Source organism: Micromonospora sp. NPDC003944, assembly GCF_053605225.1.
In genome coordinates, this window is sequence record NZ_JBSGIV010000007.1 from 1 (window position 1) to 56,214 (window position 56,214).

The following is a 56,214-nucleotide window of genomic DNA, read 5'->3' on the forward strand; positions in this document are numbered from 1 at the left end:
ACGCGGCGCGCACCTGCTCATCTGGCTGGGCCTGGTGGGTCTGCTCGCCAGTGGCGCCGCACTGGGGCCGGACACGTCGTCCGGGCTGATCTGGGCCGGGTCGCAGTCACGCAGGAACTGGGCACAGCGGGCCGCCTCGTCGGCCTCGCCGATCTCGTCGGCCGCCCGGGACAGCACGTACAGGCAGCGGAGGAAGCCCCGGTTGGGCTCGTGCGACCACGGCACCGGGCCGTGCCCCTTCCACCCGCTGCGACGCAGCTGGTCGAGGCCCCGGTGGTAGCCGGTGCGGGCGTACGCGTACGCCGTCACCACCTGGCCCTGCGCGAAGGCCCGCGCGGCGAGCTCCGCCCAGGCCGCGCTGTAGGTCGGGAAGCCGGCCGCCACGTTGGCGTACGCCTCGTCGGTGCCGGCCTCGGCGGCGGCGGCCAGGGCGGCGTCGGCCTCGTCGTTCGCGGGCAGGCGGGTGGCCGGTGGCTCTGGCAAAAGGTTCTGCATCGCCCCATTCAACCCGCTGGACAGGGCGACACGCGAGCGGGTCGGCCGACGTGTCCCGCTGAACGGCTGAGGAGTTGGTCACGCCTGCGGCCTATGCCGGAGCCTGGTGTTTTCCACTACAACTAATGGTCCGGAGCCTCCCCAGGAACCGGTTAAGCAGGAGCCCGGTGGCCACGACCACCGGGCTCCTGTCCGTCCTACCCGGGCCCGAGGTTTCGCCGGCCACGGCGGACGGGCAGGATGGCCCGGTGCCGACCCCACCTCCCGCAGACGTCATCGAACCGCACCTGCACGCCGGTGAGATCCAGACCCGGGCCGAGTTCGACAGGCAGTTGGCCACCGGTCGGCTGACCGGGCTGACCGTGCAGGGCCTGCGGCTCGACCTGGCGCCGGTGCCCGACCTGACCGGCGTCGACGTCGCCGGCACCCTCTTCGTCGGTTGCCGGTTCGCGTCCCGGGACGTCGGCGCCGATCTGGTCCGGCGCGGCGCGAACGTGGTGCCGCCGTTCTCCGGGTTGCCGTACCCGACCCAGCCGACGCACCTCTACACCCCGGACGACCTGGCCGCCGGGTTCGCCGAGGGCGGGTTCGCCGGGATGTACGACACCCGGGTGTACGACCACTACCGGGCGCACGGCGGCGCGTTGCCGGACGTCAAGGAGGCGCTGGGTCAGCGGCTGCACGACCACGGCGTGGACAACGCGCTTGCCGACGCCACCCGGGCGTGGCTGGCCGCGTACGGGCCGCAGTCGGTGGTGGGCATCATGGGCGGCCATGCGGTACGGCGGGGCAGCCCCGCGTACCGGATGGCGGCCGTGCTGGGTTGGGAGCTGGCGCGGGCCGACCGGCTGGTGGTGACCGGCGGCGGCCCCGGGGTGATGGAGGCCGCGAACCTCGGCGCTTACCTGGCCGACCGCTCGGCGACCGAGGTGACGGCCGCGATCGACCTGCTGGCCACCGCCCCCGACTTCACCGACCACCAGCGGTACACGGCCACCGCGCTGACGGTCCGGCAGCGGTACGCGGGGATACCCCGGCAGCGTGGCGACGAGTTGGGCTGGGCGCGTGCGGGTGGTCTGGCCATCCCGACCTGGCTGTACGGGCACGAGCCGGCGAACCTGTTCGCCGGGCGGATCGCGAAGTACTTCTCGAACGCGATCCGGGAGGACACCATCCTGCGCCTCGCCCGGGGCGGCATCGTCTTCGCGCCCGGGCGGGCGGGCACGGTGCAGGAGGTGTTCCAGGCGGCCACCAAGACCTACTACGGCACCGACGGTGCCAGCGGGGCGTACGTCTTCCTGGACCGCGCCTACTGGACCCAGGAGTTGCCGGTGGAGGCGCTGCTGCGCCCGCTGCTGGCCGCGTCCCCGTTCGGTGACCTGGCGGCGACGATCCACCTGACCGACGACGTGCGGGAGGCCGTACGCCTGCTGACGGCCTGACGACGACGGCCGGCCCCCGAGTGGGGAGCCGGCCGTGGTCGGGACGCCGTTACTTGGTCGTCGTGGTGCCGGTCGAGCGGAGGTGCTCGCAGGCCTCGACGACGCGCGCTGCCAGGCCGGCCTCGGCGGCCTTGCCCCAGGCGCGCGGGTCGTACTGCTTCTTGTTGCCGACCTCGCCGTCGATCTTCAGCACGCCGTCGTAGTTGCGGAGCATGTGGTCCGCGACGGGACGGGTGAAGGCGTACTGGGTGTCGGTGTCGATGTTCATCTTCACCACGCCGTAGTCCAGAGCCTCGCGGATCTCGCTGAGCAGGGAGCCCGAGCCGCCGTGGAAGACCAGGCTGAGCGGCTTGTCCTTGCCGTACTTGGCGCCGACCGCCTCCTGGATCTGGTTGAGGATCTCCGGACGCAGCTTGACGTTGCCCGGCTTGTAGACGCCGTGCACGTTGCCGAAGGTCAGCGCCGCCATGTAGCGGCCCTTCTCGCCGAGGCCGAGCGCCTCGACCATGGCCAGCCCGTCGTCGGTGGTGGTGTAGAGCTTGTCGTTGATGGCGTTCTCGACGCCGTCCTCCTCGCCACCGACGACGCCGACCTCGATCTCGAGGACGATCTTGGCCTTGGCGGCCTCGTCGAGGAGCTGCGCGGCGATCTGGAGGTTCTCCGCGACCGGCACGGCAGAACCGTCCCACATGTGCGACTGGTACAGCGGCTCCTCGCCGCGCTTCACCCGCTCCTGCGAGATGCCCATCAGCGGACGGACGAACTTGTCCAGCTTGTCCTTCGGGCAGTGGTCGGTGTGCAGCGCGATGTTGACCGAGTACTTCTTGGCCACCTCGTGCGCGTACGCGGCGAATGCCACCGCGCCGGTGACCATGTCCTTGATCGAGGGGCCGGAGAGGTACTCGGCGCCACCGGTGGAGACCTGGATGATGCCGTCGCTCTCGGCGTCGGCGAAGCCCTTGAGCGCCGCGTTCAGCGTCTGGGAGGAGGTCACGTTGATCGCGGGGTACGCGAACCGGCCGGCCTTGGCGCGGTCGAGCATCTCCGCGTAAGCCTCGGGGGAAGCGATGGGCATGTGATGCGCTCCTTACTTACCACTCTCGGCCGTGCTGGCCGCTGTTCTTCATGTGTGCGCCGGACCGCGCTGTCCTCCGCCGGAAGTATCCCGTAGGTGAGCGGCGTCGGAACAACCGACCCGGTGCCAGCCGCTCACCGCCGGTCCAGCTTGTCCGGCACGATGACGCTGATCAGCCAGGTCACCACGGTCATCACGATGGCTCCCCAGAACGCCGGCCAGAATCCGTCCACCTGGAACGGCAGGTCGAGCCCGCGGGCGATCCGGTCGGTGAGCAGGAACAGCAACGCGTTGACCACAAGCGCGAACAGCCCCAGGGTCAGGAGGTAGAACACGCAGCCGACGACCCGGATCACCGGCTTGAGCACCGCGTTGATCACGCCGAAGATCAGCGCCACCACGATAAGGGTGAGGACGGTGTTGCCGCCCGAGCGGCCGTGCACGTCGACCCCGGGCACGATCAGCGTGGTTATCCACAACGCGACCGCAGTGATCGCCAGTCTGATGAGGAAGCCCACGGCCCCATCCTGGCACCGGGTCGCCTCGCCGAGGGCTGATTCCGCCTACTCCGCTTGCGGGCGGCGCGCCCTCTCAGCCCGTACGGTGTGTGCAACCGTGCCCCGAGACCCCGGGAGGGACGATGGGTCAGCCCGACGAGGACTTCACCCCCGGCGACCACCTGGCGCCGAACGAACGCGACCCCGAGGCGAACCCGGCCGATGCGGTCGAGCAGGCCACTGTCGCCGGCCCCGCCGACGTCGACAGTGAGCCGCACCGCGGCCTGGAGGTCGGCGACTGGGACGCGATGGAGCAGGCCCGGGTGGTCACCGGGGACGAGGACGACTACCGCTGATCCCGCCGCCGGGCCGGCTGCCCGTCGCGTCAGAGCCCCCACGGGAGGACCCATGCTCAAGCACTCGCTCCGCTGGCTGACCGGGCTCGGAGCCGCTGGCGCGCTGGTCGCCGCCTCCGCCACCCCCGCCGTCGCCGCCGCGGTTGCCGTCGAGCCGTACTTCCAGGACGCCACCCTCGCCATCGGCGCGACGCCGACGTCCCGCGCCCTGTCGCTGTACGCCGACGAGCCGACGGTCCTCACCGACGTCTCCGTGCGGTACGACTACCGCTCGCTGGCCAACAAGATCACCATTGCCCCCGCCAACGGCCAGAAGTGCACCGCCCCGGAGCCGGGCGTCCTCGTCTGCGAGGAGCCCGACGAGATCGTCCTGTACGAGACGGCGCCGCCCGGCAGCGGGATCTACCGCAACGGGGCAAAGCAGGTACTCGTCGCCGCCACCGACGATGCGCAGCTCGGCGACTCCGGCGATGTCGCGGTCAGCTTCGAGGCAGCCGGCGGACGGCGCGGCAACTACACCTCGCGTGTCCGGGTCGGTGAGGGGGTCGACCTGGCCGGCGGGCCGTTCACCACTGTCTCCTCGAAGCCGGGCGGGGCGTTCACAGTGCCGCTGGCCGTGACCAACGCCGGCGACAAGACCGTCACCGGGTTCGTCGCGGTCTTCGACCTTCCCTACTCGATCCGGACCGAGGACCGGTTCAGCAACTGCCGCTACTCCGACGACCACCTGGTCTCCTGCCAGTTCGACGAGGAGATACCGGTGGGCACCGGCCTGGTCGCCACGCTGAACCTCGAACTCGCTGCGGACACCTACGCGCCCACCAACCAGTCCGGCTACGCCCAGTTCATGACCGTGGCCGACTTCGAGGACCTGACCCGGGTGCGGAACGCCGTCGGCGCACGGACGGCCACCCCCGGCAACGGCCCGAAACTGACTCTGACCGAGGCACCCGGCAGGATGCGGCAGGCCGACCAGACCGACGTCCGGCCGGGCAACGACCACACCGGGTGGACCGTCAAGGCCACCGGCACCAACGGCACCGACCTCGCGGCGATCGGCGCCACGCTCAAGGGCACGGCCGGCGCGGTCGTCACGGCGACCGTCGGCTTCCGGAACAACGGCCCGGCGACGCTCGACCGGACCAACGAAGACTACGAGGCCGCCACCCACACCGCCGTCGATCTGCCGCCGGGCACGACCGCCGTCGAGGTCCCCGACACCTGCCAGGTGCGGCAGGGCACCCGCGGTTACCTGTGCGCCTCGGAGATGCTCCTGGTGGCCGGGCAGACCTACACCGTGACGTTCCGGCTGCGCATCGACAAGGTCATCCCCAACGCCCGAGGTGCGGTACGGGTCAACGCGCCGTGCGAGTGCCCCGCCGGCGGCGGCTTCCAGGACGACACCAAACCGGCAAACGACAGCGCCACCATCGTGGTGAACGTGGCCCAGGGTGGCAGTGACGGCGGCGACGACGGCGGGGGCAATGGTGGCGGCGACGGTGGCGATGACGGTGGTTCGCTGCCCATCACCGGCACCCCCACCAGCACGATCGCCGGCATCGGCTTCCTGCTGCTCGTCAGCGGTGTGGCCAGCTACCTGCTCGCCCGCCGCCGCACCACCCACCTCGACGCCTGACCCCGGTCCGCCTGACCGGCACCCCGTCGACCCGTACCGGGCCGGCGGGGTGCCGGCGCGATCACCGGGTGGGGTTGACCTGCTCCGGGTGCTGCGCCACCCACTGCGCCAACCGATCCCCGCTCAGCGCGGCGAAGAACTCCGGGCCCTGCTTCGGGTCCAACGACAGCCGCGCGGTGTTGCCCGACGACGGGCCGACCGGCAGGCTGAGCCCCACCGGATCGAGGCTCTTCAGCTCGGGTAACACCGCCACCAGCCTGGTCAACGGCAGGCCGTCGTCGTCGAACGCCATACCCTTGCCGGCCGCCGACAGCAGCGCCGCGAGCCGGACCGGGTTGCTCAGCACGTCCTGGGCGACCGCCCCCCGGATCAGCCCGGCGACGTAGCGCTGGGCGTTACGGTCCCGGTCGAACGCGCCGTCGGGCAGGTACCGCCGTTGCCGCAGCAGGTCGACCGAGGAGGCTCCGTCGAGTCGCTGACAACCGGCCGGGAAGACCCGCCGGGTGTGCCAGGAACGAACCTCCTTCGGCAGGCAGACCTCCACCCCGTCGACGGCGTCGGTGATCCGGCGCAACCCGGAGAAGGTCAGCACCGCGCCCGCGTCGATGCGTACCCCGGTCAGGTCGGCGACCACCTGGCGGGTCAGGTCGTAGCCGGCGTCCAGGTCGGGCCGTTGGTCGCCGGCGCCGCTGTAGAACGCGCTGTTGAGCTTGTCGGCCCCCCGCCCGGGGATCGGCACCTCCAGGTCGCGCGGCAACGAGATGAGGTACGGGCGGCTCCGGTCCGCCGGGATGTGCACGAGCAGGACGGAGTCCGCCAACCGGTACGGCGGCTCGTCGCCGAACCCGTCCACACCGAGCAGCAGGACATTCAGCGCGCCAGCCGGCTGACCGGACGGCGACGGGCCCTCGGCCTGTCGATCGGGGCGCAGCTGCGGCATCCCGACTCCGAGCGCGGCGAGCAGGGCGAGCGTGACGCCGGCGGCCTGGAACCGCTGCCGGCGGCGACGGCGGCTAGCGGCGAGCCGGTCTATCGCGGCCCGCAGTGGGCCGGTCGCCGGCGTCAACGGCTCGTGCCGGGCGAACGCGGCACGCAGGTCATCCTCGATCATCTTCACGCCTCCACGTACTCGGCCCGGAGCGTTGCCAGGGCTCGGGAGATGGACGAACGGACGGTCCCGACGGCGCAGCCGAGGATGTCGGCGATCTCGACGTCGGGCAGGTCCTCGTAGTAACGCAGCACCAGAGCGGCCCGCTGCCGGCGCGGCAGCCGGGACAGCCAGGACCAGATCTGGTCCCGGTCCACGGCGGACTGGGCATGGTCGGTGGGCACCGGCACCGACGCGTCGGGCTCACCGCGCAGCAGCACCCGGCGGACCCACGAGCCGCGCCGCCAGTCGACGTACTGGTTGGTGAGCATTCGGCGTACGTAACGCTCGGGCGAGTCGGCGCGGGCGACCCGACGCCAGTTGAGCTGGACCCGGACCATGGTCTCCTGGACCAGATCCTGAGCCTGGTGCGGATCGCCGGTGAGCATCACCGCATACCGCAGTAGCGGGGCCAGCCGCGTGTCCGCGAACTCCTCGTACGTCACTGCACCTCCCGGGGGCTCCTGCCTCAGATGACGGGAGTGGGCAGGCGAAACATTGCGGCAAGATTGATCAACCGTTCGGCCAATATCCGCGCTCGGGGGCCGGGGCGGGCGGCGGGAACCTTAGCTGTTTCTTAAGATCCGCTGGCTTCACCTTTCGTCCCCTGACACGAGGGAACCCCATGCTCAAGCACTCCACCCGGCGCTGGCTCGCCGGGCTGGGCGTCGCAGGCGCGCTCGTCGCCGCCTCCGCCACCCCCGCCGTCGCCGTTGAAGAAGCGCCCGTCAAGCTGGGCCTGTACTTCGGTGACACGACCATCGCGACCGATTCCGCCGGCAAGGTGGATTCCACGACCATCTACAGCAGCGCTCCGGTCGTGCTCCGCGACGTTAGTGTTCGCTACGACTACCGTGACCTGGCAGGCAAGATCACCGTTGCGGCGGAGACGCCGTCCGAGTACTGCACGACCCCCGAAAAGGGCGTCCTGCTCTGCGCCGATCCCTTTGAGATCGGTGTGGAGGAGTGGGGCCTCGGCGGTGTCGCCCCCGTCGTCATCGTGCCCGCCAAGGGCGCGAAGGACGGGGATGCGGGCACCCTCAAGGTGACGCTAAGCGCCGCCGGTTTCGACTCCATCAGCCACGACGCCAAGATCCGTGTGGGTGAGGGTGTCGACCTCGCCGCCGGGCCGGAGATCGAGAAGTCGGCGGCGCCCGGCGGCACGTTCACCGCGGCAGTCGAGGTGAGCAACTCCGGCGAGACGACCGCCAAGGGTGCGAGCGTCATCTTCTACAACGACTACGGCATCCGCGCGGACAAGCACTACAGCAACTGCACCTACGTGGACGACGAGCTGCGTAGCTGTCACTTCGACGACGACCTCGCGCCGGGTGCCACCTACGGCGCCAGCCTCGCCTATCGGGTCGGCGAAGACTCGTACGCCCCGGGTTCGGAGTACGGCGAGATCAGCTGGATGACGCCTGCGGAGTTCGAGGACTTCGACGCGTATCTCGACAGCATGGGTGTCTCGGTGGGCAAGCCGGGGACCGACGGGAAGCTCTCCCTCGCCAAGCTCCCCGCGAAGGCCGGGGCTCGGGGCGCCCAGGCCGACACCGAGCCGGACAACAACTGGTCCAGCCTTGTGGTCAAGGTGACCGGCAAGAACGGCACCGACCTCCAGGCGATCGGCGACAACGCCACGGGCAAGAAGGGCGACGAGGTCGAGGTCACCGTCGGCTTCCGCAACAACGGACCGGCAACGCTGGACCGCAGCCGAGGCGGCTCGGCGGTCACCCACATGAACGTGGAGATCCCGAAGAACACCACGGCGGTGGCGGCTCCGGAATTCTGCTTCCCGATCAACGGTGAGGAGTGGGGCGAGCCGGGTCAGCCGGGCGGCCGGGTCTACGGCTGTTACCCAACGCCGTTCATCAAGGCCGGCGACCAGGAGACTGCCGAGTTCACGCTTCGAATCGACAAGGTCGTTCCGAACGACACTGGTGCCGTCAAGATCAACCTGCCGTGTCAGTGCGACGGCGGTTTCTACGACGACCTGAAGCCCGCCAACGACGTCGCCAAGATCCTGGTGAACGCGACCGGCGGCACGGGCGGTGGCGGCGGTGACGGTGACGGTGACGGTGACGGCCCGTCGCTGCCGATCACCGGTCAGTCCACCGGCCTGATCGCCGGCATCGGCGCGCTGCTGCTCGCCGCGGGCGCCGGTGGCTACCTGGTGGCCAAGCGCCGCCGGACCCGCTTCGTCGCCTGATCGAACCCCGCTCCACAGGTGCCCCGTCGACCCACCCGGGTCGGCGGGGCGCCGTCGTCGAGCCTCGCTGCGCGGGCGGGTGGTGACGAGCCGGTCCGGCGCGGCCGGGGCCCTGGGCTTCGGTACCCTTTGTGGCCGTGGACACAGCTGAGAAGACCCGCGCTCTCCTGGAGAGCGTCGCCCTGAACCCGCTCGACCCCAAGGATCTGTTGCAGACCTTCGGGCTGATCGGCGTGTGGGTGATCCTGTTCGCCGAGACCGGCCTGCTGGTGGGCTTCTTCTTCCCCGGTGACTCGCTGCTGTTCCTCGCCGGGGTCGCCTCGTCGCCGGTGGCGGACGCGATCTTCGGCGACGGCACCCGCCTCTCCCTTGCCGGCCTGCTGATCGGTGGGCCGATCTGCGCGATCGTCGGCGCCCAGTTGGGGCACTGGCTCGGCGCTCGGTACGGCCGGCCGATGTTCGAGCGGCCCAACTCCCGGCTCTTCAAGAAGGAGTACGTCGAGAAGGCGGAGTACTACTTCCAGAAGTTCGGCCCGGCGAAGGCTGTCGTGCTGGCGCGCTTCATTCCGATCGTCCGGACGTTCCTCAACCCGGTCGCGGGCGCACTCGGCATGCCGGCCAGGAAGTTCCTGCTCTGGAACATCGTCGGCGCGGTGCTCTGGGTGGACGGCATCCTGCTGATCGGCTACCTGCTGGCCGAGCAGATCTACCAGGCCATCGGCGACAAGATCGACCACTACATCCTGCCGGTGGTGGCCCTGATCATCGTGATCTCGGTGCTGCCGATCTTCTTCGAGTTCCTGCGCGACCGGCGGGCTCGTAAGCGCGGCGAGGCGGTCGCGGTGGTCGCGGCGGCAAGCGCGGCCGGCGCGGTGGAGGCAGCCCGCGAGGCGTTCGACCACGACGGGCACCAGCACGGTCGTCAGCGCCCGGAGCACGGTCAGGACCGTTGAGAGGTACGACGACGGCCGGCCCCCTGCAGTGGGGGTCGGCCGTCGGCATGTCGAACCCGGCCTCCGGTGGTGCGCGACCGGGGACGAGCAGGTGTCAACCATCCGGTGGCGCCACCCCTGGCTCGCCGCCGGACGCCGCCCCGACTCGGGACGGCGGATGGTGCCTACGTCAACGGGCCTTCTTGGTGGCTCGCTTACGCGGCGGGGTCAGCAGGTCGGCGATCGTCGCGATCGCACTCGGGACCAGGCTGTAGTACGCCCAGACACCGCGCTTCTCCCGCTGCAACAAGCCCGCCTCGGTGAGGATACGCAGGTGATGACTGACCGTCGGCTGAGAGAGGCCGAGCGGCGCGGTCAGGTCACAGACGCACGCCTCGCCCTCGGGGGCCGACTGGATCAGGCTGAGCAGCCGCAACCGAGCAGGATCAGCAAGGGCCTTGAGGACCCCGGCGAGACGCTCGGCATCGGCACGTTCGATCGGCTCGCCGTTTAGCGGCGAGATCTGAGGCATAGTCATTTCGGCCAACGCAGTTCCCACGTATTCCATCCTTCCACCAGCAGCATCGATCCGCCTGCATATCAGCAGATCCGAATCGGCAGACTTTTACGCCACAAGGCCGAGGTCAGCCAACGTATAGGCCGCCCGGTACGGCAATCCGGCGGCTCGCACCGCGTCGCCGGCGCCTCGATCAACAATAACCACCACGCCCACGACTTCCGCCCCGGCCTCGCGAAGCGCCTCGACAGCGGTCAAGACACTTCCGCCCGTCGTGGATGTGTCCTCCACCGCCAACACACGGCGGCCGGCCACCTCCGGTCCCTCGATCCGCCGTTGAAGACCGTGGGCCTTGCCCGCCTTGCGCACCACAAAGGCGTCCAGGGCCCGCCCGGTCGGAGCGGCGGCGTGCAGCATCGAGAGCGCGACCGGGTCCGCGCCCAGGGTGAGGCCCCCGACCGCGTCGAACTCCCAATCGGCGGTGAGGTCGAGCAACACCCGGCCGACCAGAGGAGCGGCCCGGTGATGGAGCGTGACGCGGCGCAGATCCACGTACCAGTCTGCCTCGCGCCCCGACGAGAGCACGACCCGGCCGTGGACCACGGCCAGGTCGGTAATGAATTTACGCAGGTCGTCGTGGTCCCCCATGGCGATAGAGGTTACTGCGCAACTCTGAACGCCGTGTGCGGGGTCCACCCTGATCAGCCCCACGGGAAACCGATGAGTGGCGATGTTCGACTACGCTCAGCGACTGGCCTGATAGCGGCGCGCCAACGCCGTACCGCCGTCCACCCGGGGTCGGTGGGCCCGTCCGGGCTCAGCGCTCGTCGCGACCGATCCGACCACGGGTGTCCCGTGCGACCGCCTGGAGCAGCCGTCGCGGCGCGTGTCGCATGCCGGCGACAGCCAGCTTGTACTTCCACGCCGGGATGCTGACCATCTTGCCTTTGCGCAGGTCACGCAGGGCTTCGTCGACCACATCCTCGGCCCGCAGCCACAGCCACTCCGGCGTCTTGGACATGTTGATGCCGGCCCGCTTGTGGAATTCCGTGCGCGTGTAACCGGGGCAGAGGGCCATCACCTGAACGCCGAACGGGCGCGCCGACTGGCCGACGGACTCACTGAAGTTGGTGACCCACGCCTTGCTGGCGGAGTATGTCGAGCCCGGCATCGCCGTGCCGAACCCGGCGACCGAAGAGACATTTATCACTGCCCCATTTCGCCGTTCGGTCATCGGCCGGAGCGCCGCCAGGGTCAGCCGCATGACCGCGTGCACGTTGAGCCGCAACAGTCGTGCCTCGTCCTCGGCGGTGGAGCGCAGGAACGGTTTGTTCAGACTGATCCCCGCATTGTTGACAAGCAGGTGCACCGGGCCGCCCTCGGCTAGCCGCTGCTCCACGACAGCGCAGCCGTCGTCGGTGGACAGATCCGCGGGAATCGTCTCCACCTCGCGGCCGTACGCGGAGCCCAGCTCGGCGGCCAACTCGGTCAGCCGTGCGGCGTCGCGGGCAACAAGCACCAGATGCCAGCCGTCGGCGGCCAGCCGCCGGGTGAACGCCGCGCCGATGCCGGCGGTGGCCCCGGTGATCAGGGCTCGGCGCTCGGCGGTCGTGGGGTCGAGCGTCACGGGGTGGTCCTCACCTGGGCGGGTACGGGGGCGCGGGCGGCGCCGACAGGGGCTGGTGCGGGGCGGGCGTGAACATCGGCGGTGCGGTCGGCGTCATCGGACGATGGCGACCGAACCAGCGACTCGCCGCCGGCAGCGCCAGCAGCAAAGCTACTACAAGGTAACCGAGCCCCTGTGCGACGGAAACCCCGGCGTTGAGCGGGATCCACCAGGACGGGTACGCGTCGCCGACCAGGCCGAGCAACTCGGCGAGGGCCTGGTCGCCAGAGCCCAGTCGCAGTGGCGCGGCCCGTTCGCCGACGACCACCGCGACGCTGCAACAGCCGGCGAGCAGGCCGAGCCCGCTGACCACCCAGGTCGCCACCCGGACGCCGTTGCGACCGGCCAGCAGCCCGAGGGCCAAGCCGGCGAGCAGCGGCGCGGAGAGCACCGCCACCACCGCCGACAGCACCGCCGACGCGCGGAGCAGAGTCACCACGTCGTCGATCTGCTCCGGGCTCGCCGAGGTGTCGCGGGCGGCGGAGCGGAACGCGTCGACAGTCCCGCCGAGCACCACGAGGTCGACCACGGCGTACGCGAGCGCGGCGACCGCCATCACCACCAGCACGGTCGCGGCCGACAAAACGAGGGCGGGCCGGCGGGCCGGTGCCGATTCTGGGTACGACACGACGAATCCCTCCGGTAGGCGTCGGGTTGCAACCTACTCGGAGGGACCGTCGGCGTCGTGCTTATCCGGCCGTCAGCTGGTGGGCGGCGGGTTTGACCCGGGCCGGTCCGTAGGCGGCGTGTCGTCCGGCCGGTTCGCGGCCGGCGGCGGGTAGCTCGGCTCCCCACTCGACGGATAGCCCGGCTCACCGGACGCCTGCGGGTAACCGGGCTGACCCGGCGCCTGCGGCTGGCCGGGGTAGCTGGCACCCGGGGTGGGCGGCTCCCAGCCGGCTGCCTGCTTGCGGAAGAACGGGTTCGCCTTCGGCAGCGCCAGCAGGATCAGTGCCGTGATCAGCGCGATCAGGCCGAGCACACCGAGCAGGATGCTGACCGGGGTGACCCAGGAGGGAAGTGCCTCCTCCAGACGGCGCTGGATCTCCTCCGGGCTCGGCCCGTTGCCGGTCCCACCGCCACCGGCGTTGAAACCGCCGGCCGCGTTGCTGAGCAGGCCGCCGCCGACGCAGCAGACCATGATGCCGCCGACGATCCAGGTGGTGATCCGGGCGCCGTTGCGGCCCTGGTTGTTGAAGAGCGCCAGCACACCGAGCACGACCGCGAGCAGCAGCAGGACGATGCTGCCGCCGATGCCGACGGCGGCGAAGACGTCCGCCACCTGGTCACCGTCGGTGCTGCTGCCCTCGTACGCCGCGCGGAGCGCGTCCCGCGTCTTGCCGAAGGTGCTGAGCGTGATGATCAGACTGATCACCTGGAGCGCCAGGAACAGGAAGAGCAGGTAACTGGATATCGACACAATGGATGGCCGCTGACGGGCCGGCGTGCTCTGGGGATCGACCACGATTCTCCTTCCCTAAGATCGCGCCCACACCGTATCGACAACCGGCCAGTTCGGCATGCCGTGACGAGCCCGGCGCGCCCGCCCGTTCCGGCTCAGCGAGCCTCGGGAGCGGGGCGGATCGTCAGGTCGGCGGGGTCGAGCAGGCGACCGCGGGCCACCCGCCAGCCCTCCTCGCCGTACGCCTCGAAGGAAAGCCGTGCGGCGGCACCGCACTGGTAGTCGTGGTAGCGCATGGTGCCGGTCGGCGGCAGCTCGGTCTCCCCGATGGCGGTGTACCGCGCCTGCCCGGTCTCGGCCCAGGTGTAGCGCCGCCCACCGAGCTCGATGGTCGGGGCGCCCGGGGTGACGGTGGCACCCGGCTCGGCGGTCCAGAGCACCAGCTCGAGTTCGAGGCCGTTCTCCACGGAGAGCCGGTGGCGGGTGCCGGAGTCGTCGTCGAGCACGTGCTGCGCCCAGCTCCAGTCGCCCTCGACGAGGCGGATCGTGGCGCTCACCGCGTACTCCCGCTCACGGATCCGCACGCGGTCGCCCAGGGTCAGACGCAGCGGGCCGCCACGCGGCGACTCCGCCGGCTGGCCCGCGGCCCGGTCCGACGCCCGCCGGCGGGCCCGCCCGACGAGCAGAACCACCACCGCGAGTACGGCAAAGGCCGCCACCAGGCACGTCACCAGCGCGTCCACCCGACCACCTCCCCAGGTTCGTCGGCGCAGACGGTAACAACCCTCGGCACCAGGGAGACCCGCGCTGTGGCCCACGGCTCAGCTAGCGAAGGCGGTCGGGTGCGTCCTCCGGAGGCGCCGTTGGCGGGCGGGTCGGCGCTGGTGAGGTGCCCGGCGCGCCAGGCGTCAGGTGCGCGGCCGGGTCGGGGCAGATCAGGTAGCCGGGTGGGAGCGGCTGATTCGGCGGCAGGAAGCCCGGCACGAGCGGAACTGGCGGGTATCCGTAACCGGTCGGGGCGTGGGCGGGAACGGGCATCACCCAGGCAGGGCCGGGCAGCGCCTCGTTCGCGGCACGCGGCACGAACCAGCGGTTCGCCGGCGGCAGCGCCAGTAGCAGGGTGACGGCTGCGGAGAGGGTGAGAACGGTGAGCACACCCAGCCCTGCCGCGGGGAACAAAAGGTCGTCCCAGGGATCGGTGCCGGAGTAGAGCGTGTCGAAGAACGTCGAGGTCTCCCACTCTTCGTCCCAGTCCGGTGGCGGCTCGTCGCTGATCTCCGGCGCGGTCAGCAGCGGTACGAGAAACCCTCCGGAACAGCACTGCGCGAAGCAGACCAGCAACTGCGCGCCACTGGCCACGAAGACCAGGATCCGCGCGACGTTGGCGCCCCGCCGGACCGGGACGGCGGTGACCGCCAGCCAGACCGCGAGCAACACCGCCGGCACGCCGAGGATCAGCGTCATCGCGACGTTGCCCTGCCGCTCGCCAGCCACCTCCTCCGGGTCGGCGTCCGGCACCAGTCGTACCGCCCGGTCGATCTGGCCGTCGAAGTGCACCGCCTCGGCCACCGTCAGCACGGCCAGACCGAGCAGCACCAGCACCACGGTCAGTTGCAACCAGAAGGCAATGGTCACGGTCACCGGGCGGGGCGGACGCGGCACGGTGGCGGGCGGGCTCATGGCTCGCAACGTACGGCGCGTCGTCACCAACCGGCAGAACCGATCGGGCAGCGCCGACCGGCGAATGGATCATGCTGCGGTGAGCCGCCGACTGGCGTACGTGCCGAGCGCTTCCCGGTCCATCACGCAGCCGACGAAGGTGGTCAACTCGCTCGGATCGTCCCGCAGCGACGTCCACGCCGCTCGGGCGGCCTCCGGGTCGACCCGCTCCAGCAACGTGGCCGCGTACGCCCGGCCGGCGGGTGTGCCGCCGGCAAGCACCCGGTCGAGGTGGCGGCGTACCTCCTCGGGGTGGTCGTCCAGGGCGGCCGAGACCCGCTCGTACGCCTCGGTCACCGGCAACAGCGTGCCCGCGATCCCCACCCCACCAAAGGCGAGCGTGTCAGCCGCCGCCACCGTGTCGACGGCGGCGCTCAATTCGCGCTCCCAAGCCTTCCGCATTCCGAACATGCCTCCACCCTTTCCCCGTCCGCCCCCGCCCCACCCCCGCCTCACCCTGTTGATCAAGAGATTTGCGTCAAAAGAAGACGCGAATCTGACGCAAACCTCTTGATCACCGCGTTGGGGGGCGGGGTTTAGGTGGGGGTTACTGAGAGGGTTGCTGTTTCGGTTTGGTCCACCTTTACCGTTTGGCCGTCTCGGATCTGGCCGGAGAGGAGGGCCTTGGCCAACTGGTCCCCGATTGCGGTCTGGACCAGGCGGCGGAGCGGGCGAGCACCGTAGATGGGGTCGTAACCGTGCTCGGCTAGCCAGTCCCGGGCCGCGTCGGTGATCTCCATGCCCAGCCTGCGGTCGGCCAACCTCCGCCGCATCCGGTCCAACTGGATGTCGACGATGGAGCGCAGGTCGTCCCCGCGCAGCGAGGCGAAGACCACGATGTCGTCGAGCCGGTTGAGGAACTCCGGCTTGAAGTGGGACCGGACCACGGCCAGCACACCCTCCCGGCGCTGCTCGTCGGCGAGGGTCAGGTCGCTGATCACCGACGACCCGAGGTTGGACGTGAGGATCAGGATCGCGTTGCGGAAGTCCACGGTGCGGCCCTGGCCGTCGGTGAGCCGGCCGTCGTCGAGCACCTGGAGCAGCACGTCGAAGACGTCCGGGTGGGCCTTCTCCACCTCGTCCAGCAGCACCACCGAGTACGGCCGTCGGCGCACCGCCTCGGTGAGCTGACCGCCCTCGTCGTAGCCGACGTATCCGGGCGGCGCGCCCACCAGACGAGCGACCGAGTGCTTCTCGCCGTACTCGCTCATGTCGATGCGGACCATCGCCCGCTCGTCGTCGAAGAGGAACTCGGCGAGGGCCTTGGCCAACTCCGTCTTGCCGACGCCGGTGGGGCCGAGGAAGAGGAAGCTGCCGGTCGGGCGATCAGGGTCGGCGATCCCGGCCCGGGCACGGCGTACCGCGTCGGAGACCGCGCCTACCGCCTCGGCCTGGCCGACCACCCGGCCGCCGAGCGACTCCTCCATTCGCAACAGCTTGGCCGTCTCGCCCTCCAGCAGCCGACCGGCGGGGATGCCGGTCCAGGAGGCGACCACCGCGGCGATGTCGTCCGCGCCGACCTCCTCCTTGAGCATCGCGCCATCGGCCTGGAGCTGAGCCAGCTCCTCCTCGGCCTGCTTCAGCTCGACTTTCAGGGCGGGGATCCGGCCGTAGCGCAGCTCGGCGGCGCGTTCCAGCTCACCGTCGCGTTCGGCCCGCTCGGCCTCGCCGCCGAGGCGTTCCAACTCCTCCTTGGCGGTGGAGAGCTTCGTGATGTGGCTCTTCTCGGTCTGCCACCGTTCGGAGAGCACGGTGAGCTGTTCGCGCTTGTCGGCCAGCTCCTTGCGCAGCCGTTCCAACCGCTCGACCGAGGCGGCGTCCGGCTCCTTGGCCAGGGCCATCTCCTCGATCTCCAAGCGGCGGACCGCCCGCTCGATCTCGTCCACCTCGACCGGACGGGAGTCGATCTCCATTCGGAGCCGGGACGCGGACTCGTCGACGAGGTCGATCGCCTTGTCCGGCAGGAACCGGTCGGTGATGTAGCGGTCGGACAGCGTGGCGGCGGCGACGAGCGCGGCGTCGGTGATCCGTACGCCGTGGTGCACCTCGTAGCGCTCCTTGAGCCCCCGCAGGATGCCGATGGTGTCCTCGATCGTCGGCTCGCCGACGAGCACCGGCTGGAACCGCCGCTCGAGTGCCGGGTCCTTCTCGATGTGCTCGCGGTACTCGTCGAGCGTGGTGGCACCGACCATCCGCAGCTCGCCACGGGCCAGCATCGGCTTGAGCATGTTGCCGGCGTCCATCGAGCCCTCGCCCTTGCCGGCGCCGACGACTGTGTGCAGTTCGTCGAGGAACGTGATGACCTGCCCGTTGGAGTTCTTGATCTCCTCCAGGACGGACTTCAGCCGCTCCTCGAACTGGCCGCGGTACTGCGCGCCGGCGACCATCGCGCCGAGGTCCAGCGAGATGAGCTTCTTGTCGCGCAGCGACTCGGGCACGTCGCCGGTGACGATCCGCTGGGCCAGGCCCTCGACGATCGCGGTCTTGCCGACGCCGGGCTCGCCGATCAGCACCGGGTTGTTCTTGGTACGCCGGGAGAGCACCTGGATGACCCGGCGGATCTCGGAGTCCCGCCCGATGACCGGGTCGATCTTGCCGTCCCGGGCGCTCGCGGTGAGGTCGACGCCGTACTTGGTCAGGGCCTGGTAGGTCTGTTCGGGGTCGGCGGTGGTGACCCGACGGTCGCCGCCGCGAACGGTCGGAAAGGCGGCGACCAGGGCCTCCTCGGTGGCACCGGCGGTCTTCAGTGCGCCGGACACCGCCCCGCCCACCCGGGCCAGGCCGGCGAGCAGGTGCTCGGTGGAGGTGTACTCGTCGCCCAACGGTCGGGCGATCTGCTCGCCGGCGCCGATGGCGTTGACGAACTCCCGAGCCAACGTCGGCTCGGCGATGCTGGAGCCGCGGGCGGCCGGCAGGTTGTCGACCGCCCGTTGGGCGGTCTGGCGCAGCTCGGTCGGGTCGGCCCCGACGGCGCGCAGCAGACCGGTGGCGGTCGAGCCGTCGGTGTCCAGGAGTGACAGCAGCAGGTGCCAGGGCTCCACGGTGGCGTGACCACGCTGGTTGGCCAGCGCGACAGCGCCCGTGATGGCCTCGCGGCTCTTGGTGGTGAGTTTTTCGGTGTTCATGGGCTCCCCCGGATCGGCGTTGTCCACTGGATTGGACACAACCAGAGTTGAGCGTATTCCGCTCAACCTTAGCGCGTGACGGCCGTCACTCCCGGCGACGCCACCGCCAGTCGAACTCGCCGGCCGCCGGGGGCGGGCCAGGCAGCGGGTCCGCGACCGGCACCGACGACAGGCCGGCCAGCAGGACCGCGAGCTGCCGGCGGCGCAGTTGGCGGGTCCGCTCCGCATCGGGTACGCGGACCGCGGCGCACGCCTCCAACAGCAACCCCAGATCGTGTACGACCGCGTCGGGGCGCAGCCGTCCGCTGGCGTGGGCCCGGTCGACCAGGGCGGCGGCCAACTCGCCCGCGCGCTTCGCGTCCCGACCCATCTCCTCGGTCGGGGTGAAGGTGCCGGCCAGGTGGACGGTGAGCGAGTGCACGTCGGCGTCGACCACCCGGGCCAGGAAGTCGGCGAACGCGTTCCAGTCGTCCGGCTCGGCGAGCGCGGTCTCGGCCTCCGCGACGTACCGGCGCAGCCCGTCGTGGCAGAGCTGACGCAGCAGGTCCTCCTTGCCCGCGTACCGCCGGTAGAGCGCGCTGATGCCGACGCCCGCGCGTTCGGCGACGGCGGCGATCGGGGCCTTCGGGTCGTCGAGGAAGACGGCACGGGCGGCTTCGAGGATGACCTCGTCGTTGCGGGCGGCCTGGGCGCGGCGGCCGCCGACGGTCTTGCCGGAAGTCGGTGACATGCCGCCAGACTAACAGTGGAACGGATCGTTCCGCTCTGCTATGGTGATTGCAGAACGAAACATTCCGTTCCGAAGGAGTTCCGGCATGAGCGACACCGCGATCCGCCCGTTCCGCGTCGAGATCCCGCAGACCGCCCTCGACGACCTCGCCGCCCGGCTGGGCCGCACCAGCTGGCCCGCCGAGCTGCCCGGCGCCGGCGACTCGTACGGAATCAGTGCCGACCGGGTGCGCGCCCTCGTCGAACGGTGGCGGGGCGGGTTCGACTGGCGTGCCGTCGAGGCCCGCCTCAACGCTCACCCGCAGTTCGTCACCGAGATCGACGGTGAGCAGATCCACTTCCTGCACGTCCGGTCGTCCCGGCCGGACGCCACCGCCCTGGTGCTCACCCACGGCTGGCCCGGCTCGGTGCTGGAGTACCTCGACGTGATCGCCCCGCTCACCGAGCCGACCGACCCGGACGCGCCGGCGTTCCACGTGGTCGTCCCGTCGCTGCCCGGCTTCGGGTTCTCCGGCCCGACCCGCAGCGCCGGCTGGAACCGGTTCCGCACCGCCCGCGCCTGGGCCGAGCTGATGAACCGCCTGGGGTACGACAGCTACGGCGCGGTCGGCAACGACGCCGGCTCGATGGTCTCGCCGGAGCTGGGCCGGATCGACCCGGAACACGTGCTCGGCGTACACGTCACCCAGCTCTTCTCGTTCCCCTCGGGCGACCCCGCCGAGTTCGCCGGGCTCTCCGAGGCCGATCAGGCGGCGCTCGGCCACCTCCAGTGGTTCTACGAGAACAAGTTCTCCTTCAACCAGGTGCACAGTCAGCAGCCGCAGACCCTGGCGTTCGCGCTGGCCGACTCACCGGTGGGGCTGCTCGCCTGGAACGCCCAACTCTTCGACGAGAGCCTGGACGCCGACTTCATCCTGGCCAACGTGGCGCTCTACTGGTTCACCGGCACGGCCGCCTCGGCGATCCGCTTCTACTGGGAGGACGCGCACGCCGGCGAGCCGCCGACCGAGCCGACCACCGCCCCGACCGCGCTGGCCAGGTTCCCCGGGGACTTCCAGTCAATCCGCGCCTTCGCCGATCGGGACCACACGAACATCGTCAGGTGGACGGCGTACGAGGCCGACGTCGAGGGCCGGGGCGACGTCGGCGGCCACTACGCGGCCCACCAGGCCACCGATGTGCTGGTCACCGACATCCGCGAGTTCTTCGCCAGCCTCCGCTGACCGACACGCGCGCCCGCGCGGTTGATCCACTCGGCTTTCAGGATGTCGCGGTGTCCGGCCTTGCCTAACGCCCCGACTTTCTGGAAGTCGAGTCGATCACGGCTGTTGAGCTACGTAGGGCTGGTCCGACGATCGCCGTCCGTCCAAGATCTGCGGATTGTTCATCAAGCGGTAGCCTTGGAGGGTGCGAGTACGTGTCGAGCAGACCGCCTTACCCGGGATCGGGGTACGTCACGATCTGGTGACGGAGTCCGGACGCCGCCTGGGCGTCGTTTCCCACCGCAACGGCCGCCGTGATCTTGTTCTCTACGATCCCGACGACCCCGACGCCTGCCAGGCGGACATCCCGCTGACCGACGACGAGGCCGAGGCTCTGGCCGACATTCTCGGCGCGTCGCTGATGCTCGGTCAGCTCTCCGGGCTCCGCGAGCAGGCCGCCGGTCTGCTCACCGAGCAGATCGCCATCACGGCCGGCTCGCGGTACGTCAACCGGAAGCTCGCCGACACCAAGGCGCGTACCCGCACCAGCGCCTCCATCGTGGCAGTGCTGCGTGAAGGCGAAGTGATCGTTTCGCCACTCCCCTCCTTCCGCTTCGCGGCCGGCGACGTGGTGGTCGTTGTCGGGACCCGTAGAGGTCTCGACGGCGTGTCCGCCATCCTCGCCGACAGTGACCCGGACGGCTGAGGCGGATGCACGATTTCACCACGCTGCTCATCGAAGTCGGTGCGCTGCTGCTGTTGCTCGGTCTCCTCAGCCGGCTCAGCCGGCGCTTCGGCCTCTCTCCCATTCCTCTCTACCTGCTCGCTGGGCTCGCGTTCGGGCACGGTGGGCTGCTGCCGCTTGACGCCAGCGAGGAGTTCTTCGCAGTAGGCGCCGAGATCGGCGTGATCCTTCTGCTGGTGATGCTCGGCCTGGAGTACTCAGCCAACGAACTCGTCGGCAACCTGCGCTCGGCGGCACCGGCAGGGCTGATCGACGGCGTCCTCAACGCGCTGCCCGGCGCGGGGTTTGCCCTGCTGCTCGGCTGGGACTGGGTCGCCGCCCTGGTCCTCGGCGGCATCACCTGGGTCTCCTCCTCCGGGGTGATCGCCAAGGTCCTCGCCGACCTGGGCCGACTCGGTAACCGGGAAACGCCGGTGATCCTCTCGGTGCTTGTCATCGAGGACCTGGCGATGGCGCTCTACCTGCCGCTCGTCACCGCCGTCCTGGCCGGCACCGGCCTGCTCGGCGGCGGCATCGCGCTCACCGTCGCGGTGGGTACGGTGCTGATCGTGCTGGTGGTCGCCATCCGGTACGGCCACCTGATCTCGTCCGCACTGTCGGCGAAGGACCCGGAGGCGCTGCTCCTCGGCGTACTCGGTCTGACGTTGCTGATCGCGGGCATCGCCGCGTCGCTCCAGGTGTCGGCGGCGGTCGGCGCGTTCCTGGTCGGCATCGCCCTGTCCGGCCCGGTGGCCCACCACGCCACCGAGTTGCTCTCGCCCCTGCGGGACCTCTTCGCAGCGGTGTTCTTCGTCTTCTTCGGCCTGACCACCGACCCGCAGGACATCCCGCCGGTGCTGCTGCCGGCACTCGCCCTGGCCGTGGTCACCATGGGGACGAAGACGGCCACCGGCTACCTCGCCGCCCGTCGGGTCGGCATCGCAGAACCCGGTCGATGGCGGGCCGGCCTGGCACTCGTACCCCGGGGTGAGTTCTCAATCGTCATCGCCGGGCTCGCCGTGGCCGCCGGGAGCGTCGAGCCGCGATTGGCAGCGCTCGCCGCGACGTACGTCCTGATCACCGTGGTCACCGGGCCGATCCTGGCCCGACTGCCGGACTTCCCGTGGTTCAAGCGGTGGCTGCGTAACCGCGCGGCAGCCCAGCGGCGGCAGCCGAGCCCGGTCGTCGACTCATTGCACTGAGGTCCACCTGAAGGCCGCGGCCGCGTGGGTCGCGCCTTCGCGAAGGTAGAAGCGGTGCGCCTCGGTCCGGGCCAAACCGGACTCCAGGAAGACGTAGTCGGCATCATCGGCCACTCCGTCGATGCAGTGGACCCACCCATGCCAACGGTTGCGGAATTGCTCCCCATGGGGACTACCGCAGCACCCGGCGGCGGGTTACCGTTTCGCCCCAGCAGCCACGGTCCGCAGGCAGCGTTGCCATACGCGGGCGAGAGCGGAAGGTTGGCCGGTGAGCGTGCAGGAGTCGACTTTCCACGGCTTCGCCAACCCCGTCGATCCGACTCCGGCGGAGTTGCGGTCCTGGGCGTACAAGCCTGATTCGGTGCCGTTGGCCTCGATGCCGCCCGACTGGGACCTGCTGGTCTCCGGCGACCGACTGGTGTTGACGCTCTTCGAGTTGGCGATGGATCCCACCTGTCCGGCCCGGCGATTCGCGCTGCACTGCCTCTACATCTACGCGGCCGACGGCATCCGGACGAACTTCCGCGCCCACCCGAAGCGTCGCTTCCGCAAGCTCGTCGAACAGGCCGAGCGGGACGGCGACGAGCTGATGAAGGTCTGGGCGCACAACGGCCGGGTGCTGCTGGCCCGACCGGACCTCTTCGTCTACCGGGACTGGTGCGAGGGCGGCCTGGTGCGCGAAAACCGCCGCCTCGGCTGAACCGGATCGCTCCGTTCACTTCGCCGATCTTGCAGTTTCTGTCCCGACCTATTGCACGAAGCTAGACACTCCGTCATCCCAAACTGCAAGGTCGCGGAACGTCGCGCGGCGAACGAGCCGGGACCCCCCGTGGGTCCCGGCCCGCACGTCGGTCACCGGTCAGGCCTGCTTGCGTTCCGTCTCGGCTCGGCTTCGTTCGCCGGCCTGGTCGCCGTTTTCGGCGAACCGGCCCGCGATGATCCGGTCCCGGTAGGTCCCCTCGGTCACCTTGTCGAACTTCTTGCGGACGGTCTCGGCCAGGCTCTCCAACCGGTCCTCCGTCTGCTGGGCCACCTTCTTCGTCGGCTCCGCCATCGCTCCCCCTCGCCATGCCGGTAGGTCCGGATTAAGCCGATTGGACCCTTATCGACAGGCTAACGGAAACGGCCCGGACCGCGCCGGGAAATCCAGCGCAGTCCGGGCCGACAAGACAGGTTCGAGTGAGCGGCGGGTCAGCGATCGGGCGTACGGCGGGGACGCCACACCACCAGAGCTGTGGACGTGCGGTTGGTCGGCACCAGATCCCGACCCGGGAAGCGGGCCAGCGACTCCAACTCGGCCACCCGGCGGTACGCGGCGTCCAACTCCGCCTCCAACCGGGCCACCCGCTGCTGCGCCTGCTCCAGCAGCCGCTCCAGCCCGATGATCCGCTTGACGCCGGCCAGGTTGATCCCGTCGTCCTGGCTGAGCCGCTGCACCTCGCGCAGCAGCACCACGTCCCGGACGCTGTAGCGACGTCCGCCGCCAGCAGCCCGACCGGGCTGCACAAGCCCCAGGCGGTCGTACTGGCGCAGGGTCTGTGGGTGCATCCCCGCCATCCGCGCCGCAACCGAGATCATCAGCACCTTGGCCTCGTAGGCAGGGTCGCCCGAACCGAGGAACTCGCCCGACATCCCGCTCACCTCCGCGTCCATTCCACCGGACTAACTGACTCGACGCACCCGTGCGTCGAGATGTTCCCGAGCCGCCGGCGGGGTCTGCTCGGCGAACGACTCCAGCGCCGTGCGCGCCTCGTCCGACAGACGGGCCGGCACCACCACGTCCAGCGTGACCAGCAGGTCACCGGCCTGCCCGTCGCGACGAACCACACCCTTGCCCCGGGCCCGCAGCACCCGCCCGCTCGGCGTTCCCGGCGGAACCCGCAGGGTCACCGCGCCGTCGAGCGTGGGCACCCGCAGGTCCGTGCCGAGCACGGCCTCCGCGAAGGTGACCGGCACGGTAAGCGTCAGGTCGTCTCCGGTACGCCCGAACAGCTCGTCCGGCCGGACCTTGACCTGCACGAAGAGGTCTCCGGCCGGGCCGCCACGCTCGCCCGGCTCACCACGCCCGGCCAGCCGGATGCGCTGACCGTCCGCCACACCGGCCGGGAAGCGCACGTTCATGGTGCGGGTCTTGGTGACCCCGCCGCTGCCGTGACACTCGGGGCACTTCTCCTCGACCACGGTGCCCACGCCCTGGCAGTTGCGGCACGGCTCGGAGAAGCTGAACGACCCCTGGTTGCGGGTGGTCACCCCGGCACCGTGACAGACCTGACAGGTACGCGGTTGGGTGCCGGGCTTGGCCCCGTTGCCGTGGCAGGTGTCGCAGACTCCGGGCGCGCGCAGCGTCAGGGGCAGGGTCACCCCGCGTACCGCGTCGCCGAAGTCCAGCGCCACCTCGGTCTCCACGTCCCGACCACGGGCCGGACCGCGTGCGGCCGCCTGCCCACCGGCCTGGCCTCCGGTGAAGATCGAGCTGAACAGGTCCTGGAAGCCGGTGCCACCGAAGCGACGATCGCCGCCTGCGCCGCCGCCGAACATGTCGGAGACGTCGAACGGCACGCCACCCGGCTGACCGCCACCCCGGGCGTTACGTCGGAACGCGCCCGAGCCGAAGAGCGAACGCATCTCGTCGTACTCGCGACGACGGCTGCTGTCCGAGAGCACGTGGTGTGCCTCGGACGCGGCCTTGAACCGCTCCTCGGCCTTCGGGTCGCCCGGGTTGTGGTCCGGGTGCGACTCCCGGGCCACCTTGCGGTAGGCCTTCTTGATGTCATCCGCGGAGGCGGCCTTGTCCACGCCGAGCACGGCGTAGAAGTCCTTCTCGATCCAGTCCTTCGAACTCACCGGTCCACCTCCTTCCGACCCTGGTGGCCCGGCCGTCCCGCCCACCGCTGCTGCGCGGTGGGCGGGACGGCCCGGTCACTGTCTGGCACTATTCCGGTTCCGCGACCGCGACCAGCGCGGGGCGCAACAGCCGCTCACCGAGCTGGTAGCCGCGTCGCATGACCTGTACGCAGGTCGGCTCGCTGACGTCGGCCGAGGTCTGGTGCGCGACGGCCTCGTGCCGGGTCGGGTCGAACGGGTCGCCCTGCTCGCCGAAGGCGTTCAGGCCGAACTTGCCCAGCGCGGTGGTGAGCTGTTCCGCCACCGTGCCGAACGGCCCGACCAGGTCGCCGTGTTCCCGGGCCCGGTCCAGGTCGTCGAGGATCGGCAGCAGCGCGGCAAGCACCGAGCCCGTCGCCTGCTCCTGCACGAGGCTGCGGTCACGGTCGACCCGCTTGCGGTAGTTGGCGTACTCGGCCGACACCCGCTGCAGGTCCCTGGTCCGCTCGTCCAACTCGGCCCGGAGCGCCTCCAGCTCGGCGCCGAGCGAGGTGCCCTTAGCGCCGCCGTCCACCGGCTGCGCCGGGGCGTCCACCACCGGCGGACCGGACGGCTCCGGCCCGTCGGTGGAGTTGACCTCGACCTCGATCTCGTCGACCACAACCTCTGCGTCCTCGACCAGGCCCTCGGCCGGAACGCCGGCCTCCGCGTCGGCGGCCGTCCCCTCCGGCTCGGCGGTGTCGACGAGCTTGCGGTTGTTGCGGATGACGACCCGCTCCCCGTCGCCGGTGGTCGGCTCCGTGGGCGCGGAGCCACCCGGCGTCGACCCGGTGTCGTCCGGGTCGGCGGCTCGTGGCTTCTGCGTCATGCGGCTACCTCATCCCCTTCGCGGTGGACACGTGCCGGAGACCGACGGTCACTTCTTGCCGTCCTCGTCCACGATTTCCGCGTCGACCACGTCGTCGGCGCCGCCGGCCTGGGCGCCGGTCGCACCGGTCGCGCCAGCCGCACCGGGGCCGGGCTCGCCACCCGGCTGCTGACCCTGCTCGGCCTGCTGCGAGTAGAGCAGCGAGCCGGCCTGCTGGGAGACCTGCGCCAGCTTCTCGTGCGCGGACTTGATCTTCTCGATGTCCTGCCCGCCGAGGGCGCCGCGCAGCTCGCCGAGCGCCTCGTTGAGCTGCTCGCGGTTCTCACTTGGCAGCTTGTCGCCGCTCTCGGCGAGGAACTTCTCGGTCTGCCACTGGAGCGCCTCGGCCACGTTGCGGGTCTCGGCGTCGTCGCGGCGGCGCTTGTCCTCCTCCGCGTGCTCCTCGGCGTCCCGGCGCATCCGCTCGATGTCGTCCTTCGGCAGCGAGGAGCCGCCGGTGATCGTCATCTTCTGTTCCTTGCCGGTGCCCAGGTCCTTCGCGTGCACGTTGACGATGCCGTTGGCGTCGATGTCGAAGGCGACCTCGATCTGCGGCACGCCACGCGGCGCCGGCGGGAGGCCGGTCAGCTCGAAGGTGCCGAGCTTCTTGTTGTAGGCCGCGATCTCCCGCTCGCCCTGGAACACCTGGATCAGCACCGACGGCTGGTTGTCGTCGGCAGTGGTGAAGACCTCGGAGCGCTTGGTCGGGATGGTGGTGTTGCGCTCGATCAGCTTGGTGAAGATGCCGCCCTTGGTCTCGATGCCCAGGCTCAGCGGGGTCACGTCGAGCAGGAGGACGTCCTTGACCTCACCCTTGAGCACACCGGCCTGGAGCGCGGCACCGACGGCGACCACCTCGTCCGGGTTGACGCCCTTGTTGGGGTCGCGACCGGTGAGCTGCTTGACCAGATCGGTCACGGCGGGCATCCGGGTCGAACCGCCGACCAGGATGACGTGCTCGACGTCGGAGATCTTGATCCCCGCGTCCTTCACGGCCTGCTCGAACGGGCCCTTGCAACGGTCCAGCAGGTCCTGCGTCATCCGCTGGAACTCGGCGCGGCTCAGCGTCACGTCGAGGTGCAGCGGGCCGGCGGCGCCGGCCGTGATGTACGGCAGGTTGATGTTGGTGGTGGTGGCGGCGGACAGCTCGATCTTGGCCTTCTCGGCTGCCTCACGGAGCCGCTGGAGGGCCATCTTGTCCTGGGACAGGTCGATGCCGTGCTCACCACGGAACGTCTTGACCAGATGGTCGATGATCCGCTGGTCCCAGTCGTCGCCACCGAGCTGGTTGTCACCGCTCGTCGACTTGACCTCGACCACGCCCTCAGCCAGCTCGAGCAGCGACACGTCGAAGGTGCCGCCGCCGAGGTCGAAGACCAGGACGGTCTGCTCCTTGGAACCCTTGTCCAGCCCGTACGCCAGGGCGGCCGCGGTCGGCTCGTTGACGATCCGCAGCACGTTGAAGCCGGCGATCTCACCGGCCTCCTTGGTGGCCTGGCGCTGGCTGTCGTTGAAGTAGGCCGGGACGGTGATCACCGCGTCGGTGATCTGCTCGCCCAGGTACGCCTCGGCGTCCCGCTTGAGCTTCATCAGCGTCCGGGCCGAGATCTCCTGCGGGGTGTACTTCTTGCCGTCGATGTCGACGGACCAGTTCGTGCCGACCTCGCGCTTGACCGACCGGATCGTCCGGTCCGGGTTGGTCACCGCTTGGCGCTTGGCGACCTCACCGACGAGCACCTCGCCGTTGCGGGCGAACGCGACGATCGACGGAGTCGTCCGCGACCCCTCAGCGTTGGCGATGACGGTGGGCTCACCGCCCTCGAGAACGCTGACGCAGGAGTTCGTCGTGCCGAGGTCGATACCGACCGCACGTGCCATCTTCGCTTCCTCGCTTCGTAAGGTTGTGCAGGTGACGGGCGTCGCCCGTGGGCTGCCGGCGAGCACCGCCCGGAGCGGGCCCCACCACAAGTTGAGTGAACTTGACTCAATAGTGCCACGCGTCTGCCAATCGTCAAGTCGACTTGAGCCAACCCGACGCAACCTCACTTGCAATTACCGTCCGGTTGTCTTCCCTTGCATCGGTCGGGCACGCTTTAGCGGTGACGACGCACGGCGATCCCGCCACCCGTTCCGGCGCGCCCGCCGTCGCAGCCCGCACCGACCCGCCGGACGCCCCGGAGGAGCCGCCCGCCACCACCGGGGACGACAGCCTCCCCGGTGCGCTGACGGGCCTCCGGGAGGCGATCGGCGCGACCCGGTATCCCCTCGCGCTGCCCTCGGCCAGCTCCGCCCGGCACACCGCGAACGCCCTCACCGACCAGCTCGACGACTACCTGCTGCCCCGGCTCGACCGGCTGGACGCCCCGCTGCTCGTGGTGGTCGGCGGCTCCACCGGCGCGGGCAAGTCGACCCTGGTCAACAGCCTGGTCAAGGCCCGGGTCAGCGCCGCCGGCGTGCTCCGGCCGACCACCCGTTCCCCGGTGCTGGTCTGCAACCCGTCCGACGCCGCCTGGTTCCGGCAGGGTGACCTCCTGCCCGGGCTGACCCGCACCACCGAGCCGAGCGAAGATCCGCGCGCCCTGCACCTCGTCACCGCCCCGGCGCTGCCCGCCGGGCTGGCCTTCCTCGACGCGCCGGACATCGACTCGGTCGTCGACGCCAACCGGGCGCTCGCCACCCAACTGCTGGCCGCCGCCGACCTGTGGCTCTTCGTCACCACCGCCGCCCGGTACGCCGACGCGGTTCCCTGGGAACTGCTGCACAGTGCCCGGAGCCGCGGCGCGGTGATCGCCATGGTGCTGGACCGGGTGCCCGCCGAGGCCACCGACGAGATCGCCGCGCACCTGACCGAGATGCTCGTTGAGCAGGGCCTCGGCCGGGCGCCGCTGTTCGTGCTGCCCGAGACCTGGGTCGATGGGCAGGGGCTGCTGCCCGAGGCGGCCACCGCCCCGCTGACCGACTGGTTCGCCCGGCTGGCCGCCGACGCGGACGCGCGGGCGGCGGTGGTCCGCCAGACCCTGGACGGGGCGCTTGCCGCGCTCCACCCCACGGTGGAGGAGCTTGCCGACGCCGCCGACGAGCAGCTCGCCGCCGCCGACGGGCTGGACGAACGGGTCCGGGCCGCGTACGCGGGTGCCGAGCGCACCGTCGAGCAGGGGCTGCAGGACGGTCGGCTGCTCCGCGGTGAGGTGCTCGCCCGCTGGCAGGAGTTCGTCGGCACCGGCGAGCTGTTCCGTACGCTCGAGGCACGGATCGGCCGCCTACGGGACCGGGTCGTGGCCGCCGTCACCGGTCGGCCGGCACCCGCCGTCGAGCTGCGCAACGCGATCGAGTCCCAGCTGGTGACGCTGCTGCGCGGGGTGGCCTCGGAGGCCGCCGAGTCCGCGTACACCGGGTGGAAGGCTCACCCGGCCGGCTCGGAGCTGCTCGATCCGGCGCTCGCCCACCCGAGCGACGACCTGCCCGAACGTGCCGAACGCATGGTCCGGGACTGGCAGCGCGGCGTGCTGGAGCTGGTCCGGGTCGAAGGCGGGGACAAGCGGTTCGTGGCCCGCACCGCCGCGTACGCGGTGAACGCCACCGGGCTGGCCGTGATGATCGCCGTCTTCGCCTCCACCGCGTTCATCCCGACCGGGCTGGAGGTGGCCACCGGGGCCGGCACCACAGTCGCCGCGCAGGCCGTCCTCCAGGCGATCTTCGGCGACCAGGCGGTGCGTACCCTCGCCGCCAAGGCCCGCACCGACCTGCTGGCCCGGGTGCGGACGCTGCTCGACGCGGAGGCCGACCGCTTCCTCAGCCGCACCGCCGACGCCCGACCCGCCACGGACGCCGGCGACGGGCTGCGCCGGGCCGCCGTCCGGGTCGAGCTGGCCCGGCATCGCAGCGGGCTCTCCGCCGGCGACGAGGAGGCTCCGCGGTGAACAACATCGCCGGCCGGGTACGCGAGGTGTTCCGCGGGGACCAGCGGGTCGATCCCGACGCGCTGATCGCCCGGCTGGAGGCGGTACGCCGGTTCCTGACCGCCGTGGACGGGCTGCTGCCGGACTCCGACCTGGTGCCCGCGCACACGGTGGTCGAGCGGGCCGGCACCCGGCTCACGCTGTCCCGGGACCACACGGTGGTCGCCCTGGCCGGTGCCACGGGCAGCGGCAAGTCCAGCCTCTTCAACGCGTTGGCCCAACTGGAACTCTCGCCGGTCGGGGTCCGCCGGCCGACCACCGGCGTCACCCACGCCTGCGTGTGGGGGCCGTTGGAGGGCGCCAACCACCTGCTCGACTGGGTCGGTGTGCTGCCCCGACACCGCTTCGTCCGGGAGAGCGCCCTGGACGCGGACGACGAGACGGCCCTGCACGGGCTGATCCTGCTCGACCTGCCCGACTTCGACTCGGTGCAGCGGTCCCACCGGCTCGAGGTGGACCGGCTTCTCGGCCTGGTCGACCAGGTGGTCTGGGTGGTCGACCCGCAGAAGTACGCCGACCGGGTCGTCCACGACAGCTACCTGCGCGAGTTCCACCGGCACCGCGACGTCACGGTGGTCGTGCTCAACCAGGCCGACCGGCTGCCCCCGCCCGAGGTGCCCCGGGTCCTGGACGACCTGCGCCGGCTGCTCGACACGGACGGGCTGACCGGTGTCCCCCTGCTGGCCACCACCGCCATCGACCCGGCCGGGATGGTCGGGCTGCGCAACGCCCTGGAGCGTACGGTCGCCGAGCGGCAGGCCGCGCTGCGCCGGCTCGCGGGTGACGTCGACACGGTTGTCGCCGGCCTCGACGAGCTGGTCGGGTCGGCCCGGACCGCCGCAGGGCCGGACGACGCGGCGATCGCGGGGTTGAACCGGGCGCTTGCCGGCGCTGCCGGCGTACCTGCGGTGAGCGAGGCCGTGGAACGGGCGTACCGGCACCGGGCCGGCGCGGCGACCGGCTGGCCGGTGGTCCGGGGCTGGCGGCGGTTGCGGCCCGACCCGCTGCGTCGGCTGCACCTGCCCGGCCCCACCGACGCGGCCGCCGAACCGACGGAGAGCCTGGTCGCGGCCACCTCGGTACCGGACCCGACGGCCGCCCAACGCTCGGCGCTCGGCCTGGCCATCCGCGCGGTGGCCGACCGGGCCGCCGCCGAGCTGCCCGCTGCCTGGCCCGGCGCGGTGACCACCGCCGCCCGGTCCCGCCTCGGCGACCTACCGGACGCCCTCGACCGTGCGATCGCCGGCACCGACCTCGGCCTCGACCGTCGACCGCTGTGGTGGCGGATAGTCGGTGGCGTGCAGTGGCTGGTCACCGTCGCCGCCGTGGTCGGGCTGGGCTGGCTGGCGCTCGGCTACGCGGTGCGCGCGCTCGGCCTGCCCGCGCTGGACAACCCGATGGTCGGTCAGGTGCCGCTGCCCACCCTGCTGCTGCTCGGCGGGCTGCTGGCGGGGCTGCTGGTGGCGGCGTCGACCCGGCCGGTGGTGCGTTGGGCGGCCCGCCGGGCACGGGCCCGCGCCCGTCAGCGGCTGACGGTCCGGGTCGCCGAGGTGGGCGAGGAGTACGTGCTGGCGCCGGTACGGATCGTGCTCGGCTCGTACGCGCAGGCACGCGACGCACTGCGGGACGCCGCACGCCGTTGACGCTCCGCACGGCCCGCTAGCGCTCTCCGTACGCCCACACGGGCGTAGGGTCGGAGCATGGCCACGCCTCAGACCCCCTACGACGCGGTGCTGCACGCCGCACGCGACGTGACCAAGCTGGAGTCCGCCCTCGACGCCGAGATGCTCGGCAGCGCCCTGCTGGGCAGTGTCTACGCGATCGCGGAGACCGACCGCGACGCAGCCGTACGGGAGTTCGTCACCGGCTTCCTCGCCGCCACCGCCCGCCGCAGGGTCGCGGCGGCGACCACCATCAGGCAGGTCTTCGCCACGCTCGTCCCGACCGCCGAGGGCACCGAGCGGGTGCGTCCGGGCAGCCAGGCGCCCACCTGGACGACCCAGCTCGGCCGGGTGCACCTCACCGGCAGCTGGGCGTACGGCGACGTGTACGGCGACCAGACCTCCTACCTCGCGACCTTCGCCTACGACGACGAGTTGGGCGGCTCGGAGCACGCGCTTGTGGCCCTGGTGGACCACAACATCGGGATCACCAAGGACATCTTCGTCGGCGGGCCGGCCGAACGGATCCTGGACCAGGTCCGGCAGATGTGCGCCGACGACGAGTTGACCTGGTTCCGTACCGAGGATCCGGCCCGGCTCCGTGGCGAGGTGGCCCGCCACCTGGCGATCACCGACGACATGGGCGAGTTGCCCGGGGAGGGGTCGCTCGCCACCGACCGGGCACTTGTCGGGGCCCGGCTGGCGATGCTGCCCACCGCGGCCGAGCCGACCGGTCCGACGGAGGTCGAGCCACTCTCCGCGGCTGAGCGCACCGATCTGGTCCGCCGGTTCCTCGCCGCCCCGGAGGCCGTCCGCTTCGGGCTGGACTCCGTCGACGGTCCCGAACTGGCCTCCCTGCACTTCTGCCTGAGCCTGCTTCTGGACCACTCGGCGAGCTTCCCGGACGCCGACCCGATGCGCTGGAGCCCGGCGGTCTCCGGGCTCTTCCTGCTCGACTGGGTGCACCGCCGGGCCGTGCTGGACATGGACGACGCGGCGATGCTGCCCCGGGTGCTGCGGGCCTGGGCGCGGTACTCGTCACGCCAGCGCGGGCTGTCGGAGGCGGCGACGGCGCGTACCGACGAGGCGATCGAGGAGATGGTGCCGGAGTTCGCCCGCCTCTACTCGACAGGTGAGCGACGCAGCCCGGCCACCGCCGCGGTGGCGCAGCTGATGGCCGACGGGGTGGACCCGGACGACCCGGCCGCACTTGACGCCTGGATCGAGGCGAACCGGCACCGCCTGGCCGACGACGGCGCCTGACGGCGTCCAGGGGTGGGCGGTTCCGCGCCGCCCACCCCTCGGACCGGCCGGCGTCGCCCCGCCCTCGAAGCGGCCCAGCGCCGCCCGCCCGGGGCTGCTAGCGCAGCGGGCCGAAGACCGCGGCGGCGATCAGGGCGCCGACCGCGCCCCCGGCCAGCACCTGCGCCACCGTGTGGTCCTTCAGCCGTACCCGGGACCAGCCGACCACCGCCAGCAGCGGTGCGGCGACGACAAGCCGTGTCCCGAAGGTCACCATCAGGATGACGAGCGTGCCGGCCGCCACCGCCGAGTGGATCGACATCTTCCACCAGTGGCTCACCGACACGGCGACGACGAGGCCGACCAGCCCGGCCACCGCCAACGCCAGCAGCGGGCGGGGGGCGCCGAACACGGCGAGCAGGGCCAGCCCGGCAGTCACCGAGCCGAGGCCGACCAGCAACGGCGCACGGCGCTGCTCCCGGCGGCCGACGTGGTGGTCGGTGAGCCGGCCACGGCGTACCCCGCCGACGATGTAGGCGAACGGTATGCCGGTGACGAAGATGGTGGCGAGCAGCCCCCAGACGAGGCCCTGACCGGGGCGGCTGGCGCTGTGCCAGCTCACCGTGAGGATCAGCAGCGACACGAGCACCGCCGGTGCGGTCGCCTCGGTGACCAGCCGGGCGATCCGCAACCCCTTGCCAGGCCGGGTGGTGACCGGGCGGGGTTCCGCACCGCCGCCCACGCCACCCCCTCCGGTACGCGCCTACCGCCGAACTCCACCGACGCCGGACGGGCCGCGCCTGATCGTCACCGTACCGCCGGTGACACCGCCGGGTGCGTCGGTCCGGCCAGCGGCGCCGGGCTCACGCTCGGCGTCGGGGCGACAGCCGACGGGGACGGCTCCGCCGGGCTGGGCCGGCGGGTCGGTGTGGCGGGCGGCGTGGGTGTGGGGGCCGGCACGGATGGAGTGCTGGTCGGCACGGCGGTCGCGGTCGCGTCGTCGGTCGGCGTGGCTGTCGGAACCAGCGTGGGCGTCGGGTCCACCGTCAGGGTCGGCGTCGGGTCGGGGTCGGCCGGGTCGCTCGGATCCGGGTCCGCCGGGTCGGTGGGATCGGGATCGGCCGGGTCGGTGGGATCCGGGTCGGCCGAGCCGGTGGGGTCCGGGTCCGGCGGGTCGGTGGGATCGGTGGGGTCTGTGGGGTCCGGGTCCGGCGGGTCGGTCGGATCGCTCGGGTCCGGGTCTGGTGAGTTGGTCGGGTCGGGGTCGCGCGGTGGCGTCGGGGCGACAGGCGGGGGTACGGGTGGCGTGGTGCCGCGTGTGGGTATCGGCGCCGGCGGAGGAGCGGTCGTCCGCAGGGCCGGGCCGGGCTCGGCAGCGGCTGGACCCTGCACGTGACGGCGCGGAGCGGCGGGCAGCCAGCCGCTTGTCGGGCCGACGTCGGGAGTGCCGAGCGGGAGAAGCGGCGGTTGGCTGGTCATCGGCAGCGGGATCACCACCGGACCGACGGACGGGGTCGGGATGAACGGCGTGCTGCTGTCCGGAAGGGCGGTGCTGCCCGGGGTGGCCGAGCCCGCGCTGATCGCAGCGAGAATGGGCATCGACGCGGTGCCGGCCAGCAGCGCGACGGTGAGCAGGTAACCGCGGGAGGGGCCACCGGCACCGGGAGCCCGGTGGACGCCGACCACCCGGCGATAGCCGCTTACCGACCGGTGCCGGCCGAGCGCTGGTGTGCCGGGACCGTCGCCTGGCTCGTACACCGCACACCCCTTGTCGTCGACCGTCGGAGGACATGGATGGACGCCGGTGGGGCAAAAAACCCGACAAATAACCCGATAGGCGCGATCCTGTGGGAATTAGCCTGGCGTAGTCACCCTGCGTCAGCCAACCTCCACCGCGTGTCGACACGCAGTGCCGACCGAACGGTGACGAATCCTGCCGCAACGCATGGGAAACGCGAGCCGGCACGATGGCGACAAACAGCGTCGAAGTAGGGGCGGCCGGAATGCGGGGGCGGGCGTACTGTGGGCGCGCTCACCTGCTCTGCGAATATGGAGCACGACGGCAACGCAGCCGTGACCTCCGCGCACCCTCGCGGCAGGCGCGGTTGAGCGCCGGCGCTCCCGATCCGGGTTCGGCCAGAACCCGGTTCACGCCGTGCGGCAACCCCCACCGGGGCTAGGCGCGGCCGCCAGGAACCGGTCCGGCAGCAGCCGGGCAGGCGCACGAGTTGCGTGGCCGGGTGACCCCCCGGTGCCGACGCAGACACGACAGGGAGAGACCGATGGCAAAGGGCGACCCCGGGGGCACCACCCGCAGCAGGCGGGCTGCACCCCGCTCCAAGAAGGGCGCGACCGGCGACCCCGCGCTGGTGCAGCTGCTCACCCCCGAAGGCGAGCGGATCGACAGCGCCACCGGGCCGGACGGCACCGAGTACCGCGTCGACTTCACCGACGAGGAGTACCGCGGTCTCTACCGCGACCTGGTGCTGGTCCGGAAGCTGGACGCCGAGGCGACAGCTCTCCAGCGTCAGGGCGAGCTGGGCCTCTGGGCCAGCCTGCTCGGCCAGGAGGCCGCCCAGGTCGGCTCCGGGCGGGCGCTGCGCGCCCAGGACATGGCCTTCCCGACCTACCGGGAGCACGGCGTCCTCTACTGCCGGGGCATCGACCCGATCATGCCGCTCGGCCTGTTCCGCGGTGTCGACCAGGGCGGCTGGGACCCGAACGAGTTCAAGTTCAACATGTACACGATCGTCATCGGCGCGCAGACCCTGCACGCGACCGGCTACGCGATGGGCATCACCATCGACGGCAAGACCGGCACCGACGACGGCGAGGCGGCGATCGCCTACTTCGGCGACGGCGCCACCAGCCAGGGCGACGTGAACGAGGCGTTCGTCTGGGCCAGCGTGTTCAACGCGCCGCTGGTCTTCTTCTGCCAGAACAACCAGTACGCGATCTCCGAGCCGCTGGAGCGGCAGACCCGCGTCCCGCTCTACCAGCGGGCCGCCGGCTTCGGCTTCCCCGGCGTACGGGTGGACGGCAACGACGTGCTCGCCACGTACGCGGTCACCCGCACCGCGCTCGACAACGCCCGCCTCGGGCAGGGCCCGAGCCTGATCGAGGCGTACACCTACCGGATGGGCGCACACACCACCTCCGACGACCCGACCCGCTACCGCATCGCCAGCGAGGTCGAGGCGTGGCAGGCGAAGGACCCGATCGCCCGGGTCAAGACCTTCCTGGAGAAGCAGCAGATCGCCGACGCCGACTTCTTCGCCGAGGTCGACGAGCAGGCCCGCCGCGAGTCGGTGCACCTGCGTGAGCGGGTGCTCGAGATGCCGAACCCGGAGCCGGTGACGATGTTCGACCACGTCTACCCCAACGGGTCTCCGCTGCTCGACGAGCAGCGCGCGACGTTCAGCCGCTACATGGAGTCGTTCGAAGGGAGCGCCCACTGATGGCCACGGAGACGCTCACCCTCGGCAAGGCCCTCAACACCGGTCTGCGTCGCGCCCTGGAGAACGACCCCAAGGTCGTCATCATGGGCGAGGACGTCGGCAAGCTCGGCGGCGTCTTCCGGATCACCGACGGTCTGCAGAAGGACTTCGGCGACCAGCGGGTGATCGACACCCCGTTGGCCGAGTCCGGCATCATCGGCACCGCGGTCGGTCTGGCCATCCGCGGCTACCGGCCGATCTGCGAGATCCAGTTCGACGGCTTCGTCTACCCCGCGTACGACCAGATCGTGTCGCAGGTGGCGAAGATGCACTACCGCTCCGGCGGCAGACTCAGCATCCCGATGGTGATCCGGATCCCGTTCGGCGGCGGCATCGGCGCGGTCGAGCACCACTCCGAGTCACCGGAGGCGTACTTCGCGCACACCGCCGGCCTGAAGGTGGTGACCTGCTCCAACCCACAGGACGCGTACGTGATGATCCAGCAGGCCATCGCCTCGGACGACCCGATCGTCTTCCTGGAGCCCAAGCGGCGCTACTGGGAGAAGGGTCAGGTCGACCTGGACGCGCCGCTGTCCGACGCGTACCCCCTGCACTCGGCCCGGGTGGTGCGGCCCGGCACGGACGTCACCGTGCTGGCCTACGGCCCGATGGTGCGGACCTGCCTGGAGGCCGCGACCGCCGCCGCCGAGGACGGCCGGGAGTTGGAGGTCATCGACCTGCGTTCGCTCTCGCCGCTGGACCTGTTCGCGGCGTACGAGTCGGTCAAGCGCACCGGCCGGGTGGTCGTGGTGCACGAGGCGCCGTCGAACATCGGCCTCGGCGCCGAGTTGGCCGCCCGGATCACCGAGGAGTGCTTCTACTCCCTGGAGTCGCCCGTGCTGCGGGTGACCGGCTTCGACACCCCCTACCCGGCCGCCCGGGTGGAGGAGGAGTACCTGCCCGACCTCGATCGGGTGCTCGACGCCGTCGACCGCACCTTCGGCTGGTGAGCGCCATGTCCCGGATCAAGACGTTCAACCTGCCCGACCTGGGCGAGGGGCTGACCGAGGGCGAGATCCTGGCCTGGCTGGTCAAGGTCGGCGACACCATCGAGTTGAACCAGCCGATCGTCGAGGTGGAGACGGCGAAGGCGGCCGTGGAGATCCCGGCGAAGTGGGCCGGGCAGGTGCAGGCGATCCACCACCCGGAGGGCAGCACGGTCGAGGTCGGTTCGCCGATCATCGCGATCGACACCGACCCGGGGGCCGGCCCGTTGGACCCGCCGTCGACCACTGCCACGGCAAGCGATGACCTGCCCACCCCGTCGGCGGCCTCGCTGGCGGCGGTGGAGGTGGCACCGGCCGAGGGCATGGTCGAGCCGGGTCTGATCGGTGGCGTGGCCCCGGGCGGGCGTACCGCGGTGCTCGTCGGCTACGGCCCGCGGACGACCGCAGCGAAGCGCCGCCCCCGCAAGGGCGCCGTTCCCGCGCAGCCCGTGGCGGCTCCGGCCACTCCCGCTGGGGTCGATCATGGAGTTGTGCTGGGTGACAAACCAGCCGTGACCTCCACGATTCCGGCACCACAAGTCCATGATCGACGGGGTGGGGCGGCGGCCGGCGGCGGGGCGGTTCTGGCCAAGCCTCCGGTGCGCAAGCTCGCCAAGGATCTCGGGGTGGACCTCGGCACGTTGACCGGGTCGGGGCCGCTGGGCTCGATCACCCGGGAGGACGTGCAGCAGGCCGCCAGCGGTGCGACAGCGGTGGCGGCCGAGCCGATCGCGACGACGACCGCACCCAGCTTCGGCACGGACCGGGAGCAGCGCATCCCGGTCAAGGGCGTCCGCAAGCTCACCGCCGAGAACATGTCCCGCTCGGCGTTCACCGCCCCGCACGTGACGGAGTTCCTGACCGTCGACATGACCCGGGCGATGAAGGCCCTGGACCGGCTGCGCGGTCGGCGGGAGTGGCGTGACGTACGGGTCTCGCCGCTGCTGCTGGTGGCGAAGGCGGTGCTGCTGGCGGTGCAGCGGCACCCGATGGTCAACTCGACCTGGGCGGGCGACGAGATCGTGGTCAAGGAGTACGTCAACCTCGGCATCGCGGCAGCCACCGAGCGTGGTCTGATCGTGCCGAACGTCAAGGACGCCGGCCGGCTCTCGCTGCGCGAGTTGGCGGACGCGCTTACCGACCTGGTGCAGACGGCGAAGTCCGGCCGCACCTCGCCGGCGGCCATGTCCGGGGGCACCCTGACCATCACCAACGTCGGGGTGTTCGGGGTCGACACAGGTACGCCGATCCTGCCGCCGGGCGAGTCCGCGATCCTGGCCTTCGGCGCGGTGCGGGAGATGCCCTGGGTGCACAAGGGCAAGGTGAAGGTTCGCCAGGTCACCACGCTGGGGTTGAGCTTCGACCACCGGATCATCGACGGTGAGCTGGGCTCGAAGTTCCTGCGGGACATCGGCGACTTCCTCACGGATCCGGAGGCGGCGCTGCTCGCCTGGACCTGACCGTTCGAAACGCCAGCCACGGCCGGTGTGCCACGGGTTAACGCCCGGCACACCGGCCGTGTCCATTGGGAGACGGAACCGTCGGCCAGAGAGCCTGTTGACCTTTGATTGTTAGGCAGGTGTCCCAGCTCACCTAATAATCGATGGAAGTTCGCCGGCTTCTGCTGTTGAATAGACGCATCAGGGGCTGACAACCGAATAGCTAGGGGGACCCACCAATGAGCATGATCGAGCGAATCCGCAACCACCGCGACGCCACCCGCCGCGCCCGTGCCATCGAGCACGCGCTGCGCTCGGCGAACTCGCCGGCGGTTCGCGAGGAGATCCTCGTCATCGCCCAGCGTCACATGAGCTGACGCTCCACGACATTCCTCACCTCCGCACAGATCGATGGCCCGCCCGGCCCACCGGGTGGGCCATCGGCGTTTCCCGGCCACCCACCACCGGGATTCCGCCCTGCCGCAGCGCCCGGTACGGTGGGCTTCGGTCGCCGCCCGCCGACCCGGCAGAGGCCGAGCCGACAGAAGCTGCTCGACACCAGCCGGCCACGGTGAGTGACGGCCAGTGCTCCTTGGACGTGTCGTGCCACCACCCGATACCGTGCGGGGAGCCGGCACAGCGGTACGCCGGTGACGCCGGCAGCCACGCCGAGGAGACCGATCGGCACCGGCGAGCCGACATGTGATGGAGGAGGCGCACCCATGACGTCCGAGGGCCCGCACCGCCCCGGCCAAGAGCCGGACGAGGTGTCACCGGGCGCCGGCGGACCGGCGCCGTACGGCGACCGCCCGGCGCAGCCGGACAACGGCCAGAACGCCGCCGGCCCCGACCTGGGCTGGGCACCCCCGCCCCCGACGCGGTCCAACCCGTCGGCACCCGCCTGGGCGACCCAGCCCGAGCAGCCGCCGGCCCCCGCCTGGGGTGCCGCCGCCGCTCCGCAGCCGAACGACCCGGCGCAGCCCGCCTGGGCCGCTGGTGGTGGCACGAGCGAGCCGCCACAGCAGCAGCCCGGCACGTGGCCCGGCAACGACGGCGCACCGGCTCCGGCACAGCCCGAACCCTGGGCCGCGCAGCAGCAGGGCTGGACGCCCGCCGAGCAGAGCACACCCGCGCCGACCTGGACCCCGAACGCCCCCGCCGAGCAACCGGACTGGGTGCAGGTCCAGCCGGCCGCGCGGGGCGCCGCGCAGGTCCCCCCGGCCACCGCCGCCTGGCCCGCCCAGGAAGACCCGGCCAACGCCAACGCCGGCGGCTGGGGTGGCGCGGCGCAGGCCAACCCGCCCGCCGCCGACTGGCGTGGGGCCGAGCCCGCGCAGGCCGACTCACCGCAGGCGGCCGGCTGGTCCGGCGCCCAGCAGGACCAGGCGGCCGGCAACGGCGGTTGGGCTGCTAGCGACACCGCCCGGGACGACCAGCCGGTGTGGACTCCGGCGGAGCAGTCGCCGCCGGCCTGGGGCCAGCCCGCCGAAGCAGCCGAGCAGCAGGCCCCCGGCTGGGGTCAGGCCGCCCAGCCGAACGCGGCCCGGGGCGCTGCCCAGGTCCCGGCCCCGACGACGAACTGGCCCGCGCAGGACGACCCGGCCAACTCCGGCGGGTGGGCCGCGCAGCAGCAGCAGCCGGCGCAGCCCGCAGCCTGGAACGACGGCGGCGAGTCGCGGCAGGACCAGCCGGCGCAGCCGGCCGCCTGGGGCGGTGCCGAGGGCCGTCCGCAGCAGCCTGACTGGGTGCTCTCCCAGCCGGAGCAGCCGACCGAGCGACCGGAGCAGCCAGGGTGGGCTGCTGCTGAGCCGAGCAACCTCCCCGCCCGGGCCAGCGCCAGCGTGCCCACAAGTGACGGCGCGTCCAACTGGGCCGCCAGCCCGGAGAACGCCGCGCAGGGCGCCTCCGGTGGCGTGGCGGAGGTCGAGCCGTGGGCACCCGGTGAGGTGTGGGGGCGCGCGGAGGCCGAGGCTTCCGCCCAGTCCCGGGGCGGCTGGGAGGCCGACCGGGGCGACGAGGCACCGGCCTACCAGCCCGGGCCCGCGCCGGGCATCTCCCCGGCGAACGCGGTGCCACTGCCTCCGCAGGAGCAGCGCGTCCCGGGCGCCAGCCTGGCCGCCGCACCGCCGGCCGACTACACGCCGCAGGCCCAGTTCGCTCCGATCCCCGACCAGCCCGCCTACCCCGAGCGGGAGACCCCGGACGCCGCCGCACCGTACGGCGCCCGTGCCGAGGACGTCCCGGCGAGCGGCGCGGTGGTGCCCGCCCCGCGTACCTCTCCGGAGTCCGGAGCGGGTCGTGCGGTCGTGCCGGTGGCGGACGCCGAGTCGGCAGCCGGCGCGGCGGCGCGGGCCACGGCGAGCGCTTCGGTGCCGCTGGCCAGCCGGGTGATGCCCCCGACCGACCAGGCCATCCGACCGACCGGCACGGCGACCCCGCAACCCCGGGTGTACGGCCGCCCGGCTCAACCGGAGCCGGAGGCCGACCCGGAGCCGCAGGCGTTCCAGGGCGACCCGGGCGCCGACCGCCAGGGTGCTCCGGAGTGGCAGAACGACGCGCAGCGACAGGCCATGCCCGACTGGCAGAACGAGGCGCAGCGACAGGCCGCGCCCGACTGGCAGAACGAGGCGCAGCGGCAGGTCGGGCCGCCCGGTTGGGGCGGCGAGTCGCCGGCCGACCGGCGCTTCGACGACCGGCAGCCCGCACCGAACGCGTTCAACGAGGCTCCGTCGGCGCCGCCGGCGTTCCCACCCGGTGTGCCGTCCTTCGTCGACGCCCCCGGCCACAACCGGCCGGTGAACGGCGTTCGGCCGCACGCCGGTGCCGAGTCACCGGCGGACCAGTTCGGTGGCCCCGGGTCGCCTGCCGCCGGTGCCGCCACCGTGAACGGGACGTCGACCTTCGGCGCCCCGACCTTCGGCGGCCCCGGCTCCGGCGGGCCGAACTTCGGTGGCCCGTCGGCGGACCCGGTGCCGGGCGGTGGCTTCCCGCCGTCGTTCCCACCACCGCCGCAGGCCGCGCCGTCCTGGGGGCAGGATGCCGGCCAGGCGGACCAGGGCCGGTTCGACGCGTTCAAGCCGGACGCCGACGCGCCGAAGGTGGAGCCACCGACGCCGAAGGTACGCAACGGCCGGGTGCTGGCCGCGGTGCTGATCGCCGCGGTGCTCATCCTGGCGGTGCCGCTCGGCCTGCTGCTGCTGCTCGGCAAGGTCGGCAACGACGACACGCCGGCCTTCGACCCGGCGGTCGGCACCTGCGTGAAGCAGTCCGGGCAGGCCGGCGCTTCGGCGGCGGACTGCGGCGAGGCGGGCGCGTTCACGATCGTCTCGAAGGTGGACGCCAAGGAGAAGTGCGCCGACACGACGCAGCCCCACGTGGTGCTGCCGGGTGGGGGCACCAACCGGGTGCTCTGCCTGAAGCCGGCCACGAAGTAGCCGCACCGACGGCGGGGTCACGGGCAACCGTGGCCCCGCCGTCGTCGTACCCGCCCTTGCGACGTGCCCTTGTCGTCCGGGTCACGGCAGCCAGGCTCACCGGGCGTGGCAGGCTGGCAGGCATGGGAACGACAGCGCGTGTACGTGCACCCGAGCTGCGGGGCCGGCAATGGCTCAACACCGGCGGGCAGAACCTGACCTTGCAGGACCTTCGCGGCAAGATCGTAATCGCGGATTTTTGGACGTTCTGCTGTATCAACTGCCTGCACGTGCTCGATGAGCTGCGCCCACTTGAGGAGAAGTACGGCGACGTGCTCGTCGTGATCGGCGTGCACTCGCCGAAGTTCGAGCACGAGAAGGACGCCGACGCGCTGGCCGCCGCCGTGGAGCGGTACGGGGTGCACCACCCCGTACTCGACGATCCTGAGCTGGACATGTGGCAGCAGTACGCGGCCCGGGCCTGGCCGACCCTGTCGGTGATCGACCCCGAGGGTTACGTGGTGGCCACCATGGCGGGCGAGGGGCACGCCGAGGGGCTGGCCCGGCTGATCGACGAACTGGTCGCCACCCACGAGGCCAAGGGCACCCTGCACCGGGGTGACGGCCCGTACGTCCCTCCGCCGGCACCGGAGACGGCGCTGCGCTTCCCGGGCAAGGCGGCACTGCTGCCGAACGGCAACCTGCTGGTCTCGGACTCGGCCCGGCACTCCCTGGTCGAGGTCGACCCGGACGGCGAGACGCCGGTACGTCGGATCGGCTCGGGTGAGCGGGGTCGGGCGGACGGGCCGGCCGCCTCGGCGACGTTCTCCGAGCCGCAGGGGGTGTGCCTGCTGCCCACGCACGTCGCCGAGGTGGCCGGCTACGACCTGGTGGTGGCTGACACGGTCAACCACCTGCTGCGCGGCGTACGGCTGGAGTCCGGCGAGGTGGTCACCGTGGCCGGCAGTGGGCGGCAGTGGCGCGCCGCGGTCGACGACCACGCCCACGACGCGCTCGCCGTCGACCTCTCCTCGCCGTGGGACCTGGCCTGGTACGACGACAAGCTGATCATCGCGATGGCCGGCATCCACCAGCTCTGGTGGTTCGACCCGATCAAGCGGACCGCAGGCATGTACGCCGGCACCACGGTGGAGGCGCTGCGCGACGGCCCGCTGGCCGAGGCGTGGATGGCCCAGCCCTCAGGGCTCTCCGCCTCCGCCGACGGCACCCGGCTCTGGGTGGCCGACAGCGAGACCAGCGCCGTCCGGTACGTCGAGAACGGTGTGCTGGGCACCGCCGTCGGGCAGGGTCTGTTCGACTTCGGGCACGTGGACGGCCCTGCCGAGTCGGCGCTGCTCCAGCACCCGCTGGGCGTGTGCGCGCTGCCGGACGGCTCGGTGCTGATCGCGGACACGTACAACGGCGCGGTGCGCCGCTTCGACCCGGCCGACAATCAGGTCTCCACGGTCGCCGACGGCTTGGCCGAGCCGAGCGACCTGGTGCTCACCCCGTCCGGTGAGGTGCTCGTGGTGGAGTCCGCCGCGCACCGGTTGACCCGGCTCGCACCCGGCGCCCTGTCGGCGGCGGGCGCCAGCACGGTGGACGGGCCCCGGCACCGTACCGAGCGCAAGCCGACCGACGTCGCGGCCGGCGAGGTCACCCTGGACATCGTCTTCACGCCGGCGCCGGGGCAGAAGCTGGACGAGACCTACGGGCCGTCGACCCGGCTGGTGGTCTCCGCGTCGCCGCCGGAGCTGCTGGTGGACGGTGCCGGCACCGGCACCGAGCTGTCCCGCCGGTTGGTGCTCAACAGCGAGGTCACTACGGGGGTGCTTCAGGTGACCGCCCAGGCGGCGACCTGCGACGCGGACGTCGAGCACGCGGCGTGCCACCTGACCCGGCAGGACTGGGGCGTACCGGTCCGGGTGGTCGACGGCGCGGTGACCCGGCTGCCGCTGGTGCTTCGCGGCCTGGACGCCTGACAGGTGCGGAGGGGTCTGGAGGCCCCTCCGCTCAGGCGAACGGGGCCAGGGTGATGTCGGCGTCGATCAGGGTGGCGCGGACGAGTTCGGCGGCGGAGACCGCGCCGGGGGTGTCGCCGTGCACGCAGATCGAGTCGACCGAGCAGGGGATGACGGTGCCGTCGATGGCCACCACGCTGCGTTCGGTGGCCATCCGCGCCGCCCGTTCGGCGACCTGCTCGGGGTCGGTGATCACCGCGCCGGGGGTGCCGCGCGGCACCAACGCCCCGTTGGGCAGGTAGGCGCGGTCGGCGAAGGCCTCGGCGACCACCGGCAGGCCCGCGCCGACGGCGAGTTGGGCGAGCGTCGAGCCGGGCAGGCAGAGGATCGGCAGCTCGGGGTCGTACCCGCTGACGGCGGCGACCACCGCCGCTGCCTGCGACTCGTCGGTGCTGGCCGCGTGGTAGAGCGCGCCGTGCGGCTTGAGGTAGCGGACCCGGGTGCGGAACAGCCGGCAGAACGCGTCCAACGCCCCCAACTGGTAGGTCACCTCGTCGCGCAGCTCGGCGAAGTCGTACGCGATGTGCCGCCGGCCGAAGCCGGCCAGGTCCCGGTAGCCGACCTGCGCACCCACCGCGACCCCGCGATGTGCGGCGCTCTCGCAGACCCGCCGCATCGTGGACGGGTCGCCACCGTGGAAGCCGCAGGCGACGTTTGCGGAGGTGACGAGGCTCAGCAACGCCTCGTCGTCGCCGAGCCGCCAGATGCCGAATCCCTCGCCCAGGTCAGCGTTGAGGTCCATGGAATCTGACGGTAGTACCTGGCCGGGCCTGCGCGAGCGGGGTCACGTCGGCCACCACCCCGATGACTGGGTATCCGCCGGTGGTCGGATGGTCCGCGAGAAAGATCAGGGGTTGTCCGTCCGCAGGCACCTGCACCGCGCCGAGCACGATGCCCTCGCTGGGTAGTTCGCCGGCGACCGCGCGGGGCAGCGCCGCGCCGGCGAGCCGCGCGCCGACCCGGTTGCTCAGCGGGCTGATGGTGTACGCGCTGCCGAAGAGCCGATCGAACGCGGTCGGCGTGAACCAGTCCTCACGAGGCCCGGGGCCCAGCGTCAGGTGCACCTCTTCCGGCGGTGCGGGGCACACGGTCAGGTCCACCGCCGGGGGCGCGTCGACCGGCGCGCCGAGCGGCAGCAGGTCCCCGTCGCGCAACGGAGCCGGGCCGAGCCCGGAGAGGGTGTCGGTGGCCCGGCTGCCGAGCACCTGTGACACGTCGATGCCACCCGCCACCGCAAGCCAACTCCGGACGCCCCGTCGGGCGGGACCGATCCGCAGCACCGTCCCGGCCGGCACGCTGAGCGGGCGTCCGGTGTCACCGGGCCGAGCGCCCGCCATGACCGGAACCTCGGCACCGGTGAGCGCCACCGTGGAGGCCCTGGTCAGCCGCAGGGTGCAGCCGGTCAGGGTGATCTCCAGGCCGGCCGCGTCCTCCGGATTGCCGACCAGCCGGTTGGCCAGCCGCAGGGCGTCCGGGTCGAGCGCGCCGGAACGGGGTACGCCCACGTGCGCCCAGCCGGGCCGACCCAGGTCCTGCACGGTGGTGAGCGCACCGGCGCGGAGCACCTCGATGGCGGGCGGGTCGGTCATGCCACCACCATCCGGACCGTGCGGCCCGGACCGAGTCGGGTCGGCGGGTCGGCGGTCACGTCGAACAGGACCAGATCGGTCCGCCCGACCAACTGCCAACCGCCCGGGGACGCGCCCGGATAGATGCCGGCGTACGGGCCGGCCAGCGCGACCGAGCCGGCCGGCACCCGAGGACGGGGCGTGGCAAGCCGGGGCAGCGCCAACTCGACGGGCAACCCGGTCAGGTAGGGGAATCCGGGCGCGAAGCCGCAGAACGCGACCCGGAATCGGGTGCTTGTCAACCGGTGCCGTACCGCCGAAACGTCCACGCCCCAGTGCTCCGCCACCGCCGGCAGGTCCGGCCCGTCGAAGGTCACCGGTACGACCACGGCCGCCGCGCCGTCCTCCTCGCCCTCGGCTTCGGCGGTGGCTTGGGCGGAGCGGATGGCGACGGCGGACGCCCACCGGCTCAGCTGCTCAGCCGTCACAGTCGGGTCGGGCAGACCGTCCAGCAGCACGGTCCGGGCAGCCGGCACGATCTCGACGGCGGTCAGGTCGCCAAGCTCCCGACGCCGCCACAGCTCGGCCCGCCATGCTTCGACGAGCGCGGCCTCGGAGATGTCGGCGGCAGCGGTGCAGTCAAGGAGCAGGGCGTGCGCCCCGACAGGTCGGATCCGCATCCGCTCATCTTCGCCGATGTCGTGCCCGCCCGGTGTTCACGATGACGGTGCCGGGTGTCACCAAGGCCACTACTTACAAGTAACCTACGGTGCCGTAACCTGACTACGTGACCACCTCCGCCCCGCTTCGCCTTAAGCCGGTCGACATCGGCAAGCCCCGGATGCGCGGCTGGCTACACACGTACGCCTTCTTCGTCGCCCTGGTCTGCGGCATCGTGCTCTGCTCGATCGCCGCCACCCGGCCGGGATGGGCACCCCTGGTCAGCTGCCTCATCTACAGCCTGACGGTCTGCGGTCTCTTCGGCACCAGCGCGCTGTACCACCGTCGAGTGTGGTCGGAGCGCGGCTATCAGGTGATGCGCCGGATGGACCACTCAATGATCTTCGTGTTCATCGCCGGCACGTACACACCGCTCTGCGTGATGCTGCTCGCGCCCCGGCCGGCCACCGTGATGCTGGCCCTGGTCTGGGGCGGCGCACTGGCCGGCGTGGCGGTCAAGGTGGTCTGGCCGCACGCGCCGCGCTGGGTGTCCGCGCCGCTCTACCTGGCGCTGGGCTGGGTGGCGGTGGCCATGCTGCCGGAGATCCTGCACGGCGGCGGCGTCGCCGCGCTGGTGCTGCTGATCATCGGTGGTGCGATCTACAGCATCGGCGCCGTCTTCTACGCGCTGCGCCGACCCAATCCGTGGCCGACGATCTTCGGCCACCACGAGTTCTTCCACGCCTGCACCCTGCTGGCGGCGCTCTGCCATCACATCGCGATCTACTTCGCGCTCTTCGCCTGACCCGACGACGGGCACCACCAGCGCGAACACCTCCAGGCCGCCCGCCCAACGAGCTCGCACGCACGCCCGACACCCGATCATGGCGTCAGCCTCCATGATCGTGCTCGATTCTGGATGTAGTGGCCTCGATCGCGCCCCGAAGGCCCTCTTTCCTGGATCGAGCACGATCTTCGGGCGGGTAAGCGCCCAGGCAGCAAGCGCGCACCTCGAGATCCGCGCAGACACGCGAGCCGGGGCCCCGCGACGCTGCGGGACCCCGGAGTGTGTGGGCGAGGGTCAGACCGGTCGGCCCGGCCGACGGACCTCGCGGTACTCCCGCATGACCTGGTCGTCCTGGACCGGCACGACCCGGTCGGCCACCACGCGCTCCTCGCGTACCGGTGCGGCGACCACCGTACGGCGGCGGCTGCTCCAGAAGTAGAGGGTGGCGAGCAGGCCGGCGACACCGGCGAGCATCAGCACCCAGCCGACCACGGCCAGGTTCAGCCAGCCCAAGTCGGCTTCCACTGCGAACGCGAAGATCGCGCCTAACGCGATCAGGAAGATGCTGCCACCAATGCCCATGTCTCGCTCCTCGGCTCTAACCTGGCGTACGTCGCGCCGCGGCCGTCGGTAGGGGTGCGGCACCCATCGACTTACCCCGGCACGGAGATCGCCAATCGGGCAAGCTGGGGGCATGACGGACGCCGACCCTGACGCACGGACACTGGTGTTGCTGCGGCACGCGAAGGCGGAGCAGGGCAGCGATGCGGCGGACGACGCCGAGCGCCCGCTCAGCGCACGCGGAAATGCGGACGCGGCTGCGGCTGGGGCCTGGTTGGCGCACCACGGGCTGCTGCCCGACGTGGTGATCTGCTCGACGGCTCGACGTACCCGGCAGACCTGGCACGGGGTGGCGATGGGGATGACCGGTTCGCCGCCGGAGGGCGGCCCGAGTGGTCCTCGCCCGACCGTCCGTTATGAGCCGGGGGCGTACGACGCGCACCCCGAGGAGCTGTTGTCGCTGGTCCGCACGGTGGACTCGACGGCCCGTACGGCGCTACTCATCGCCCACAACCCCGGCATCTCGCTGCTCTCCGCGCTCCTCGATCCTGAAGGGGCCGACGATGAGGGTTTGCGCACCGCCGAGCTGGCGGTGCATCGCTGTCCGGCCAACTGGGCGGAGGTGAGCAGGGCGGGCGCGCCGCTCACCGCCCGGCACGCCGCACGCGACTGAGCCACCCACCGACGATCGGCGGGTGGCTCAGGACAGGCGACGCCCGGTCAGGACGGCGGCGCGGTTGGTGGCGGCGGGTCCGGCGGTGGCGGCATCATCGCCGTCGGATGGGACAGCCGGTTCTCCTCCACGATGAGGGTTCGGGCGCGCTTGCGCCGGTCCTGCCAGAACCAGAGCGTGGTCAGCAGTACGGCCAGCCCGGCCAGGATGAACACCCAGCCGACCGCGCGTACGTCGATCCACCAGACGTTGGCTCTCAGCGCGAAGGTCAGGATCGCGCCGATCGCGATGAGAAAAATGCCGCTTCCTACACCCATGTGCGCTGCACTCCCCCGTGCGGTGGCTCTGGGCGTTCCCTTTCGAGGTCACGCGACGGTTACCCGCCACGCCACCGGCATACCCGACCGGGCTCGCCCAATGCGTGCCCCCGCCGGGGCGGAACGGCGACGGCCGGCGGGGCAGACCTGCCCCGCCGGCCGCCGGTGCCGGGTGGTGCGACCCAGCACAGGACCTAGAAGGCCTCCTCCGGGAGGTCCATGATGTCGAGGTCGGCACCCTCGATGATCCGCCTGTCGGCACCGATGCGGGGCAGTACCTCACGGGCGAAGAAACGGGCAGCGGCCACCTTGCCGGTGTAGAACGCCTTGTCGCTTGCCGAGACGTCGCCGGCCAGCGCCTTCAACGCCACGTCGGCCTGCCGCTGGAGCAGCCAGCCGACCACCAGGTCGCCGATCGCCAGCAGGAACCGCCGGCTGCTCAGCCCGACCTTGTAGAGCGCGCGGGTGTCGCCGCCCTGTGCCTCGCCCAGCCAGCCGGTCAGCACGCCGAGGATGTTCTGGATCTCGCCGAGTGCCTTGCCGAGCGCCTGCCGCTCCTCCTTGAGCTGGCCGTTGCCCGCCTCGGAGGAGATGAACTCCTGGATCTCGCCGGAGACCGCGAGCAACGCCTTGCCGTTGTCCCGAACGATCTTGCGGAAGATCAGGTCGAGGCTCTGGATGGCGGTGGTGCCCTCGTACAGGGTGTCGATCTTGGCGTCGCGGACGTACTGCTCCAGCGGGTAGTCCTGAAGGAACCCGGAGCCGCCGAAGGTCTGCAGGGCCTCGTGCCCGAGCAACTCGTACGCCCGCTCCGAACCGACGCCCTTGACCAGGGGCAGCAGCAGGTCGTTGACCCGCTTGGCCAGCTTGGTGGCCTTCTCGTCACCGGCAGCCTCGGCCAGCGCGATCTTGTCCTGCCAGGTGGCCGTGTAGAGGACCAGAGCGCGAAGACCCTCGGCGTACGACTTCTGCAGCAGCAGCGAGCGGCGCACGTCCGGGTGGTGGGTGATGGTGACCCGGGGAGCGGTCTTGTCCGCCTGCTGGATCAGGTCGGCGCCCTGCACCCGGTTCTTCGCGTACTCGAGGGCGTTGAGGTAGCCGGTGGAGAGGGTGGCGATGGCCTTCGTGCCGACCATCATCCGGGCGTACTCGATGATCATGAACATCTGCCGGATGCCGTCGTGCCGGTCGCCGAGCAGCCAACCCTTGGCCGGTACGCCGTGCTCGCCGAAGGTCACCTCGCAGGTGTTGGAGACCTTCAGGCCCATCTTGTGCTCGACGTTCGTGGCGTAGACGCCGTTGCGCTCGCCCAGCTCGCCGGTGGTCTCGTCGAAGTGGAACTTCGGCACCACGAAGAGCGAGAGGCCCTTGGTGCCGGGGCCACCGACACCCTCGACGCCGACCGGTCGGGCCAGCACGTAGTGCACGATGTTGTCGCTCAGGTCGTGCTCACCCGAGGTGATGAAGCGCTTCACACCCTCGATGTGCCAGGTGCCGTCGGGCTGCTGGATCGCCCGGGTGCGGCCCGCGCCCACGTCCGAACCGGCATCCGGCTCGGTGAGCACCATCGTGGAGCCCCACTGCTTGTCGATGAAGAGCTTGGCCCACTTCTTCTGCCGCTCGTTGCCCTCGACGTGCAGCACGTGGGCGAAGGACGGGCCGGAGGCGTACATCCAGACCGGCGCGTTCGAGCCGAGCACCAGCTCGGCGAGCGCCCACCAGAGGGCGCGCGGCGCGTTGGTGCCGCCGAGCGCCGGCGGCAGGTCCAGGCGCCAGAACTCGGAGTCCATGAATGCCTGGTAGGACTTCTTGAACGACTCCGGCAGCGGCGCGGTGTGCGTCGCCGGGTCGAAGACCGGCGGGTTCCGGTCACTGTCCGGGTAGCTGGCGGCCAGGTCCTCGCGGGCGAGGCGGTCGACCTCAGCGAGGAAGCTGCGGGCGGTGTCGGGGTCAAGATCCGAGTACGGCTCCTGGCCGAACGCCCGGTCCGCCCCGAAGACCTCGAACAGGTTGAACTCGAGATCCCGGAGGTTGCTCTTGTAGTGGGTCATGCTCGCTGGCCCCGCTTCCGGACAGGTGTTACCGATCAGTAACCCCGACTGTATTACTCGCAAGTAGGCAGCGACAAGCGGATCACCCAAGTGACGGCGATTACACACCTGTGGGCGCGGCCGGCCGGGTTCAGCTCTCGGCGGCCCCGACCTCCCAGCTCGGGACGGCCACGGCCGCGCCGGTACGGGCACCGACGTACTCCATGAGGACGAGCGCGATGTCGTCGTCGAGCCGACCGTGCACCCACTCGACCAGGGCGGTCTCCAGCGATGCCAGCCCGTCGGCGACCGTGCCATGGCCGAGCAGCCGCCAGGCCCGGTCGGCGGTGGGGAAGAACTCGCCGTCCCGCCGCGCCTCACCGAGGCCGTCGGTGAACAACAGCAGCCGGTCCCCGGGTTCCAGGCGTTCGACCCGGGGACGGACCACCGGCATGAACCCGAGCGGAGGTGCCGGGGCCGGCGGTTCCAGCGGGATCACCGCACCCCGGCGCAGCAGCAGCGGTGGCGGATGCCCGCAGTTGACGATCGTGAGGGTGCCGCCGCGCTCCTCGACGAGCGCCGCCGTGACGAAGTCCTCGTCGCCGACGTTGCGGGCCACCGCGCGGTCCAGGTCGGCGACGACGGCACGCAGGTCGGCCCGCTCGTACGCCACGTGCCGGTAGGAGCCGAGGACGATGCTTGCCAGCCGGACCGCGTCCAGGCCCTTGCCCCGTACGTCACCGATGATCATGCGGACGCCGTAGGGGGTGTCGATCGCCTCGTACAGGTCGCCGCCGATCTCGGCCGTCGCGGTGGAGGAGATGTAGCGCCCCGCGACCGAGAGCGTGCCGACCTGCGGCCCGAGCGGGCGCAACACCGCCTGCTGGGCCACCGCCGCGAGTCTGGTCAGCTCGACGATCCGCTCGGCCTGCCGTTGCCGGACCCACGCCACCGCCACCGCGAACCCGGTGGCGAGCGCGACCGCGACAACGTTGACCGAGGTGACCAACGAAACCTTCGGCGCGATCAGCGCGAAGCCGGCGCCGATGAGTGTCGCCGCGACGCCAACGCCCAGGACCACCAGCCAGGACGCCAGGCTGGCGGCGAGGATCGGCGCGGCCGCCAGGAGTGCGACGTAGTGCACCTTCCGGCCGTCAGCCGCCTCCATCGCCGACACGATCGCGAGCAGAACGAGGGCCGCGCCGAGGCCGGCGCGGGATCCGGGGCTCAGCGGGCGGCGGCCCGACTGGAGGAGTCGCGTGGGTACGAGGGACAGTTTGCCTGATCCACGTGAACTGGTGAATGAACCTGACCCGTCGTCCGAGAAGGTTCTGTCCGGCCGGCCCAGTCGGCCGGCCGGATCGGCGTCGCTCGTCCCGCTCAGCCGAGGACCTCGTAGCGGACGGTCAGCGCGCCGACGTCGACCGAGGCGATGCTCGCGAAGGCGGCCCGGGACAGGTCCAGGCAGCGGCCGTCGATGAACGGGCCACGGTCGTTGATCCGCACCGTCACCGACTTGCCGTTGGCCGGGTTGGTCACCCGGACCTTCGTGTTGAACGGCAGCGTCTTGTGCGCGGCGGTCAGCGCGTCCGGGTTGAACGACTCGCCGTTGGCGGTGAGCTGCCCGTCGGAGTAGAACGACGCCCCGCACGAACCGCTCTCCAGCACCTTCGCCGCCGCGGTGGTCTTCTTGACCGTCGGCTTCGGCTTCGGCTTGGGCGACGCGGTGCGCTCCCGACCCCGGGAGGCAGCCTGCTGCGACCGGGTCGCCGACGGGCTGGCGGTCACACTCGGCGAGGCGCTGATGCTCGGCGAGACGGCCGGGGAGCTGGGGGTGAGGCTGCTCGCGGCGGTGGTCGGGGTGAGGTCGAAGGCTGTCTGCCCGGACTGGTCGGGGCCGGAGGCCAGCTGCACGGCACCGACCGTGCCCCCCACGGCGAGGGCGACGCCGACCGCCGCGGTGGCCACGATGCCCGCCGGGGAGGAGAAGATGCGGGTACGGGAGTGCTTGCCTGCCACCGGCCCGGTCCTTTCGTCGTCTGTCTGAACAAACCGGATCGGACCGTAACGAGAGAAGCACTTCCGAAGTCAACGTGATCATGGTGGTATGCCCGCATTTGCACAGGTACGTGTAGCCGATCATCCGACCCTGGGTGGGCCGGGTGGCCCGGGTGCCGTCGCGGCCCGCGTCCGTGCTGCACGATTGGCGGATGCCCGCTGACCTGACCGAACGCCTGGCCACCCTGTTCCGGTGGATCGACCCGGGTCCGGGCACCAGTCACCTGGTCAGCGACATCTCCGGTTGGTGGCGGGACCCGGCGGTGCTGGCCGAGCTGGGACCGGCCCTGGTGGCGCCGTACCGGGCCGCCCGGCCCACGGTGGTGCTCGCCCCGGCGGTCACCGGGCTGCTGATCGGGCCCCTGGCCGCCACCGCCCTCGGGGTCGGCTTCGTGGCCGCACACAAGCCCGGTGACGGGCGCCTGCCGGCCGGGCCGCTCACCTGGGCGCAGAGCCCACCGGACTACCGGGGCCGACGGGTCGACCTCGCGGTCCGGGACCGGCACCTCGGCCCCGACGACCGGGTGCTGGTGGTGGACGACTGGGTGCGTACCGGCGCGCAGCTACGCGCCCTCTACGACATCTGCGCGGCACGCGGCGCCGAGGTGCTGGGCACCGCCGTGGTGGCCGTGGACTGCCCGCCCGACGTCGCGGCCGAGCTACGGATCACCGGCCTGGTCGATGCCGCGGATCTGCCCGCTTGACCTCAAGCGAGGTTCACCATTGACGATCGACGGATGAGTGACGGAGTTCTCGACGAGGCGTACGAGCGACTGCACCGCACCGGCCCGGAGTTCGAAGGCTGGTTGTCCAACCACGGGCCGATGGCCGTGGAGGCGTTGGTCCGGCACGGGCACCCGCACCGGGTGCACCGCTGGCTCGACGACTACCTCGGCCGACTCGACGAACTGCCCCGGGGGCTGCACCCGATCGACGACTGGCGGGAGGCGCTCGGCGACCCGAAGCGGGCCGGTGACTGGCTGGCGTACTTCGACCGGCAGCTTCGCGACCACCCGTGGCGCGAGGTGCTCGGCACCTGGTGGCCCCGGCTGCTGCCGGGCATCGCCGCCGGCGCCACGCACGGGGTGATCCGGGTCGGGCACGCCGTACGCGTGCTCGACGCGGACGACGAGAACCCCCGCCGGCTCGCCGAGTTGGGTCAGGCCCTCGGCTACTGGGCGGCCCGCTGGCTGCCCGTTCCCGGCGCGGACCAGCTCTTCGCCGAGAACCCGGGTCGGCCGGACACCGACCGGGTCGACGTGGAAACCGCGCTGGCCGCAGTGCCCCGGATCGCGGACCAGACCGGCGGTGTCCGGGACCGGCTGGGCCGGCTGCCGGCCGTACCCCGGTGGGAGCCGGCGCTCGCGGCGCTGCGCCCGGCGGGGAGCCCGGCCGAGGCGCAGCGGGGGCTCGCCACGCTTATCCACCGGGCCGGCCTGGACTACCTGCGCTTCGGGCACAGCGACCCGGTCATGCTCGTGCACGCGGTCACCGCGCCGACCGCCGTGCTGCGTACCCTGCCGGCTCTGGACCGGGGGCTGTGGGCGCCGAGCCTCGCCGCGGCCTGGGCCGCGACGGCGGCCATGACCTCGGTGTACGCCCCAGCCAACGGCATCGCGCCACCGACCGTGGCCCCCGCGACGCCGGCGGAGGTCTTCGCCCGCGCGGCCCGGCACGGTGACGAGCACGTGGTCAAGCTTGCGGACGCGGTCCTCGACGCGCACGCGGCAAGTGGCGACGACCGGCTCCTCGCCGCACCCGGCTACGCCGGTCAGCTGATCTGAACGGGGAGACGCGTATTGCGGCGGCGGTCCGGGCCGGGCTGTCCTAGCCTCGGCAGGATGTGGCCCCGGATCGGTGAACTGCGCGCCCTCGCCCTCGGCACCCCCGGCGAGTTGCGGGAGACCCTCAACACCCTGGTGCTGGCCGGCGTGAAGACCGCGACGGCCGGCCGCCTCGCCGAGTACGCGGAAGAGGGCGAGGAGTTGGAACACGTCGGCGAACGCCTCGCCCTTGTCGACGACGACAACGCACTGGCCGGCGTCGTGGAGGTCACCGGCGTCGAGGTGGTCCGTTTCGCCGACGTGCCCTGGGACTTCGCCCGGGCCGAGGGCGAGGGCGACCGCTCGATCGAGGAGTGGCGGGCCGGGCACTCGGCCTACTGGGCGCGGCTCGGCACGCCGGTCGACGCCGACACCCCGATCGTCTGCCTCCGCCTCCGGCTGGTCTCCGGCGGCGAGGGCGGGGTGGCCAGCGGCGACCTCGGCACCTGACCCGGCGGCTCCCCGCCAGGTCGGTGCGGCGGCCTCTCCACCGGGCCGACGTGGCGGCCTGACGGCCTCAGCCTCGTAGCTGGGGCAGCAGCCGCGTCGCCACGTCCACCAGGACGGCCTCGTCGCCGGCGTACCAGCTGCTGGCGCGCGGCCAGTGCGTCACCACGTCGGTGAAGCCCAACTCGGCGGCCCGGCCGACCTGATCGGCGAAGAACTGCGCACTGCTCAGCGAGAAGACCGGCGCCGCGTCCAGCGAGAGGTAGCGGTCCAGGCTTGCCGGGTCGCGGCCCGCCTCGTCCAGGGTCCGGTCCATCCGCGCGGACAGCGTCGACACACTGGCCCACCAGCCCGCCAGGTCGTCGTCGTCACCGGTGCCGGTGGTCACCCAGCCCTGACCGAAGCGGGCCACCAACCGCATCGACCGTGGCCCGTTTGCGGCCACCACGAACGGCACCCGGGGCTGCTGAACGCAACCGGGGTTGTTGCGGGCATCCACCGCGGCGAACCAGTCGCCACGCCAGGTGGTGCCGTCCTCCCGCAGGATCAGGTCCAACAACTCGGTGAACTCGGCGAACCTGTCGACCCGCTGTCGCGGCGGCAGCGTTTCACCGCCGAGCACCGCCGAGTCGAAGCCGATGCCACCCGCGCCCAGGCCGAGCAGCAGCCGACCGTCGGAGACGTCGTCCACCGTGGTGATCTGTCGGGCGAACGCGGCCGGGTGCCGGAAGTTCGGCGACGCCACGAGAGTGCCCAGCCGAATCCGCGAGGTCACCGTCGCGGCAGCGGTCAACGTCGCCATCGAGTCGAACCACGGACCATCCACCAAGTCACGCCAACCCAGGTGGTCGTACGTCCAGGCGTGGTCGAAGCCCCACTCGTCGACCTGCCGCCAGCGACGCTGCGACTCCCTCCACCGCTGGTCCGGGAGGATCACGATGCCAATCCGCATGATCGCCACCCTAGCCGGGCCGGACAGCCGGGCCCTAGCATCACGCTCATGCAGGGGACCAGGGCAGCCGTACGAACGGCGAGCCCTTCTGACGTGGCGGCGCTTGTCCAGTTACGCATGGCGAACGCCGAAGCGCACCTGGCGCTCGACCCCGCCACCTACCGCCTGCCGCAGCGTGCGGCGGTCATCGAGCACTTCACCGCCGTCTTCAGCGACGCGACCGGCCGAGACGCGGTTCTCGTCGCAGAGCAGGACGGGCGGGTCGTCGGGATGGTCGAGGTGCTTCGCCTGCCCGAACCGCCCGCACACCAGATC

At 71.7% G+C, this 56,214-nt stretch carries 54 protein-coding genes and 1 pseudogene (1 of these 55 only partly in view); 24 read left to right on the forward strand and 31 right to left on the reverse strand.

Annotation, left to right across the window (positions count from 1 at the left end; translation table 11 throughout):
- Window positions 1-93: 93 nt before the first annotated feature.
- Window positions 94-495, reverse strand: a pseudogene (locus ACWER9_RS04915) (DUF3151 domain-containing protein); the annotation flags it as partial.
- 248 nt (window positions 496-743) lie between these two features.
- Between ACWER9_RS04915 and ACWER9_RS04920 the strand changes: the two are divergent.
- Window positions 744-1,937 (forward strand): LOG family protein, encoded by a 1,194-nt coding sequence (locus ACWER9_RS04920; RefSeq protein WP_452300646.1) that lies wholly within the window; start codon window positions 744-746, stop codon window positions 1,935-1,937.
- Between the two features lie 49 nt (window positions 1,938-1,986).
- Here ACWER9_RS04920 and fbaA read toward each other — a convergent pair whose 3' ends face one another.
- Both fbaA and ACWER9_RS04930 read right to left on the reverse strand, forming a co-directional pair.
- Window positions 1,987-3,012 carry a class II fructose-bisphosphate aldolase gene (gene fbaA, locus ACWER9_RS04925; RefSeq protein ID WP_452300538.1) on the reverse strand — a complete coding sequence of 342 codons (1,026 nt, stop codon included), beginning with the start codon at window positions 3,010-3,012 and terminating at the stop codon, window positions 1,987-1,989.
- A gap of 134 nt (window positions 3,013-3,146) precedes the next feature.
- Window positions 3,147-3,530: a phage holin family protein gene (locus ACWER9_RS04930; protein WP_452300539.1), complete on the reverse strand. Its 384-nt coding sequence runs from the start codon at window positions 3,528-3,530 to the stop codon at window positions 3,147-3,149.
- Window positions 3,531-3,652: 122 nt separating this feature from the next.
- Here ACWER9_RS04930 and ACWER9_RS04935 point away from each other — a divergent pair, with 122 nt between their 5' ends.
- Window positions 3,653-3,865, forward strand: coding sequence for a hypothetical protein (locus tag ACWER9_RS04935; protein WP_357348144.1), 213 nt, complete (start codon window positions 3,653-3,655; stop codon window positions 3,863-3,865).
- 52 nt (window positions 3,866-3,917) lie between these two features.
- The gene (locus ACWER9_RS04940; RefSeq protein WP_452300540.1) at window positions 3,918-5,501 is read left to right on the forward strand and encodes an LPXTG cell wall anchor domain-containing protein; all 1,584 of its coding nucleotides are present in this window, start codon (window positions 3,918-3,920) and stop codon (window positions 5,499-5,501) included.
- 61 nt (window positions 5,502-5,562) lie between these two features.
- On the opposite strand, the gene ACWER9_RS04945 is transcribed toward ACWER9_RS04940, so the two are convergent.
- Together ACWER9_RS04945 and ACWER9_RS04950 are read right to left on the reverse strand one after the other, a co-directional pair.
- On the reverse strand, window positions 5,563-6,612 hold the full coding sequence (locus ACWER9_RS04945) for an LCP family protein (protein WP_452300541.1): 1,050 nt from the start codon (window positions 6,610-6,612) through the stop codon (window positions 5,563-5,565).
- Window positions 6,613-6,614: 2 nt separating this feature from the next.
- Window positions 6,615-7,094, reverse strand: coding sequence for a SigE family RNA polymerase sigma factor (locus tag ACWER9_RS04950; RefSeq protein ID WP_238658999.1), 480 nt, complete (start codon window positions 7,092-7,094; stop codon window positions 6,615-6,617).
- A 179-nt stretch (window positions 7,095-7,273) separates the two neighbouring features.
- Here ACWER9_RS04950 and ACWER9_RS04955 point away from each other — a divergent pair, with 179 nt between their 5' ends.
- Window positions 7,274-8,857 (forward strand): LPXTG cell wall anchor domain-containing protein, encoded by a 1,584-nt coding sequence (locus ACWER9_RS04955; protein ID WP_452300542.1) that lies wholly within the window; start codon window positions 7,274-7,276, stop codon window positions 8,855-8,857.
- Window positions 8,858-8,988: 131 nt separating this feature from the next.
- Entirely contained in the window at window positions 8,989-9,810 is an 822-nt protein-coding gene (locus tag ACWER9_RS04960; protein ID WP_452300543.1) for a DedA family protein, read from the forward strand.
- A gap of 169 nt (window positions 9,811-9,979) precedes the next feature.
- Here ACWER9_RS04960 and ACWER9_RS04965 read toward each other — a convergent pair whose 3' ends face one another.
- The 10 genes from ACWER9_RS04965 to ACWER9_RS05010 all read right to left on the reverse strand — a co-directional run bounded on the left by ACWER9_RS04965 (window position 9,980) and on the right by ACWER9_RS05010 (window position 18,948).
- Window positions 9,980-10,357 carry an ArsR/SmtB family transcription factor gene (locus tag ACWER9_RS04965; protein ID WP_030332125.1) on the reverse strand — a complete coding sequence of 126 codons (378 nt, stop codon included), beginning with the start codon at window positions 10,355-10,357 and terminating at the stop codon, window positions 9,980-9,982.
- A gap of 57 nt (window positions 10,358-10,414) precedes the next feature.
- Entirely contained in the window at window positions 10,415-10,954 is a 540-nt protein-coding gene (pyrE, locus tag ACWER9_RS04970) for an orotate phosphoribosyltransferase (RefSeq protein ID WP_112586136.1), read from the reverse strand.
- Between the two features lie 169 nt (window positions 10,955-11,123).
- The gene (locus ACWER9_RS04975) at window positions 11,124-11,933 is read right to left on the reverse strand and encodes an SDR family NAD(P)-dependent oxidoreductase (protein ID WP_452300544.1); all 810 of its coding nucleotides are present in this window, start codon (window positions 11,931-11,933) and stop codon (window positions 11,124-11,126) included.
- 10 nt (window positions 11,934-11,943) lie between these two features.
- The gene (locus tag ACWER9_RS04980) at window positions 11,944-12,600 is read right to left on the reverse strand and encodes a hypothetical protein (RefSeq protein WP_452300545.1); all 657 of its coding nucleotides are present in this window, start codon (window positions 12,598-12,600) and stop codon (window positions 11,944-11,946) included.
- Window positions 12,601-12,672: 72 nt separating this feature from the next.
- The gene (locus tag ACWER9_RS04985; protein ID WP_452300546.1) at window positions 12,673-13,437 is read right to left on the reverse strand and encodes a hypothetical protein; all 765 of its coding nucleotides are present in this window, start codon (window positions 13,435-13,437) and stop codon (window positions 12,673-12,675) included.
- Window positions 13,438-13,529: 92 nt separating this feature from the next.
- Complete coding sequence (locus ACWER9_RS04990) at window positions 13,530-14,117, reverse strand: DUF4178 domain-containing protein (protein ID WP_452300547.1); 588 nt, start codon at window positions 14,115-14,117, stop codon at window positions 13,530-13,532.
- 82 nt (window positions 14,118-14,199) lie between these two features.
- The gene (locus tag ACWER9_RS04995; protein ID WP_452300548.1) at window positions 14,200-15,054 is read right to left on the reverse strand and encodes a hypothetical protein; all 855 of its coding nucleotides are present in this window, start codon (window positions 15,052-15,054) and stop codon (window positions 14,200-14,202) included.
- A gap of 69 nt (window positions 15,055-15,123) precedes the next feature.
- On the reverse strand, window positions 15,124-15,504 hold the full coding sequence (locus ACWER9_RS05000) for a hypothetical protein (RefSeq protein ID WP_452300549.1): 381 nt from the start codon (window positions 15,502-15,504) through the stop codon (window positions 15,124-15,126).
- Window positions 15,505-15,629: 125 nt separating this feature from the next.
- Window positions 15,630-18,218 carry an ATP-dependent chaperone ClpB gene (gene clpB / locus ACWER9_RS05005; RefSeq protein ID WP_452300550.1) on the reverse strand — a complete coding sequence of 863 codons (2,589 nt, stop codon included), beginning with the start codon at window positions 18,216-18,218 and terminating at the stop codon, window positions 15,630-15,632.
- An 85-nt stretch (window positions 18,219-18,303) separates the two neighbouring features.
- Window positions 18,304-18,948 carry a TetR/AcrR family transcriptional regulator gene (locus tag ACWER9_RS05010; RefSeq protein ID WP_452300551.1) on the reverse strand — a complete coding sequence of 215 codons (645 nt, stop codon included), beginning with the start codon at window positions 18,946-18,948 and terminating at the stop codon, window positions 18,304-18,306.
- An 85-nt stretch (window positions 18,949-19,033) separates the two neighbouring features.
- Here ACWER9_RS05010 and ACWER9_RS05015 point away from each other — a divergent pair, with 85 nt between their 5' ends.
- The 4 genes from ACWER9_RS05015 to ACWER9_RS05030 all read left to right on the forward strand — a co-directional run bounded on the left by ACWER9_RS05015 (window position 19,034) and on the right by ACWER9_RS05030 (window position 22,775).
- Window positions 19,034-20,170, forward strand: a complete 1,137-nt coding sequence (locus tag ACWER9_RS05015) for an epoxide hydrolase family protein (RefSeq protein WP_452300552.1) — start codon at window positions 19,034-19,036, stop codon at window positions 20,168-20,170.
- Between the two features lie 184 nt (window positions 20,171-20,354).
- Window positions 20,355-20,855 carry a cation:proton antiporter regulatory subunit gene (locus ACWER9_RS05020; RefSeq protein ID WP_452300553.1) on the forward strand — a complete coding sequence of 167 codons (501 nt, stop codon included), beginning with the start codon at window positions 20,355-20,357 and terminating at the stop codon, window positions 20,853-20,855.
- A 5-nt stretch (window positions 20,856-20,860) separates the two neighbouring features.
- Window positions 20,861-22,075, forward strand: coding sequence for a cation:proton antiporter (locus tag ACWER9_RS05025; protein WP_452300554.1), 1,215 nt, complete (start codon window positions 20,861-20,863; stop codon window positions 22,073-22,075).
- Window positions 22,076-22,343: 268 nt separating this feature from the next.
- Window positions 22,344-22,775 (forward strand): hypothetical protein, encoded by a 432-nt coding sequence (locus ACWER9_RS05030; RefSeq protein WP_357348173.1) that lies wholly within the window; start codon window positions 22,344-22,346, stop codon window positions 22,773-22,775.
- Between the two features lie 159 nt (window positions 22,776-22,934).
- Here the strand turns inward: ACWER9_RS05030 and ACWER9_RS05035 are convergent, their stop codons facing one another.
- The 5 genes from ACWER9_RS05035 to dnaK all read right to left on the reverse strand — a co-directional run bounded on the left by ACWER9_RS05035 (window position 22,935) and on the right by dnaK (window position 27,683).
- On the reverse strand, window positions 22,935-23,129 hold the full coding sequence (locus tag ACWER9_RS05035) for a hypothetical protein (RefSeq protein ID WP_452300555.1): 195 nt from the start codon (window positions 23,127-23,129) through the stop codon (window positions 22,935-22,937).
- Window positions 23,130-23,266: 137 nt separating this feature from the next.
- Window positions 23,267-23,707 carry a heat shock protein transcriptional repressor HspR gene (locus ACWER9_RS05040; RefSeq protein ID WP_030332087.1) on the reverse strand — a complete coding sequence of 147 codons (441 nt, stop codon included), beginning with the start codon at window positions 23,705-23,707 and terminating at the stop codon, window positions 23,267-23,269.
- A 30-nt stretch (window positions 23,708-23,737) separates the two neighbouring features.
- Window positions 23,738-24,919: a molecular chaperone DnaJ gene (dnaJ, locus tag ACWER9_RS05045; RefSeq protein WP_452300556.1), complete on the reverse strand. Its 1,182-nt coding sequence runs from the start codon at window positions 24,917-24,919 to the stop codon at window positions 23,738-23,740.
- Between the two features lie 88 nt (window positions 24,920-25,007).
- Window positions 25,008-25,766: a nucleotide exchange factor GrpE gene (gene grpE / locus ACWER9_RS05050; RefSeq protein ID WP_452300557.1), complete on the reverse strand. Its 759-nt coding sequence runs from the start codon at window positions 25,764-25,766 to the stop codon at window positions 25,008-25,010.
- Window positions 25,767-25,814: 48 nt separating this feature from the next.
- Window positions 25,815-27,683: a molecular chaperone DnaK gene (gene dnaK / locus ACWER9_RS05055; RefSeq protein ID WP_452300558.1), complete on the reverse strand. Its 1,869-nt coding sequence runs from the start codon at window positions 27,681-27,683 to the stop codon at window positions 25,815-25,817.
- A 221-nt stretch (window positions 27,684-27,904) separates the two neighbouring features.
- Here dnaK and ACWER9_RS05060 point away from each other — a divergent pair, with 221 nt between their 5' ends.
- Genes ACWER9_RS05060 through ACWER9_RS05070 form a run of 3 tightly spaced genes read left to right on the forward strand, consistent with a single transcriptional unit; the run spans window position 27,905 to window position 32,688 of the window.
- Entirely contained in the window at window positions 27,905-29,725 is a 1,821-nt protein-coding gene (locus ACWER9_RS05060) for an ABC transporter (protein ID WP_452300559.1), read from the forward strand.
- Entirely contained in the window at window positions 29,722-31,407 is a 1,686-nt protein-coding gene (locus ACWER9_RS05065; protein ID WP_452300560.1) for a GTPase, read from the forward strand. Before ACWER9_RS05060 ends, ACWER9_RS05065 begins: the two co-directional genes overlap by 4 nt.
- A gap of 57 nt (window positions 31,408-31,464) precedes the next feature.
- The gene (locus tag ACWER9_RS05070) at window positions 31,465-32,688 is read left to right on the forward strand and encodes a hypothetical protein (RefSeq protein ID WP_452300561.1); all 1,224 of its coding nucleotides are present in this window, start codon (window positions 31,465-31,467) and stop codon (window positions 32,686-32,688) included.
- Between the two features lie 97 nt (window positions 32,689-32,785).
- Here the strand turns inward: ACWER9_RS05070 and ACWER9_RS05075 are convergent, their stop codons facing one another.
- Together ACWER9_RS05075 and ACWER9_RS05080 are read right to left on the reverse strand one after the other, a co-directional pair.
- A complete protein-coding gene (locus tag ACWER9_RS05075; protein WP_452300562.1) occupies window positions 32,786-33,409 on the reverse strand; it encodes a phosphatase PAP2 family protein in 624 nt (207 codons plus the stop codon).
- 65 nt (window positions 33,410-33,474) lie between these two features.
- On the reverse strand, window positions 33,475-34,425 hold the full coding sequence (locus ACWER9_RS05080; RefSeq protein WP_452300563.1) for a hypothetical protein: 951 nt from the start codon (window positions 34,423-34,425) through the stop codon (window positions 33,475-33,477).
- Between the two features lie 524 nt (window positions 34,426-34,949).
- Here ACWER9_RS05080 and pdhA point away from each other — a divergent pair.
- The 6 genes from pdhA (at window position 34,950) to ACWER9_RS05110 (ending at window position 43,984) form a co-directional block, all read left to right on the forward strand.
- Window positions 34,950-36,125, forward strand: coding sequence for a pyruvate dehydrogenase (acetyl-transferring) E1 component subunit alpha (gene pdhA / locus ACWER9_RS05085; protein ID WP_452300564.1), 1,176 nt, complete (start codon window positions 34,950-34,952; stop codon window positions 36,123-36,125).
- Window positions 36,125-37,114 carry an alpha-ketoacid dehydrogenase subunit beta gene (locus tag ACWER9_RS05090; protein ID WP_452300565.1) on the forward strand — a complete coding sequence of 330 codons (990 nt, stop codon included), beginning with the start codon at window positions 36,125-36,127 and terminating at the stop codon, window positions 37,112-37,114. Before pdhA ends, ACWER9_RS05090 begins: the two co-directional genes overlap by 1 nt.
- A 5-nt stretch (window positions 37,115-37,119) precedes the next feature.
- Entirely contained in the window at window positions 37,120-38,610 is a 1,491-nt protein-coding gene (locus ACWER9_RS05095) for a dihydrolipoamide acetyltransferase family protein (RefSeq protein ID WP_452300647.1), read from the forward strand.
- 218 nt (window positions 38,611-38,828) lie between these two features.
- Entirely contained in the window at window positions 38,829-38,966 is a 138-nt protein-coding gene (locus ACWER9_RS05100; protein ID WP_165435866.1) for a hypothetical protein, read from the forward strand.
- 345 nt (window positions 38,967-39,311) lie between these two features.
- Complete coding sequence (locus tag ACWER9_RS05105) at window positions 39,312-42,023, forward strand: LppU/SCO3897 family protein (RefSeq protein ID WP_452300567.1); 2,712 nt, start codon at window positions 39,312-39,314, stop codon at window positions 42,021-42,023.
- A 122-nt stretch (window positions 42,024-42,145) separates the two neighbouring features.
- Window positions 42,146-43,984, forward strand: coding sequence for an NHL domain-containing thioredoxin family protein (locus ACWER9_RS05110; protein WP_452300568.1), 1,839 nt, complete (start codon window positions 42,146-42,148; stop codon window positions 43,982-43,984).
- Between the two features lie 31 nt (window positions 43,985-44,015).
- On the opposite strand, the gene ACWER9_RS05115 is transcribed toward ACWER9_RS05110, so the two are convergent.
- Genes ACWER9_RS05115 through ACWER9_RS05125 form a run of 3 tightly spaced genes read right to left on the reverse strand, consistent with a single transcriptional unit; the run spans window position 44,016 to window position 46,271 of the window.
- Window positions 44,016-44,765, reverse strand: coding sequence for a LamB/YcsF family protein (locus ACWER9_RS05115; RefSeq protein WP_452300569.1), 750 nt, complete (start codon window positions 44,763-44,765; stop codon window positions 44,016-44,018).
- A complete protein-coding gene (locus ACWER9_RS05120) occupies window positions 44,749-45,612 on the reverse strand; it encodes a 5-oxoprolinase subunit C family protein (protein WP_452300570.1) in 864 nt (287 codons plus the stop codon). The genes ACWER9_RS05115 and ACWER9_RS05120 overlap by 17 nt, the downstream gene beginning before the upstream one ends.
- Complete coding sequence (locus tag ACWER9_RS05125) at window positions 45,609-46,271, reverse strand: 5-oxoprolinase subunit B family protein (RefSeq protein ID WP_452300571.1); 663 nt, start codon at window positions 46,269-46,271, stop codon at window positions 45,609-45,611. The genes ACWER9_RS05120 and ACWER9_RS05125 overlap by 4 nt, the downstream gene beginning before the upstream one ends.
- Before the next feature lie 107 nt (window positions 46,272-46,378).
- On the opposite strand from ACWER9_RS05125, the gene trhA reads away from it, so the two are divergent.
- Window positions 46,379-47,056, forward strand: a complete 678-nt coding sequence (trhA, locus tag ACWER9_RS05130; protein WP_452300572.1) for a PAQR family membrane homeostasis protein TrhA — start codon at window positions 46,379-46,381, stop codon at window positions 47,054-47,056.
- A 276-nt stretch (window positions 47,057-47,332) separates the two neighbouring features.
- Here the strand turns inward: trhA and ACWER9_RS05135 are convergent, their stop codons facing one another.
- A complete protein-coding gene (locus ACWER9_RS05135; protein WP_030487562.1) occupies window positions 47,333-47,620 on the reverse strand; it encodes a DUF6458 family protein in 288 nt (95 codons plus the stop codon).
- 112 nt (window positions 47,621-47,732) lie between these two features.
- Between ACWER9_RS05135 and ACWER9_RS05140 the strand changes: the two genes are divergently transcribed.
- On the forward strand, window positions 47,733-48,272 hold the full coding sequence (locus tag ACWER9_RS05140; RefSeq protein ID WP_452300573.1) for a SixA phosphatase family protein: 540 nt from the start codon (window positions 47,733-47,735) through the stop codon (window positions 48,270-48,272).
- 47 nt (window positions 48,273-48,319) lie between these two features.
- Here ACWER9_RS05140 and ACWER9_RS05145 read toward each other — a convergent pair whose 3' ends face one another.
- From ACWER9_RS05145 to ACWER9_RS05160, 4 genes are all read right to left on the reverse strand, one after another.
- On the reverse strand, window positions 48,320-48,589 hold the full coding sequence (locus ACWER9_RS05145; protein ID WP_030332052.1) for a DUF6458 family protein: 270 nt from the start codon (window positions 48,587-48,589) through the stop codon (window positions 48,320-48,322).
- Window positions 48,590-48,783: 194 nt separating this feature from the next.
- Window positions 48,784-50,640, reverse strand: a complete 1,857-nt coding sequence (locus tag ACWER9_RS05150) for an acyl-CoA dehydrogenase (RefSeq protein ID WP_452300574.1) — start codon at window positions 50,638-50,640, stop codon at window positions 48,784-48,786.
- A gap of 130 nt (window positions 50,641-50,770) precedes the next feature.
- Window positions 50,771-51,895, reverse strand: coding sequence for a PP2C family protein-serine/threonine phosphatase (locus tag ACWER9_RS05155; RefSeq protein WP_452300648.1), 1,125 nt, complete (start codon window positions 51,893-51,895; stop codon window positions 50,771-50,773).
- A gap of 104 nt (window positions 51,896-51,999) precedes the next feature.
- Entirely contained in the window at window positions 52,000-52,638 is a 639-nt protein-coding gene (locus ACWER9_RS05160; protein ID WP_452300575.1) for a septal ring lytic transglycosylase RlpA family protein, read from the reverse strand.
- 191 nt (window positions 52,639-52,829) lie between these two features.
- On the opposite strand from ACWER9_RS05160, the gene ACWER9_RS05165 reads away from it, so the two are divergent.
- From ACWER9_RS05165 to ACWER9_RS05175, 3 genes are read left to right on the forward strand one after another with little or no spacing between them, the layout of a single operon-like run.
- On the forward strand, window positions 52,830-53,381 hold the full coding sequence (locus ACWER9_RS05165) for a phosphoribosyltransferase family protein (protein ID WP_452300576.1): 552 nt from the start codon (window positions 52,830-52,832) through the stop codon (window positions 53,379-53,381).
- Window positions 53,382-53,414: 33 nt separating this feature from the next.
- Window positions 53,415-54,461, forward strand: coding sequence for a questin oxidase family protein (locus ACWER9_RS05170; protein ID WP_452300577.1), 1,047 nt, complete (start codon window positions 53,415-53,417; stop codon window positions 54,459-54,461).
- 57 nt (window positions 54,462-54,518) lie between these two features.
- Window positions 54,519-54,950: an ASCH domain-containing protein gene (locus ACWER9_RS05175; protein ID WP_452300578.1), complete on the forward strand. Its 432-nt coding sequence runs from the start codon at window positions 54,519-54,521 to the stop codon at window positions 54,948-54,950.
- Between the two features lie 67 nt (window positions 54,951-55,017).
- On the opposite strand, the gene ACWER9_RS05180 is transcribed toward ACWER9_RS05175, so the two are convergent.
- A complete protein-coding gene (locus tag ACWER9_RS05180) occupies window positions 55,018-55,899 on the reverse strand; it encodes an LLM class flavin-dependent oxidoreductase (protein ID WP_452300579.1) in 882 nt (293 codons plus the stop codon).
- Between the two features lie 48 nt (window positions 55,900-55,947).
- On the opposite strand from ACWER9_RS05180, the gene ACWER9_RS05185 reads away from it, so the two are divergent.
- A protein-coding gene (locus ACWER9_RS05185; RefSeq protein ID WP_452300580.1) for an N-acetyltransferase family protein crosses the window boundary here: on the forward strand, window positions 55,948-56,214 show its 5' portion. The gene runs 228 nt beyond the window's last position; the window shows 267 of its 495 coding nt (coding positions 1-267); the start codon lies at window positions 55,948-55,950; the stop codon falls past the right edge of the window.

Coding starts and splice junctions, on each gene's coding strand:
- fbaA (WP_452300538.1), bottom strand. CDS start 3,012: ATGCCCATCGCTTCCCCCGAGGCTTACGCGGAGATGCTCGACCGCGCC.
- ACWER9_RS04935 (WP_357348144.1), top strand. CDS start 3,653: ATGGGTCAGCCCGACGAGGACTTCACCCCCGGCGACCACCTGGCGCCG.
- ACWER9_RS04940 (WP_452300540.1), top strand. CDS start 3,918: ATGCTCAAGCACTCGCTCCGCTGGCTGACCGGGCTCGGAGCCGCTGGC.
- ACWER9_RS04945 (WP_452300541.1), bottom strand. CDS start 6,612: ATGATCGAGGATGACCTGCGTGCCGCGTTCGCCCGGCACGAGCCGTTG.
- ACWER9_RS04955 (WP_452300542.1), top strand. CDS start 7,274: ATGCTCAAGCACTCCACCCGGCGCTGGCTCGCCGGGCTGGGCGTCGCA.
- ACWER9_RS04965 (WP_030332125.1), bottom strand. CDS start 10,357: ATGGAATACGTGGGAACTGCGTTGGCCGAAATGACTATGCCTCAGATC.
- pyrE (WP_112586136.1), bottom strand. CDS start 10,954: ATGGGGGACCACGACGACCTGCGTAAATTCATTACCGACCTGGCCGTG.
- ACWER9_RS04995 (WP_452300548.1), bottom strand. CDS start 15,054: ATGAGCCCGCCCGCCACCGTGCCGCGTCCGCCCCGCCCGGTGACCGTG.
- ACWER9_RS05000 (WP_452300549.1), bottom strand. CDS start 15,504: ATGTTCGGAATGCGGAAGGCTTGGGAGCGCGAATTGAGCGCCGCCGTC.
- clpB (WP_452300550.1), bottom strand. CDS start 18,218: ATGAACACCGAAAAACTCACCACCAAGAGCCGCGAGGCCATCACGGGC.
- ACWER9_RS05010 (WP_452300551.1), bottom strand. CDS start 18,948: ATGTCACCGACTTCCGGCAAGACCGTCGGCGGCCGCCGCGCCCAGGCC.
- ACWER9_RS05015 (WP_452300552.1), top strand. CDS start 19,034: ATGAGCGACACCGCGATCCGCCCGTTCCGCGTCGAGATCCCGCAGACC.
- ACWER9_RS05025 (WP_452300554.1), top strand. CDS start 20,861: ATGCACGATTTCACCACGCTGCTCATCGAAGTCGGTGCGCTGCTGCTG.
- ACWER9_RS05035 (WP_452300555.1), bottom strand. CDS start 23,129: ATGGCGGAGCCGACGAAGAAGGTGGCCCAGCAGACGGAGGACCGGTTG.
- ACWER9_RS05040 (WP_030332087.1), bottom strand. CDS start 23,707: ATGTCGGGCGAGTTCCTCGGTTCGGGCGACCCTGCCTACGAGGCCAAG.
- grpE (WP_452300557.1), bottom strand. CDS start 25,766: ATGACGCAGAAGCCACGAGCCGCCGACCCGGACGACACCGGGTCGACG.
- dnaK (WP_452300558.1), bottom strand. CDS start 27,683: ATGGCACGTGCGGTCGGTATCGACCTCGGCACGACGAACTCCTGCGTC.
- ACWER9_RS05070 (WP_452300561.1), top strand. CDS start 31,465: ATGGCCACGCCTCAGACCCCCTACGACGCGGTGCTGCACGCCGCACGC.
- pdhA (WP_452300564.1), top strand. CDS start 34,950: ATGGCAAAGGGCGACCCCGGGGGCACCACCCGCAGCAGGCGGGCTGCA.
- ACWER9_RS05090 (WP_452300565.1), top strand. CDS start 36,125: ATGGCCACGGAGACGCTCACCCTCGGCAAGGCCCTCAACACCGGTCTG.
- ACWER9_RS05095 (WP_452300647.1), top strand. CDS start 37,120: ATGTCCCGGATCAAGACGTTCAACCTGCCCGACCTGGGCGAGGGGCTG.
- ACWER9_RS05100 (WP_165435866.1), top strand. CDS start 38,829: ATGAGCATGATCGAGCGAATCCGCAACCACCGCGACGCCACCCGCCGC.
- ACWER9_RS05105 (WP_452300567.1), top strand. CDS start 39,312: ATGACGTCCGAGGGCCCGCACCGCCCCGGCCAAGAGCCGGACGAGGTG.
- ACWER9_RS05110 (WP_452300568.1), top strand. CDS start 42,146: ATGGGAACGACAGCGCGTGTACGTGCACCCGAGCTGCGGGGCCGGCAA.
- ACWER9_RS05115 (WP_452300569.1), bottom strand. CDS start 44,765: ATGGACCTCAACGCTGACCTGGGCGAGGGATTCGGCATCTGGCGGCTC.
- ACWER9_RS05120 (WP_452300570.1), bottom strand. CDS start 45,612: ATGACCGACCCGCCCGCCATCGAGGTGCTCCGCGCCGGTGCGCTCACC.
- ACWER9_RS05125 (WP_452300571.1), bottom strand. CDS start 46,271: ATGCGGATCCGACCTGTCGGGGCGCACGCCCTGCTCCTTGACTGCACC.
- ACWER9_RS05135 (WP_030487562.1), bottom strand. CDS start 47,620: ATGGGCATTGGTGGCAGCATCTTCCTGATCGCGTTAGGCGCGATCTTC.
- ACWER9_RS05140 (WP_452300573.1), top strand. CDS start 47,733: ATGACGGACGCCGACCCTGACGCACGGACACTGGTGTTGCTGCGGCAC.
- ACWER9_RS05145 (WP_030332052.1), bottom strand. CDS start 48,589: ATGGGTGTAGGAAGCGGCATTTTTCTCATCGCGATCGGCGCGATCCTG.
- ACWER9_RS05150 (WP_452300574.1), bottom strand. CDS start 50,640: ATGACCCACTACAAGAGCAACCTCCGGGATCTCGAGTTCAACCTGTTC.
- ACWER9_RS05165 (WP_452300576.1), top strand. CDS start 52,830: ATGCCCGCTGACCTGACCGAACGCCTGGCCACCCTGTTCCGGTGGATC.
- ACWER9_RS05170 (WP_452300577.1), top strand. CDS start 53,415: ATGAGTGACGGAGTTCTCGACGAGGCGTACGAGCGACTGCACCGCACC.
- ACWER9_RS05175 (WP_452300578.1), top strand. CDS start 54,519: ATGTGGCCCCGGATCGGTGAACTGCGCGCCCTCGCCCTCGGCACCCCC.
- ACWER9_RS05180 (WP_452300579.1), bottom strand. CDS start 55,899: ATGCGGATTGGCATCGTGATCCTCCCGGACCAGCGGTGGAGGGAGTCG.